At 43.6% G+C, this 57671-nt stretch carries 51 protein-coding genes, 1 tRNA gene and 3 pseudogenes; 30 read left to right on the top strand and 25 right to left on the bottom strand.

What is annotated here, in order from left to right; all coding sequences use genetic code 11:
* Positions 1 to 63 precede the first annotated feature (63 nt).
* Positions 64 to 249, bottom strand: coding sequence for a hypothetical protein (locus tag F6K38_RS01715; protein WP_287355958.1), 186 nt, complete (start codon positions 247 to 249; stop codon positions 64 to 66).
* A gap of 156 nt (positions 250 to 405) precedes the next feature.
* Here F6K38_RS01715 and F6K38_RS01710 point away from each other — a divergent pair, with 156 nt between their 5' ends.
* Positions 406 to 636: a hypothetical protein gene (locus F6K38_RS01710; protein ID WP_287355956.1), complete on the top strand. Its 231-nt coding sequence runs from the start codon at positions 406 to 408 to the stop codon at positions 634 to 636.
* Positions 637 to 720: 84 nt separating this feature from the next.
* On the opposite strand, the gene F6K38_RS01705 is transcribed toward F6K38_RS01710, so the two are convergent.
* Positions 721 to 2118, bottom strand: coding sequence for an ATP-binding cassette domain-containing protein (locus F6K38_RS01705; RefSeq protein ID WP_287355954.1), 1398 nt, complete (start codon positions 2116 to 2118; stop codon positions 721 to 723).
* 34 nt (positions 2119 to 2152) lie between these two features.
* On the bottom strand, positions 2153 to 3307 hold the full coding sequence (locus F6K38_RS01700) for a DMT family transporter (protein WP_008186007.1): 1155 nt from the start codon (positions 3305 to 3307) through the stop codon (positions 2153 to 2155).
* A 51-nt stretch (positions 3308 to 3358) separates the two neighbouring features.
* Between F6K38_RS01700 and cobO the strand changes: the two genes are divergently transcribed.
* Positions 3359 to 4060: a cob(I)yrinic acid a,c-diamide adenosyltransferase gene (gene cobO, locus F6K38_RS01695; RefSeq protein ID WP_008186006.1), complete on the top strand. Its 702-nt coding sequence runs from the start codon at positions 3359 to 3361 to the stop codon at positions 4058 to 4060.
* Positions 4061 to 4222: 162 nt separating this feature from the next.
* Here cobO and F6K38_RS01690 read toward each other — a convergent pair whose 3' ends face one another.
* Entirely contained in the window at positions 4223 to 4447 is a 225-nt protein-coding gene (locus F6K38_RS01690; RefSeq protein WP_071986901.1) for a ferredoxin family protein, read from the bottom strand.
* 971 nt (positions 4448 to 5418) lie between these two features.
* Between F6K38_RS01690 and F6K38_RS01685 the strand changes: the two genes are divergently transcribed.
* Together F6K38_RS01685 and F6K38_RS01680 are read left to right on the top strand one after the other, a co-directional pair.
* Positions 5419 to 6420, top strand: a complete 1002-nt coding sequence (locus tag F6K38_RS01685; RefSeq protein WP_008186003.1) for an RNA polymerase sigma factor, RpoD/SigA family — start codon at positions 5419 to 5421, stop codon at positions 6418 to 6420.
* 710 nt (positions 6421 to 7130) lie between these two features.
* Entirely contained in the window at positions 7131 to 7643 is a 513-nt protein-coding gene (locus F6K38_RS01680) for a hypothetical protein (protein ID WP_287251765.1), read from the top strand.
* A gap of 168 nt (positions 7644 to 7811) precedes the next feature.
* On the opposite strand, the gene F6K38_RS01675 is transcribed toward F6K38_RS01680, so the two are convergent.
* Together F6K38_RS01675 and F6K38_RS01670 are read right to left on the bottom strand one after the other, a co-directional pair.
* A complete protein-coding gene (locus tag F6K38_RS01675; RefSeq protein WP_008186000.1) occupies positions 7812 to 8627 on the bottom strand; it encodes a lysophospholipid acyltransferase family protein in 816 nt (271 codons plus the stop codon).
* Between the two features lie 162 nt (positions 8628 to 8789).
* On the bottom strand, positions 8790 to 9020 hold the full coding sequence (locus F6K38_RS01670; RefSeq protein WP_008185999.1) for a hypothetical protein: 231 nt from the start codon (positions 9018 to 9020) through the stop codon (positions 8790 to 8792).
* A 582-nt stretch (positions 9021 to 9602) separates the two neighbouring features.
* Between F6K38_RS01670 and F6K38_RS01665 the strand changes: the two genes are divergently transcribed.
* Positions 9603 to 9782: a hypothetical protein gene (locus tag F6K38_RS01665; RefSeq protein ID WP_154659836.1), complete on the top strand. Its 180-nt coding sequence runs from the start codon at positions 9603 to 9605 to the stop codon at positions 9780 to 9782.
* 88 nt (positions 9783 to 9870) lie between these two features.
* On the opposite strand, the gene F6K38_RS01660 is transcribed toward F6K38_RS01665, so the two are convergent.
* The gene (locus F6K38_RS01660) at positions 9871 to 10863 is read right to left on the bottom strand and encodes a hypothetical protein (RefSeq protein ID WP_008185998.1); all 993 of its coding nucleotides are present in this window, start codon (positions 10861 to 10863) and stop codon (positions 9871 to 9873) included.
* A 116-nt stretch (positions 10864 to 10979) separates the two neighbouring features.
* On the opposite strand from F6K38_RS01660, the gene F6K38_RS01655 reads away from it, so the two are divergent.
* On the top strand, positions 10980 to 11144 hold the full coding sequence (locus F6K38_RS01655; protein WP_008185997.1) for a ribbon-helix-helix domain-containing protein: 165 nt from the start codon (positions 10980 to 10982) through the stop codon (positions 11142 to 11144).
* Positions 11145 to 11478: 334 nt separating this feature from the next.
* On the opposite strand, the gene F6K38_RS01650 is transcribed toward F6K38_RS01655, so the two are convergent.
* The 3 genes from F6K38_RS01650 to F6K38_RS01640 all read right to left on the bottom strand — a co-directional run bounded on the left by F6K38_RS01650 (position 11479) and on the right by F6K38_RS01640 (position 13443).
* Positions 11479 to 12135 (bottom strand): Uma2 family endonuclease, encoded by a 657-nt coding sequence (locus tag F6K38_RS01650; protein WP_008185996.1) that lies wholly within the window; start codon positions 12133 to 12135, stop codon positions 11479 to 11481.
* A 131-nt stretch (positions 12136 to 12266) separates the two neighbouring features.
* Positions 12267 to 12464 carry a hypothetical protein gene (locus F6K38_RS01645; RefSeq protein ID WP_008185994.1) on the bottom strand — a complete coding sequence of 66 codons (198 nt, stop codon included), beginning with the start codon at positions 12462 to 12464 and terminating at the stop codon, positions 12267 to 12269.
* Between the two features lie 457 nt (positions 12465 to 12921).
* Positions 12922 to 13443 (bottom strand): DUF29 family protein, encoded by a 522-nt coding sequence (locus tag F6K38_RS01640; RefSeq protein WP_008185992.1) that lies wholly within the window; start codon positions 13441 to 13443, stop codon positions 12922 to 12924.
* 349 nt (positions 13444 to 13792) lie between these two features.
* On the opposite strand from F6K38_RS01640, the gene F6K38_RS01635 reads away from it, so the two are divergent.
* Positions 13793 to 13963, top strand: a complete 171-nt coding sequence (locus F6K38_RS01635) for a hypothetical protein (RefSeq protein ID WP_287355952.1) — start codon at positions 13793 to 13795, stop codon at positions 13961 to 13963.
* 43 nt (positions 13964 to 14006) lie between these two features.
* Here the strand turns inward: F6K38_RS01635 and F6K38_RS01630 are convergent.
* A pseudogene (locus F6K38_RS01630) lies at positions 14007 to 14309 on the bottom strand (Uma2 family endonuclease); the annotation flags it as partial.
* Between the two features lie 476 nt (positions 14310 to 14785).
* On the opposite strand from F6K38_RS01630, the gene F6K38_RS01625 reads away from it, so the two are divergent.
* The 5 genes from F6K38_RS01625 (at position 14786) to sir (ending at position 22357) form a co-directional block, all read left to right on the top strand.
* Positions 14786 to 15394 (top strand): hypothetical protein, encoded by a 609-nt coding sequence (locus F6K38_RS01625; RefSeq protein ID WP_008185981.1) that lies wholly within the window; start codon positions 14786 to 14788, stop codon positions 15392 to 15394.
* 218 nt (positions 15395 to 15612) lie between these two features.
* On the top strand, positions 15613 to 15990 hold the full coding sequence (locus F6K38_RS01620) for a hypothetical protein (RefSeq protein ID WP_131827086.1): 378 nt from the start codon (positions 15613 to 15615) through the stop codon (positions 15988 to 15990).
* A 193-nt stretch (positions 15991 to 16183) separates the two neighbouring features.
* Positions 16184 to 18985 (top strand): single-stranded-DNA-specific exonuclease RecJ, encoded by a 2802-nt coding sequence (gene recJ, locus F6K38_RS01615; protein WP_008185979.1) that lies wholly within the window; start codon positions 16184 to 16186, stop codon positions 18983 to 18985.
* A 503-nt stretch (positions 18986 to 19488) separates the two neighbouring features.
* Positions 19489 to 20037: an outer membrane beta-barrel protein gene (locus F6K38_RS01610; RefSeq protein WP_008185975.1), complete on the top strand. Its 549-nt coding sequence runs from the start codon at positions 19489 to 19491 to the stop codon at positions 20035 to 20037.
* A gap of 367 nt (positions 20038 to 20404) precedes the next feature.
* Entirely contained in the window at positions 20405 to 22357 is a 1953-nt protein-coding gene (sir, locus tag F6K38_RS01605) for a sulfite reductase, ferredoxin dependent (RefSeq protein WP_008185973.1), read from the top strand.
* Between the two features lie 367 nt (positions 22358 to 22724).
* Here the strand turns inward: sir and coaE are convergent, their stop codons facing one another.
* The 3 genes and pseudogenes from coaE to F6K38_RS01585 all read right to left on the bottom strand — a co-directional run bounded on the left by coaE (position 22725) and on the right by F6K38_RS01585 (position 25113).
* The gene (gene coaE, locus F6K38_RS01600; protein WP_008185972.1) at positions 22725 to 23378 is read right to left on the bottom strand and encodes a dephospho-CoA kinase; all 654 of its coding nucleotides are present in this window, start codon (positions 23376 to 23378) and stop codon (positions 22725 to 22727) included.
* A 1209-nt stretch (positions 23379 to 24587) separates the two neighbouring features.
* Positions 24588 to 24860 (bottom strand): annotated as a pseudogene (locus F6K38_RS01590) (Txe/YoeB family addiction module toxin).
* Positions 24841 to 25113: a type II toxin-antitoxin system Phd/YefM family antitoxin gene (locus F6K38_RS01585; RefSeq protein WP_008191289.1), complete on the bottom strand. Its 273-nt coding sequence runs from the start codon at positions 25111 to 25113 to the stop codon at positions 24841 to 24843. Before F6K38_RS01585 ends, F6K38_RS01590 begins: the two are co-directional and overlap by 20 nt.
* Before the next feature lie 739 nt (positions 25114 to 25852).
* On the opposite strand from F6K38_RS01585, the gene F6K38_RS01580 reads away from it, so the two are divergent.
* Both F6K38_RS01580 and F6K38_RS01575 read left to right on the top strand, forming a co-directional pair.
* A complete protein-coding gene (locus tag F6K38_RS01580; RefSeq protein ID WP_287265824.1) occupies positions 25853 to 27889 on the top strand; it encodes a pentapeptide repeat-containing protein in 2037 nt (678 codons plus the stop codon).
* 34 nt (positions 27890 to 27923) lie between these two features.
* Positions 27924 to 28955: a hypothetical protein gene (locus tag F6K38_RS01575; protein ID WP_287265822.1), complete on the top strand. Its 1032-nt coding sequence runs from the start codon at positions 27924 to 27926 to the stop codon at positions 28953 to 28955.
* Between the two features lie 193 nt (positions 28956 to 29148).
* Here F6K38_RS01575 and F6K38_RS01570 read toward each other — a convergent pair whose 3' ends face one another.
* Both F6K38_RS01570 and F6K38_RS01565 read right to left on the bottom strand, forming a co-directional pair.
* Positions 29149 to 29760: a Uma2 family endonuclease gene (locus F6K38_RS01570; protein ID WP_287265820.1), complete on the bottom strand. Its 612-nt coding sequence runs from the start codon at positions 29758 to 29760 to the stop codon at positions 29149 to 29151.
* A 69-nt stretch (positions 29761 to 29829) separates the two neighbouring features.
* The gene (locus F6K38_RS01565; RefSeq protein ID WP_287355948.1) at positions 29830 to 30492 is read right to left on the bottom strand and encodes a spondin domain-containing protein; all 663 of its coding nucleotides are present in this window, start codon (positions 30490 to 30492) and stop codon (positions 29830 to 29832) included.
* Between the two features lie 149 nt (positions 30493 to 30641).
* On the opposite strand from F6K38_RS01565, the gene F6K38_RS01560 reads away from it, so the two are divergent.
* Positions 30642 to 30791, top strand: coding sequence for a hypothetical protein (locus tag F6K38_RS01560; RefSeq protein ID WP_165691804.1), 150 nt, complete (start codon positions 30642 to 30644; stop codon positions 30789 to 30791).
* A 352-nt stretch (positions 30792 to 31143) separates the two neighbouring features.
* Here the strand turns inward: F6K38_RS01560 and F6K38_RS01555 are convergent, their stop codons facing one another.
* Entirely contained in the window at positions 31144 to 32118 is a 975-nt protein-coding gene (locus F6K38_RS01555) for a potassium channel family protein (protein WP_229414234.1), read from the bottom strand.
* A gap of 257 nt (positions 32119 to 32375) precedes the next feature.
* A complete protein-coding gene (locus F6K38_RS01550) occupies positions 32376 to 32513 on the bottom strand; it encodes a hypothetical protein (protein ID WP_154659628.1) in 138 nt (45 codons plus the stop codon).
* On the opposite strand from F6K38_RS01550, the gene uvrA reads away from it, so the two are divergent.
* The 4 genes from uvrA (at position 32512) to F6K38_RS01530 (ending at position 37750) form a co-directional block, all read left to right on the top strand.
* Positions 32512 to 35496: an excinuclease ABC subunit UvrA gene (uvrA, locus tag F6K38_RS01545; RefSeq protein WP_287355946.1), complete on the top strand. Its 2985-nt coding sequence runs from the start codon at positions 32512 to 32514 to the stop codon at positions 35494 to 35496. The two genes, F6K38_RS01550 and uvrA, sit on opposite strands and share 2 nt — an antisense overlap.
* 108 nt (positions 35497 to 35604) lie before the next feature.
* Entirely contained in the window at positions 35605 to 36024 is a 420-nt protein-coding gene (locus tag F6K38_RS01540; protein WP_008177549.1) for an element excision factor XisH family protein, read from the top strand.
* Positions 36009 to 36347, top strand: a complete 339-nt coding sequence (locus F6K38_RS01535) for a XisI protein (RefSeq protein ID WP_008177547.1) — start codon at positions 36009 to 36011, stop codon at positions 36345 to 36347. The genes F6K38_RS01540 and F6K38_RS01535 overlap by 16 nt, the downstream gene beginning before the upstream one ends.
* Positions 36348 to 36457: 110 nt before the next feature.
* Positions 36458 to 37750, top strand: coding sequence for an FGGY-family carbohydrate kinase (locus F6K38_RS01530; RefSeq protein ID WP_287293312.1), 1293 nt, complete (start codon positions 36458 to 36460; stop codon positions 37748 to 37750).
* A 128-nt stretch (positions 37751 to 37878) separates the two neighbouring features.
* Here F6K38_RS01530 and psaK read toward each other — a convergent pair whose 3' ends face one another.
* A complete protein-coding gene (gene psaK, locus F6K38_RS01525; RefSeq protein ID WP_044491752.1) occupies positions 37879 to 38148 on the bottom strand; it encodes a photosystem I reaction center subunit PsaK in 270 nt (89 codons plus the stop codon).
* 728 nt (positions 38149 to 38876) lie between these two features.
* Here psaK and F6K38_RS01520 point away from each other — a divergent pair.
* The 4 genes from F6K38_RS01520 to gltX all read left to right on the top strand — a co-directional run bounded on the left by F6K38_RS01520 (position 38877) and on the right by gltX (position 42832).
* Positions 38877 to 40433: a TM0106 family RecB-like putative nuclease gene (locus F6K38_RS01520; RefSeq protein ID WP_287355961.1), complete on the top strand. Its 1557-nt coding sequence runs from the start codon at positions 38877 to 38879 to the stop codon at positions 40431 to 40433.
* Positions 40434 to 40636: 203 nt separating this feature from the next.
* Positions 40637 to 40900 carry a hypothetical protein gene (locus F6K38_RS01515; protein ID WP_071986763.1) on the top strand — a complete coding sequence of 88 codons (264 nt, stop codon included), beginning with the start codon at positions 40637 to 40639 and terminating at the stop codon, positions 40898 to 40900.
* A 279-nt stretch (positions 40901 to 41179) separates the two neighbouring features.
* Positions 41180 to 41253: transfer RNA gene (locus F6K38_RS01510), tRNA-Asp, on the top strand.
* Between the two features lie 130 nt (positions 41254 to 41383).
* A complete protein-coding gene (gene gltX / locus F6K38_RS01505) occupies positions 41384 to 42832 on the top strand; it encodes a glutamate--tRNA ligase (RefSeq protein WP_287248041.1) in 1449 nt (482 codons plus the stop codon).
* A gap of 25 nt (positions 42833 to 42857) precedes the next feature.
* Here the strand turns inward: gltX and F6K38_RS01500 are convergent, their stop codons facing one another.
* The 3 genes from F6K38_RS01500 to F6K38_RS01490 all read right to left on the bottom strand — a co-directional run bounded on the left by F6K38_RS01500 (position 42858) and on the right by F6K38_RS01490 (position 46083).
* Positions 42858 to 43421, bottom strand: coding sequence for a helix-turn-helix domain-containing protein (locus F6K38_RS01500; protein ID WP_008177532.1), 564 nt, complete (start codon positions 43419 to 43421; stop codon positions 42858 to 42860).
* Between the two features lie 87 nt (positions 43422 to 43508).
* The gene (locus F6K38_RS01495) at positions 43509 to 44324 is read right to left on the bottom strand and encodes an SDR family oxidoreductase (protein ID WP_287355944.1); all 816 of its coding nucleotides are present in this window, start codon (positions 44322 to 44324) and stop codon (positions 43509 to 43511) included.
* Between the two features lie 265 nt (positions 44325 to 44589).
* The gene (locus tag F6K38_RS01490; RefSeq protein ID WP_287355942.1) at positions 44590 to 46083 is read right to left on the bottom strand and encodes an FHA domain-containing protein; all 1494 of its coding nucleotides are present in this window, start codon (positions 46081 to 46083) and stop codon (positions 44590 to 44592) included.
* A gap of 671 nt (positions 46084 to 46754) precedes the next feature.
* Here F6K38_RS01490 and F6K38_RS01485 point away from each other — a divergent pair.
* From F6K38_RS01485 to F6K38_RS01470, 4 genes are all read left to right on the top strand, one after another.
* Complete coding sequence (locus F6K38_RS01485; protein ID WP_287355940.1) at positions 46755 to 47120, top strand: hypothetical protein; 366 nt, start codon at positions 46755 to 46757, stop codon at positions 47118 to 47120.
* 345 nt (positions 47121 to 47465) lie between these two features.
* Positions 47466 to 48020 carry a hypothetical protein gene (locus tag F6K38_RS01480; RefSeq protein ID WP_287355938.1) on the top strand — a complete coding sequence of 185 codons (555 nt, stop codon included), beginning with the start codon at positions 47466 to 47468 and terminating at the stop codon, positions 48018 to 48020.
* A gap of 479 nt (positions 48021 to 48499) precedes the next feature.
* Positions 48500 to 50059, top strand: a complete 1560-nt coding sequence (locus F6K38_RS01475; RefSeq protein WP_287355937.1) for a B12-binding domain-containing radical SAM protein — start codon at positions 48500 to 48502, stop codon at positions 50057 to 50059.
* Between the two features lie 102 nt (positions 50060 to 50161).
* The gene (locus F6K38_RS01470) at positions 50162 to 50314 is read left to right on the top strand and encodes a hypothetical protein (RefSeq protein WP_287355935.1); all 153 of its coding nucleotides are present in this window, start codon (positions 50162 to 50164) and stop codon (positions 50312 to 50314) included.
* On the opposite strand, the pseudogene F6K38_RS43975 reads toward F6K38_RS01470, so the two are convergent.
* Both F6K38_RS43975 and F6K38_RS01460 read right to left on the bottom strand, forming a co-directional pair.
* A pseudogene (locus F6K38_RS43975) lies at positions 50268 to 50585 on the bottom strand (ThiF family adenylyltransferase); the annotation flags it as partial. The gene F6K38_RS01470 and the pseudogene F6K38_RS43975 overlap by 47 nt on opposite strands.
* A 27-nt stretch (positions 50586 to 50612) precedes the next feature.
* On the bottom strand, positions 50613 to 52052 hold the full coding sequence (locus F6K38_RS01460) for a NupC/NupG family nucleoside CNT transporter (protein ID WP_287355933.1): 1440 nt from the start codon (positions 52050 to 52052) through the stop codon (positions 50613 to 50615).
* Between the two features lie 222 nt (positions 52053 to 52274).
* Here F6K38_RS01460 and F6K38_RS01455 point away from each other — a divergent pair, with 222 nt between their 5' ends.
* Positions 52275 to 52535 (top strand): hypothetical protein, encoded by a 261-nt coding sequence (locus F6K38_RS01455; RefSeq protein WP_071105323.1) that lies wholly within the window; start codon positions 52275 to 52277, stop codon positions 52533 to 52535.
* A 107-nt stretch (positions 52536 to 52642) separates the two neighbouring features.
* A complete protein-coding gene (locus F6K38_RS01450) occupies positions 52643 to 54673 on the top strand; it encodes an ABC transporter ATP-binding protein (RefSeq protein WP_287265431.1) in 2031 nt (676 codons plus the stop codon).
* A gap of 192 nt (positions 54674 to 54865) precedes the next feature.
* On the opposite strand, the gene aroF is transcribed toward F6K38_RS01450, so the two are convergent.
* Positions 54866 to 55819 carry a 3-deoxy-7-phosphoheptulonate synthase gene (gene aroF, locus F6K38_RS01445; protein ID WP_071986924.1) on the bottom strand — a complete coding sequence of 318 codons (954 nt, stop codon included), beginning with the start codon at positions 55817 to 55819 and terminating at the stop codon, positions 54866 to 54868.
* Positions 55820 to 56299: 480 nt separating this feature from the next.
* Between aroF and F6K38_RS01440 the strand changes: the two genes are divergently transcribed.
* Positions 56300 to 57671 (top strand): ATP-dependent DNA helicase (locus tag F6K38_RS01440; protein WP_287355931.1); only part of this gene is annotated, 1372 nt, incomplete at its 3' end.

Raw genomic sequence — 57671 nt, 5'->3', positions numbered from 1 at the left:
CTCTACTCCTATTCATTCCTTAATTTAGAATTTAGCAACGGCCACTTCCCAAACTCCCTATTTTTATTGATCCATCGGCAGACTTTTATCCAAAAAAATAAGGAACTTAGCATCAGGCATGAGCCGTTTCAGAGCCTGCACATAGCTCTTGGCATCACAAAGGTTGTCAAACCGAGCGAAAACCACTGGTGGCATGGGTGGCAATAGCCTCACCAGTACCCATGGGTATAGGCTTAGACCATAGTACATAATGAGTGTATCTCCTTTAAGTGGGAGCCAGAGCCAGCCTTGGCCTGAGGAATATCCGTAGGCTGGCTCTTACCGTTTATTTTAAAGTGGACAATTTCATTGTAGCACAAAAAACATATTATTATAGCATATTTTGAAAAGTTTTGTAAAAAATTTTTGAGGGAATCGGGAATCGGGAGTCGGGAAGAATTCTCCTTGCCATGGAACAGGGATGTTAGTGGAATGGGCATCTTGCCCGTTACATTCCCAGACACCGATGTTGGTGGAATGGGCATCTTGCCCGTTACATTCCCAGACACCGATGTTGGTAGAATGGGCATCTTGCCCGTTCGAGTACTGTTGGCGCGGGCAGGATGCCCGCTCTACTCCTATTCATTCTTTGACTGACGCAACACCCGCCGAAAAGTAAGCAATCAGCGGTGAGCCAGCTGATTACTGACCGCTGATTACTGATAGCTGATAGCTGATCGCTTAGCTAATAGAGGACTTAGTAATCGCCATCCCATCATGGGGGTTAAATAAATGAATCTTCTCTGGGTCTATGGACAGCCAAATTTCGTCACCTATTCTGACAATTTTATCTGGTGGAACTCTGACCTGAAGAGGGCTAGAGTCTTCAGGGATACTCACGGATAGATAAGTCTCGTTCCCTAGAGCTTCCACTAGATCAACGGTAACCACCAAATTTTTGGGAGCAGGAGCACTGATATTCATGTGTTCCGGACGAACTCCTAAGGTTAAGGATTGACCATCATACTGGTGCAGTATGGGTTCCCAAACTTCTGGAAGGGTCAGGCGGAACTGAGAATTACACACTACCCGAGGGGCTTTCACCTCAACAGGGATAAAATTCATCGGTGGTGAACCAATGAATTCTGCCACAAACCGGTTAGCAGGTTGATTATAGATTTCTAGAGGAGCAGCAATCTGTTGGATGCGACCGTCTTTCATAACCGCGATCCGATCCCCCATAGTCATGGCTTCCGTTTGGTCGTGGGTGACGTAGATCGTAGTTGTACCTAACTGCCGCTGTAGTTTCACAATTTGGCTGCGAGTCTCTGCCCGGAGTTTAGCATCCAAATTAGATAGGGGTTCATCCATTAAAAACACCTGGGGATTACGGGAAATTGCCCGTCCCAGAGCAATCCGTTGTTTTTGTCCCCCAGACAGCTGCTTTGGCAATCGATTCAGCAAGTGTTCTACTTGTAGCAACTTAGCTACTTTGCGAACCTGCTGATCAATCTTTTTCTCTCGTTCGGAGAGGTATCGCAGTTCCCGAGGAAGCGATCGCGTCATTGTGGTTAACACATTTTCCAGATTCGAGCGAACTTCCCCATTCAACATGCCTGTAGCCACAAGCCCTTGCTTGATTTGCGGTGGCATATTCTTTCCCCAATGCACACTATTAGAGTTCCCATTAGAGTCTTCTGCCGTGTTGAATTGCCCATAGCCAGTTCGTCTGAGTCCAAACGCAATGTTTTCATAGACACTCAGATGGGGATAGAGGGCATAATTTTGAAACACCATGGCGATGTCTCGTTCTTTGGGTGGTAAGTCATTAACTTGTCTGTTCCCCACCCAGATTTTGCCCGCAGTCAATTCCTCTAGTCCAGCAATAATCCGCAATAGAGTACTTTTGCCACAGCCTGAAGGACCAACCAGCACCATAAACTCGCCATCGTTGACTTCCAGATTTATGCGCCGCAAGATATTAAGGGTTTTAGGTGTCTGTCCAGACTTTTCTGCTTCAAGGCTTGGTGACTCTTCGTTGTTTGTCACCTTAGGTTCCGTTGTTACTGGTGCAACAACAGTATCCCCTTTCCGGGCGGGAACACTTTTATAAACGTTTTCCAGAATAACCTGTGCCACGTTGGTCAATATCCAATTACGCTTAATTTTTTCTTTACTGTGATCGTTTCCAACTCTGATGCCGCAATTTTTCCATACTTAGGGTTACCACCCCTAACGTTACCAGAAACAATCCGATAATTTCCTGTAACCGTAAACCTTGTTGAATAATCCCCACGGCTAAGACGGTAGTTAACACTGGTGCTGTTGACCCGATAATCGAAGCTGGACGCCCACCAATGAGCCTGATGGCAAGGTTTTGCACCAGATAGCTCACTAAGGTTATCACCCCCAACCCCAGACAGCTTAGGTATACAGCCATTCTGTGGGTGGGTTCAACAAAAAAACGCCAGGATTGATCTAGGGGAAATGATAAGCTCAGGCTAGAAAATACCAAAATTAATGTAAAATTAATAAAGCTATAAGGAATAGGGTTGAGCTTTCTAGCACTGACTTGGGTCAAGATAATGTAAACAGCGAAGGTCAAACCCGCACCAGCTGCAGCTAGAACTCCCAATTCAGAAGAGGGCTGCTTAGCTGCAAGACTAGGTAGGGAAATAAGCAACGCTCCACCCACAACACCAACCATGACTAGACCACGAACTAGATGTGGGCTAAATAGATCCCAGGGAAATAGATGTGTACGATTACCAAACAGCAATCCTGTCAAGATTACCGTCACAATCGGATATATAAAAAAAATCGTGATTGCTACCCCTGGTTGAATAAGACCTAATGATAGGTATAATAGCACTTGGGATAAAAATAAAAAGAAGCTACTCGCCACGATCTGGCTAAATAAAGGCAAGTCTCCCGAGTGAGCACAACGCCTAATATCTCGCCATACCGATGGGTAGAGTAACCTAGCCACAAATGCCATTAGCGGTACTACCACCAGCATCTTTAGCCACAGAATCAGCAGGGAGTTGCCAAAACCAGGAGCCATCAGGCCTCCCACTTGAACATTCTGTAGACCAAAGAGCCAAGATTGATTAAAGATTACATTTATAATTATATTCTGAAACGACAAAATTAGGCAAGAGAGTAAGGCCAAAAGCACCCCAATGGAGATTTTATTTGGGATTTTCACACGACTTTTATGCGATCGCGTCAGCTGGTGTGGGATAGCTTGATCAGCAGCACTCCTCTGTTTTGGGGATACCATAAGTTTCTTGGTGTTGGCAGAGATAGCAATATAAGCAATAAGCATCTTTGATGCTGTATGCTAAAGAGTCGCTCAAAATGAATTGATCATAAACCCATGAATACCACAATCAAGTCTGCCAGTGATTCCAACCAAGGTCTAGAATCGGTAAACACCGCTGATTCCTCTGGCACTGGGCTAACGCGGACGCAATATCAGCAAAAAATGCAGCGACGCAAGGAGATACAGGAACAACGCCTAGCTAAAGCCTCCAAACAAAAAGGGCTGATTGTGGTTAATACCGGCAATGGCAAAGGTAAGACCACCGCTGGCTTAGGCATGGTCTTGCGTACCCTTGGTCATGGCTACCGAGTTGTGATTGTACAATTTATTAAGGGTGCTTGGGAACCCGCCGAAAAAGCTGCCTTAGAGCACTGGACAGTAGCCACGGATAACAATCCCCCTCAATTAGAGTTCCATGCCATGGGCGAAGGCTTTACCTGGGAGACTCAAGATCGAGAGCGAGACATCGAAAAAGCCCAATCCGCCTGGGATGCCGCCTTAGGGTTTATCCGTAACCCTGACATTAAGCTAGTGCTATTGGATGAGATTAACATAGCCTTGAAACTCAACTATCTAAGCATTGAGCAGGTTTTGGCTGGACTAGACGAAAAACCGGCTGATTCCCATGTCATCTTAACCGGTAGGGGAGCACCAGCCGCCCTAATTGAACGAGCTGACTTAGTCACAGAGATGACCTTAGTCAAGCATCCTTTAAAAGAACAGGGGATTAAGGCGCAACCTGGTATCGAGTTTTAATAGTGAGTTTTACTATTAAGTTTTTATTAAGTTTTAATTCTGTTAACCAGGGGAGTAGGGGAGAAATTTTTGAACTATTTCTCAACACTCCACAATCCCCAAGTTTTCTGCTTAATGCTTTGCGATAGTTGTCACACCAATAGCGTGGGTGGTCACAAAAAATTATGGCGTTTTCTGCAAATCAGGTCGCTCTTCTGGTATAATAGCTTTCTCCACTGGACAGACTTCGACACAAATGCCACAGTCAATGCAGCTAGAAAAGTCAATCCAGTACCAGTCACTCCCGAGGGCATTTTTCCCTGGTCCTGGATGAATGCACGCCACTGGGCAACATTCAACGCAATCAGCAATTCCTTGGCAAGTATCGGTAACAATCGTGTGTGGCACAGTGTTTTCTTTAAGCGCTAGTTGGTCGGATGTGGATCTTTCTTAATTCTATAGTTAGCTAAGTTCCCCCTAGCCAACTCCAACCAATTACTTCCAATTATTGAATTACCAGTGGCAGTTCATGCTGCGTGTCTAGACATCACGACCCCTATCAGTTCGGTTATCTCACTTTGGAGTATCTATCTATTTCCTGATTATTGGGTGATTATTTTAATGGAGGATGTACCTGAGGCTTAATCTCCTAAGCCCCACCAAGGTCCTGTCGTCCCACCAATGTAATCTACTGACTCTGTCCCTATGATATTGCTATTTTTTCGTCAAAGCAAACAATTGTTGAACCTTTTCACCTTTACCGGGGTCTAAATATGTAATACAATGGAGCTATGTTGAAATCATAATGACTTCGAATTAATCTGATTTAACCATTACTAAAGGGGATTAACCTAAAGACCTCAAACCACCTGCGGGAGGCTGGTTGCTGCCAGGTTAGTAGGAAACTACTACAGGAGTAAGGCTCGATCAGCCAAACCTCCGGACGCTGTGTAAGACCAATCTGTAAATACCTTATATATTATATATAAGTATATATCAAGTATAGATACTTATATAGCTACAGGGGGGCAGCGGCAGATGAAACTGGAATCCATCAACCCCACATCTTCGATTGGGTGGCGGGTACAACACCCACGCTTCAAGAGTAATGAGCTTTAGAGCCTGGTCAACTTGTAGGAGTACCTAAGCTGGGGAAAGCCCCAGACAAAACCTAGAAAAACTTGACTTAGTATAGAGCGTCAATGTTACCCTTAAATCTCTTTCTAACGAAGGAGGTAGGTGGTTAATACCTCTTGTAATAAATGTAAGGCAATCCATGGCGCAATAATCTCAAGGGAAAGAGATTGTAGTTACTTGATGGAGTAAACATCCGCAACAGAATCTACTATACTGCTTGTTTTTGGAGTCACCACTCACCCATGCCCACTTCTAAAACCAAAACCAAAACTACCAAGCCGACCAAGCCGACCAAGCCTACCTTCTCAGCAGATATGGTTCGTACCTATCTTCATGAGATCGGTCGCGTACCTCTGCTGACCCATGAGCAAGAAATTGTTTATGGTAAGCAAGTGCAGCAAATGATGGCACTCTTAGGGGAAAAAGCCACCTTGGCACAGGAGCTAGAGCGCGAACCGACAACTGAAGAGTGGGCTTCGTACGTTAATAAGAGCGAAGCAGAACTGAAAAAAGCCATAGACCAAGGTACTCGTGCCAAGCGCAAGATGATTGAAGCGAATCTGCGCCTAGTAGTAGCGATCGCTAAGAAATATCAAAAGCGCAACATGGAATTCTTGGACTTGATCCAGGAAGGTACCTTGGGCTTAGAGCGAGGGGTTGAGAAATTTGACCCAACCAGGGGCTACAAGTTTTCCACCTACGCCTATTGGTGGATTCGGCAAGCGATTACCCGTGCGATCGCTCAGCAAGCTCGTGCAATTCGGCTGCCTATCCACATTACCGAAAAGCTCAACAAAATTAAGAAAGTACAACGGGAACTATCCCAGACCCTAGGTCGCAATGCTACTCCCACCGAGATTGCTAAAGAGTTGGATTTAGAACCAGCTCAGATTAGGGAATATTTGAGCATTGCTCGTCAGCCCATCTCTCTTGACGTTCGGGTCGGAGATAACCAAGACACAGAGCTGTCTGAGCTGCTAGAAGATGATGGTCTAACACCGGTTAACTACACCACTCAGGAGTCCTTGCGGCAAGACCTAAATCTGCTGTTAGCAGAACTTACCCCCCAACAGCGGGAAGTGCTAGCGCTACGCTTTGGGTTAGAGGATGGCAAAGAGCTGTCTCTGGCTAAAGTTGGTAAGCGACTTAACCTCAGTCGTGAACGGGTACGCCAGTTAGAACATCAAGCCTTAGCACAGCTACGGCGTCGCCATGCTAATTTCCGGGAGTACATCGCTAGCTAGCTAATGGTTGACTGTCTTCCAAGCATGAGTGGTAGCCAGAAACGGTTACCACTTATTTTTTTGTAAAGAAATGTAAAAAACACCGAAATCTCTGTTCTGACCTTTGGAGTATTTCTATAGTCAGAGCAAAATTGACATCACTGTATAAGTTCACCGATAAGTTCACAAAATTTTCACATCAAAACGGGAGAGTGAGGAGGTAAAAAAACCTGGGAGAGCCATTTAAGAAGCAATTTCTAAGTTAACCTGGACGAAAAATTATTCCAAGGGTTGAATAAAAGATGAGTCTGGACTCACCTATTTCAGCAAAAGGTCACCCAGCTATTGCTTGAGCAAGGGTCAACCAATAGCTGGGTGAAAGCTGATAGTCAAGCTTCAGCAAAATTTCAGGCTATGACCAGCGCCAACTGTGACAGTTGATAAACCGATCAACAAAGGAACAAACCAAAGCATAGTTTAGGCTTAAATAGGTTTATAACCTTAAGAGTCAACATAACTCTGGTTTAGGAAAAATTAACTTTTTCTGATTGATTATGGCTTCATCAATTGATGGTCTAAACTCTCAGAATTTTTGCTTAGGGTGTCTTACAGTTTTTTTTTCAAAGGGGGTAAGTATGATGCTTAACCAATTAACTGGATCGTTCTTGTCAGCACGTCAACTGCTAAATCTTAGAAAACTACCCCTGACAAGGCTATTGCTAACGATAGGATTGGTAACTACCTCATCAACTATAGCAACAGCAGCACCTCAACGGCCAGATCAAGCCATTGATACTACAGGTAGAGCGTACACTCAAGCAACGAATCCAAATGCATCAATGCCTGATGATGGCATCTACCTCTATGGTGAATCCTCACAACCAGGACAGATTGGTCAAGAATATCTAGTATTTGAAGCGAATCAGGGCAAGGTGCTTGGTGCGGTATATATGCCTCAGTCAGAGTATAGCTGTTTTTACGGCACCCTAGATTCAAAACAAATGAATTTGACGGTTATTGATCCCTACAACCAAACCGCTTTGTCCCATACCATTTCCCGTGAACAGCGCTCACCCATTGCTATAGTTGGTGAACGGCTAAGCCTTGACCATCGCTATAGCGCTATTACTTATCCTTACCACGTTGGACTAGAAGGATATCAAGCAATTAGTTCTATTAGTGATAGTGACCAGGAAATTTTGAGGGTTTGCCGGGATAACTACCAAGCAAGAGTCACCGAGTGATTAATGCTCCCTAGGACTAATACTAGTTGCTAGGTAATTCAAGGAAAGAATTGACCATTAACAACGTTGGATTAGGTATAAGGCTTCCTGTAGGGAGCATTAAATCAAAAATCCAATCTCTAAAATTTAAATGCTATGCTCATTAAACCCTAAAATTGGAACAGTTACTCATAATCCAGCAACCAAACGATTTAGCTCCGATTGCATTTGATTAGAAACTTGCTGGTAACAAGCATTAACATAATCTTGATCGCGAGCAGCAACACGACCATAACGCTCAAAAACAATCGGAGGGCAAACACGAGTTGTAATAGGTATGGGCAAGGGTATATTGGGTAGAGGACCAATCCCCAATCCCCAAGGCAAACCGAGATAAATTGGGAAAACTTGTGGGTCAAGACCAAATAACCAGGGCATCCCCAACTCGTTTAGTTGTCGTGCCTGTTCATAGCAGTCACCTAAGACAATCAGGGTATCATGGGCACCGTTGGATATAATCGGAACAATGGGAACCTTTTCTCGTAGTGCCAGTTTAATAAAGCCCTTACGTCCAGCCAATTGAATTTGATGACGCTGGCTATGGGGACGGAACACATCTTGGGCACCCCCTGGATAGACTAAGACACTAGCTCCCTTACGAAAAGCAGCGATCGCCATTTGGGGATGAGCCATGATTGCCCCCATCTTTGCCGCTAGCTGCGCCAGGGCTGGATAAATGTGCCAGGCATTGGAATGCATCAGACCATAAACTGGACGCTGGGTGCCAAAGCGGCGAAACCAGTCATACATCATCATCACCATATCAGGGGAAGCTAATCCACCATTGTGGGAACCAACCAACAGCACCTTACTGTCCGGAATGTGCTGCCAGCCATCAGTTTTCACCCGAAAGTAGTAGCGATAAAACCATTCCCACTGGGGCAGATAGGATTTAATTACTTCTGGATCTCGCTCTTCTAAAGACCAACCAAACCGATGCGTCAAGGCTATACTATTGAGTTAACTACAGTTAAATCCTATTCCAAAAAAACCTGAGCTAGAGGTTAAGTTGATCACTAAAAGCTCCTACAAGGGATCCGACTGTATTCGTAAGCATATGCGCGTAGCGCTAATCGCTGTTCGCTGATAGCTTACCTGTATTGTTTATTATACTGTTAATTTAGCGCTTAGTGTATTAATTTCCTCTTGCTCCGGGTCTCGGTCAAAAATGAGTATATATTTCATGTCAGGCATCAGTCGGCGCAGAACTTGTAGATGAGCCTCAGCGTCAGTTCGGCGACGAAAGCGAGCGACAATAATTCGCTGCATTTTAGGAAGTGGCTTGATAATACACCATGGGCTTAGTCGATCGCGGTAGGTCATAACACCCTGCTCCATCATGTTTGATTGATTATTTTGATAAAATTGATAAATAGATGAAATCTCTTTGACTAAACCTACAGTTATAAAACTACAGTTATAGCCGTTAGAACCTTAAGCAGTTGAACACTTCAAGACAGTGCTTTTAGCGCCTCTACTTTCTAGGGTGATCTGACCACGGTTAGATCACCTAAATAGTCTGCTTGCAGTTGATATGCTTGTATAGATGTCCAACCCTCCGAGGTGCAACTATTGGCCTTATAGCTCTCTAAACCTTGTCAAACATTATCCACTGTTTTATAATCAAATAAGTTAGTAACTTGTTTAACTTCGGAACACTACCGCCCAACGAAGAACTAAAAGCTAAAACAGCTGGTCGTAAGTTAAGCGACGTAAAATAATGGACTGAGTGAAGTTACAGTGCGGTTTGAGAGTAGGCAGCAGAGCCTCCATTAAGAAAATTAGCGCAATGCTTTTGGCATTGCTTTGTCGGCAACAACCATTAGTTTTAACTAATGCTATACCATCGTCCTATCTGCTTGTGAGTAGGTTTGTACAGGTTAAATGTTGCACCCTATCTATAAAAGCAGCTACAGTAGAATGCTGTGTTGCCAAATTGCCGATTTTAATAAAAAAACTTTTGTTATAGCAGTCGCCAGCGATGCAGCGCGGTCTTGGGGAGCCAGTGCGGTCTTGGGGGTTCCCCCCATGAGCAACTGGCGTGGTTTCCCCCACTCGCGCTTTGCATGGCTGACAGGGCAGTTAGGACATCGACATTAGTCTCACACCCTTTGTAAGCGCAAGAGTTTGACTTCTGACTTCTGACTTCTGACTTCTGACTTCTGCTATATCTGTTAGCCATTACCCATTACCCATCCCCAATTTGCTGTTGATGATCAGGACATAGCAAATTCCTAATTACCTGGGGAATCTCCTCAAAATGCTCCAAGAGAAAATCCATCAGGGCAAGATGGCGCAAATCAATTGGCTGGGGGCGGCGATAGTTGTGACCGCTGGAAAACCAGCGCTGAACGGTGGCAGTTGAGCGAGAGCAGATACTAGCGATTTGTTCGTAATTCACATCCCATTTATGATAGAATTGTCTAGGAGTCATACCCAGTTGGCAGTTGCTGTAGAGTTCAATTAGATCTTGCTCTCGTTGAGTTAGAGTCCGGGGAGGGGTTCTATATTGATCATCGAAACGGTATCTCCCAGAGGGAGTTCGTAGCACATTGGGGGATTTCAAATAATTTCTAGGGCCAAGAGCCTCAGTGCAAGTCCAAGAATAGGAATCTTGATAGTTGGTTGTTACCGTACGCTTAGGATGCCGAGGTTCAATGTCTTCTTCCCAAGCGGTGTCAGCAACGATCCAAGCTGCACTAGGGGAGTCTTTGTCAAGCCAGATCAGGTAGCAAATTGCCCATTGGCATTGATGCCTGGCGTAGGCGTAGAAGAATCCAATCACAACACCCCAGTCCATTTGACCGTTTAGAGGTCGCCACCTAATGGGTGAGCCTGTTTGATAACGGGGTGTTGCTTTAGGGTTCCAAGTAGCTGGGGGGTCTATTGATGGTGGCGCGATTTCTGTTTTAATGGGGTCAAACACTATATCTGATTCGACCTCGCGGATGGTATTTAAATAACTGGCTATCAGTTTTCCGGTCAGATTCTGAGTTAGGTGCTGGATGAGGACGGTAGCTAGAGTTTTTAGTTCTGGTTCTTCTATATCCATTGACTCTGCATTGAAGTCGGCATCGCCGTAGTGCTTCAAATGGGACAACAGTTGTGTGATGCCGAATTCGTCTAAGGCTTGCTGATAGGTAGGAGGCTGATCGCTTTTTTCTCTAACTGTTTCTACCATAGGAAACTTGCTGGTAATTACATCAATATTATACTTTTATGTATCAAAAAATACATTTTAAGTACAAATCAGGTAAATTTTGACATCAAATAACAGTTGAACTTATAATAGAGATTATGAGCAAACGTATACAAGTAACCTTACCAGACCGGATTGCAGACGATTTACAGCGATGGGCTGATTACGATGGACGCCCTCTATCGAACCTTGCTGCTTACCTTCTAGAACGTGCTGTTACCGAGGCAAAGAAAGAAGATGTTGAATGGGACAAAGAGTCTTGATCTCCACCAACGGTTGATTACGCCATGAGCCAGAGCGCGCTAATCGTGCTTTATCTTAATAACTAGTATGGCTCTTGTAATCTAAGCTAGAAATATCAGCTTGTAGGGTGGGCAAAAACAGTTTGTTTTTTTGAGTATTCTAGATTAGATTACTTGGCCCACCCTACTTTAATGGGGATTTTTTTTAGACGCAAGTCCCTAATCTAAGCTAGAAATCTCAGTCTGTATAAATTCCAGGATAAGTTTAGGTTGCAACGCCTTAATAATCCTCATTAAGGCGTTGCTGAATACTCTATTCAGCAATGCCTTAAAAGCAAATACTTAAGCCGCAACGTTAATCTTCTGGTAGATTTTCCCTCACCCATTTACGCCAAGCTAAAATCATGGTAGTGTCATCCTGGGTTTCTGCCTGCTGCAAAAACTGATTGATAATCTCTACAGAGAGAATCTCAAAGGTGAAATTGTCCTGACAACGAACATATTCTCCATTTTGCAGCCGGTAAATTTCTACAGTTTGTCCTATATAACGCCAAACTTCAGGCACTCCTATCTGCTTGTAAATCCCAAATCGCCGACTGGATGAACTGGTAATATCGACTTCAATCACCAAGTCTGGTGGAGGATCATTGGCTAAATCTACTGTCCTGCCTTGAATACAGTCAACATTGCCGATGTAGTAGCAAGAGTCAGGTTCTGCACCATGCTCTAAATCCTCCCGATTCAGGGTTGTAGAAGCAAACCCTTTGACCCGAAGATTAAGTTCTTCGGTTAAGGTATTCACCATCCGTTCTAGCAGCTGCTTGTATGTCTCATGGCGATCTGAGGGCATCGTGATTTCTAGCATTCCTTGAGCATAGGCAAGACGCGAGGCTCGATGATCTCCTAAGTCTGCCAATAGCGCCTTGTACGTCTGCCAACTGACGTTTTGTAAGACAATTCTCTGGGTAGTTTTGACAGGTGAATCCTCATCTGAACTAAAAGTACTGGCCATTGATGCAGTGATTGTTGTGAAAATGCGATTGGCCGTAGGCCACGCGGGGCGCGTTCGCACAAATCCTTAACAGCAATGCAGCGCCGACCTGTAGGGGTTTCTCCGATTCGCGACTGCATTAAGACAGCAACTTAATCCAATTGGTCTAGATTAATACCTAACTCACGCAGTCGCGCCGCCAAACGTTCTGCTCGTTGCTTAGCTTGTGCCAACTCCTCGCTTGCTAGAGGAATCAAATTCCCCTTAAGGGTTATCCAGCGTAACCATAATCGAGGGATATCGCGAAAACTGCCACGCCACAAACCTAAACTTAATCCCAACTCCGGCATCAGTAACCTGCCCTGATTTAGCACTGCGGGTTTGTAGTGATCACCAACCAGATCAAACCCTTGTAACTTGTTGGTGTAGCGATGCAGAGGTGCGACCCGTGGCGAATTAAATTACGGGTCAAGGGCACCTAAGCGGTCTTGGGGAGGCAGCGCGGTCTTGGGGAGGCAGCGCCTTCATGCGGGGGTTTCCCCCATGAGCGACTGCCGTGGTCCCCCCCGGAGACGAAACCTTAGACAGGGGAGCCTTTATGGTTGGTAGGTTATGCAAAAAAGGGTTAAAACTTATTGATTAAGGCTCCCCTGTCTTACGGTAACTTCAAACCATGAGCGACTGCCGTGGTTTCCACGGGGCTGAGAAGGTGCGGACGCAGGTTCCTCACACAGAACCAAAACCATGAGCGACTGCATCAAGAAAGGAAGGGAAGTCATAGGTATTGTCGATTGTGAATAACTCGATTTATCGTTGTATATCTTGGTTCCAATAAGAACCTCCTGGTAATTGAGTTAAATAGTCATTAATAAATAAAGGTAAATCCTTTTTTGAATGGAGGTATGTCAAAGCCAGCAAATCTTGAGTTGTTTGCCTGAGCTGAGCTCTATCTACTAGTTTTGAAAGTTGAGCTGGAGTATAGGCACCATTGAGAACCTCCACACTCGCCGTGGAAATTGCTGCCTCCAGTTCATTGTCAATCAATGACTGCCATTGATCAGCATTGATAGTATAGGATTTTTGGTTATCTTTGAGATTCAGTTTTTGGATTTCCCGAATGAAATCACGAATTGAAGCTGCCCAAGAATTTGCCAAACGCTCCTCTACTTGGTTTTTAATCAAGTTAATCAATGCCTTGTTTAAATAGGATTCAATCTGATGCAGAGTTGCGCGTTTAGTCATCTGTTCCAACTCATCTACAATTGCTAAGGCATCTGCGTAGCGTCCCTCTAGGATACTTATTCTGAGATCGATTAATTCTTGAGTCATACCCCAGTCCTCACAGATTTATGGTTCCCTTTAGCCTATCGAAGAAACTGCACAAGTCATCTGGCACGCATATTAACTGAATAAAGTCAATAGCACGGTGCTAGGAAAATAGCTTCGAGGGCAAAAAATAGTTAACGGATCTAAGAGGTTGTCTGAGAAGTCTCATTTGCTACATCCAAGCCCCCGTTGGTCCCCCAATTTTGGGGGACTTCTACCAGCAAATTGATTCTTGTTCCCCCCAGAATTGGGGGGCTAGGGGGGCAAAATTCAGTATCAAAAAACTTGGGAGATATCCTCTAAGCGATGGCAGTATCGGTTAGATGGGTAAAGTGTGGAAAGTGTATAAAACGTGGAAAGTGTGGAAAATGTGGTAAAATGGGGAGGTGTGAAAAATGTGGAAACTGTGGAAAATGTGGAAAATGTGGGAAAATGGGGAGGTGTGGGAGGTGTGGGGAGATGGGGAGGTGTGGGAGGTGTGGGGAGATGGGGAGATGGGGATAATTTTCAGGGGCTTGTGTAATTAATCCTTGCATCGGCTTTTCCATTAGCCTTTTAGGTATTGGTCAATCCCAAATCCGATGCAAATCCAAGAAAAAACCTGGTAAAACCTCCTGACCAGACAACTCAACAGGATTATCTAATATTTCTACTGTTAAACCCCGTCGATAAACTTCAACTTGGCGTTGTTGGGGATTGATTAACCAGCCTAAATTAGCACCATTTTCGATATACTCAACCATCTTATCTTGCCAAGATTTAAGAGTATCTGAACTAGATCGTAACTCCACTACAAAATCAGGACAAATATTGGGAAAAGTTACTAGCTGTTCATCTGTTAATGTTTGCCAACGTTCTTGACTGATCCAGATTGACGAAAATCTTAACAAGATTATGCTTGATAAAATTCCTAGCAATACAGGTACAGTACGGCAGCAAATCAAATATATACTGATTGGTTCTGCGAGCGCAGTTCCGGTGATAATTTACACACTTTATTCCCTGGGTTACGGGTCGCTGAATGAATGGAGTACACCCCAACCTACTGGAAATTGTGGTGAGGTGATCAGTATGTTGATTCGATATCTGCTACTCGATTAAGATAGCAATTTGCCAGGGATTGAATCCTTGGCTAGAATGGGGGATAATCAGTAAAGTGTAATATTTCTGTGTCCACCACTGGTGGATGTAGATACAGCTAAGCTGTACTGGTGGAATTTTTGTTAATTTATTCGGTCAATGATTGGGGTTAACCAAGACTTGACCGATTTTTTATGAAGGATGAAGGATGAATTTATATTTCCTTGATTTAGAATGGCTATAGGAGACATGATAAATAAAGATCATGGCATATAGTGATTTTACAACCATCTACAAAGTCGAAACGACGTTTAATCTCATTGTTGATGAGGGGAATACTATATTTAATGATATTGCTCCTATCGAGCCCAGTGATCACTTGAAAACGACGCTTAAAGAAAATTTGCCGATCACGAATGCTATAAATACCGAAAAAGCTCGTTCTGAGTTAGTTATTGCTCCGGTTTTACTGGAAGTGCGCCGTCTGCTTGATTTCAAAATCGGTTTTTTTTCTGGCACTGAGTTTAATGTCGATAAAGGAAGTGGATTAAATGGATACTGTGATTATCTTCTTACTGCTTCTAAGGAAATGTATGAAATTCGGACACCAGTTGTCACTCTAGTAGAGGCAAAAAATGAAAATATTAAGGGGGGATTAGGACAGTGCATTGCGGAAATGGTAGCGGCTCAGAGATTTAATCAACAACAGGATCAGGATATTGATGCTATCTATGGAGCTGTGACTACTGGGACGAATTGGAAGTTTCTCAAGTTGGTGAATCAATTGGTGTTTATTGATTTGGATGACTATTATATTAAGGAAATTGATCTGATACTGGGCATATTGGCACATCCTTTTAAGGAGTATCTATAGGATTTTTATAAGAGATGTAAACATAGTCGCGCTTGGGAAAGGCAAGAGGCAAGAAAGTAGCCACTGCATCAAGACATATAGGTATTTTTGGTAATGGAAAGAACTGTCATCGTGTGGAGAAACTATTGTGTTGGTGAGACTGATGGGTTACTCGGCTCTGTTGAGGATTCGCAATAGCTTGCTCTTGGGGTGGAGAAACTATTGTGCTGGTGAGACCGATGGGTTACTCGGCTCTGTTGAGGATTCGCAATAGCTTGCTGTTGGGACAGACAAAACCGACAAAAAAGACTTTTGAGGTGTCAAAAAATCATTTTTGTGGTATACTACACTTCATTGACCATCGTCCTGGACAGACGATGGGGGATTTTTGTTTGGGTAGAAAGTTCTTCTTACCCCATGATTTTTCTTCCTTTATGTGTTGCTTGGGCAGAAGATTTTTCTTCTCCCAGGTTTTTTTATATCTTCTTCACCATTCTTCTACTACCTCAGTTCGATGTCAGAAGTTGGCTGTTTTTTTGAGGAAACAGGAGACAGGAGACTCAATTACAGCAAGTGATCAGAAGACTCCAGAATTTATGGTGATAATCCAGAATTAACCGCAATTGCTGATCAAACTCTGATTAATGACTAATTAACTGGGAAATAATTTATTCTGATTCCTGAGTTCTAGATCAAGTTGGTTATGGGTCGCTCTGATTAAGTTAGTATTCTTGTACTAACTCGACTAACTATAAGCGATCGCAAATCAGCTTCATGTCCGAATCCATGTCAGAATCCATGTCCCAATCCATGTCCCAATCCCAATGGCAAGTCCTAGCGCCACCGGAAATTCCTCAGTGGTTCATCGAAGCTGTCAAATCCCATACTAAGGGCTATTCGGGAGATTATGCTGCTCAACTGCTGTGGCAACGGGGAATACGAGAGGAGAGACAACTAGCTGGTTTCCTCAACCCAGATTTGTATCAACCTACCAGCCCTTTTGATTTTGGACAGGAAATGAAATGGGCAGTAAAACGCCTACTCCAAGCCCGTGAGGCTGGGGCAAAGGTTGCCATATGGGGGGACTTTGATGCTGATGGAATCACGGCTACTAGTGTCCTATGGGAAGGACTGGGACAATTTTTCTGGCAGCACCAACAGCTAAGTTACTACATTCCCAATCGCCTGACGGAATCCCATGGTTTGAATTGTCCAGGAATTGACCAACTGAACGCTTCTGGGGTGAAACTTATCGTTACCTGCGATACTGGCAGCACGAATCTGAGGGAAATTGATTATGCTCACCAGTTGGGAATGGATGTGATTATCACTGACCACCATACTCTACCAGATGACCGTCCGCCAGTAGTTTCTATGATCAATTCTCGCTATTTTGCTGAAACTCACCCTTTATTTCATTTGTCTGGGGTGGCGGTGGCGTATAAGTTAGTGGAAGCGATGTATCAGGTTTTACCTAATATTCCCCAACAACGGTTAGAGGGGTTGCTGGATTTGGTGGCAATTGGTCTAATTGCGGATTTAGTGGAATTATCTGGAGATTGTCGTTACCTGGCACAACGGGGAATTGAACAACTGAAGCAGCAACTGAAAACTCGCTCTCGTCCTGGTATAGCGCGATTGTTACAGTTGTGTAAACGCAGTGGCGATCGCCCGACGGATATTTCTTTTGGACTTGGCCCGAGAATTAATGCTGTAAGTCGGATTCAAGGGGATGCTTCATTTTGTGTTGAGTTACTGACTAGTAAGGATGAGAAACGTTGTGAGCAACTGGCTTTAGAGACGGAACTAGCTAATACCCGCCGTATGTCTTTACAAAAAGATATTACTAAGCAAGTTAAGGATAAACTTGCCCAACTTGATCTGTCTACTACTAATGTGATTGTCCTAGAAGATCCCCAATGGCCAGTTGGTGTTTTAGGCTTAGTGGCAGGTCAAATTGCTCAGGAATATGGACGCCCGACGATTTTGTTAAGTACAGTTTTATTAAGTACTGAAAGTAGCGATAGAGAAAGCAAACTGGTAGAAGCAGGTTTAGAGGATAAACACTCCTATAGTATAGCACGGGGTTCGGCTCGTTCTGTTAATAATATTGATCTTTATGAATTAGTCAATTCCCAAGCTCATTTGTTGCATCGCTTCGGAGGTCATCCTTTTGCGGCTGGGTTGAGTTTGCCAGTGGATAATATTCCTTTATTTAGGGAAGCGATTAACCAGCAGTTGGCACAAAAACTAGGGACGACGGGTGCTTTGATGATGCCAGCCATGGAAGCGGATTTGGTGGTTAAGGTTGCTGAGTTGGGGAAAGCACTATTTGATGAATTGAAACATCTGGAACCTTGTGGGATGGGTAATCCTGTGCCAAAATTGCTGATTAAAAACTGTTGGTTTGAACAGGTTTTGAATCGTAACTCTAAGGATTTGAGAGGGCGAAAAGTACAGTATATCAAAACTAAATTTGAAATTTGGGATGACTCTACGAGTATGGGTTTTCCTGGAATTTGGTGGGGACATTATCAGGATGAAGTCCCTAAAGTTAGATGTAATGCTGTTGTGGAATTAGACTATAATAATTATGAAAAACGTCCAGAAGTGCGCCTCGTTGCTGTGCAACCTTGCCAAGAAAATGATTTTTTCCAATCTTGTTTCCAGGTCTCTAATCAGCTGGATTGGATTTTAGATTGGCGGGGACAAGAGTTAGAGGTTGGCCGGTTGAAGGGTGTTGGCTCTCAAGAGTTACATGTTGGCAAGTTGAAGGTTGAATGTTCTCAAGAGTTACATGTTGGCAGGTTGAAGGTTGTTCGCGAACAACCTACTAACCTTCAACCTCCTAACCTTCAACCTACTAACCTTCAACCTCCTAACCTTCAACCTACTAACCTTCAACCTGATAACTTTCAACCTCCTAACCTTCAACCTCCTAACCTTCAACCTCCTAACCTTCAACCTGATAACTTTCAACCTCCTAACCTTCAACCTCCTAACCTTCAACCTGATAACTTTCAACCTGATAACCTTCAACCTCCTAACCTTCAACCTCCTAACCTTCAACCTCCTAACCGGCAAGGTTTAAGTCCTCTAATGGTTTATGAGTGTCCGACGAGTTGGGATGAGTTACAAGTATGGTGTAGGAGAGCGATACAGGCAGAACGACAATTAGCGATCGCATATCCACGGCCTCAACAACTATCTGCCCAAGACACCTGGAAAAAGTTGCTAGGAATTGCTAAGTTCCTAAGTCGCACCGGTCAATGGGCTACTTTGGTGCAATTGCAGGAGAAGTTGGATTTAAGCGATCGCACTGTTGAGTTAGGACTGAATGCTCTATCAGTGATTGGTTTTGAGGTTTCTTACCAGGACTCGGGGGTACAAATAAGCTGCCATCCAAAAGAGTGGTCTTCCGATTGGCCGTTGGCCACGCTACGCGAGCGGACGAATGTTGCTGGGAATGATGCGATTGCGCTACGCGCACGCTGCGCGAACGCAATATTTTTTGCTGCCATTGAGGAAGAACAGTTCCGACGTCAATATTTTTACCAGGTGCCTCTGTCTACCATTGCCGGATATAGCATGGTTGGTATCAAACAAGATTAGACGTAAGCATTCAGCAATCAGCAATCAGCAGTCAGCAGTCAGCCTTGGCCTTTGGCCACGCTACGGGAATGGCCACGCTATGGGAATGGCTGATCGCTGATCCCTGATCCCTGAGGGCTGATCGCTGATCGCTGATCCCTGATCCCTGATCCCTGATCCCTGATCCCTGAGGGCTGATCCCTGAGGGCTGATCGCTGATCGCTGATAACTGATAGCTGATAGCTAAATGCTTACAATCTGTGACACCTGCTAAACAGTCCACTAAGAAAACACAGACATTCAATTAATTGATACAACCGACTCTCTTTTAAAGAGTATCAACTAATTAAGCCGTCTAAAACTAAGCCAAATTTTTTATAGTTATATCCGGATTAGCCAGATTCAAGTCATCTCAAGGCTTTCAAGTATTTAGATTTTTTTTTAGAACCTGAGGAACCTTTTGTTTATTCCCAACGACTTGTAGAGAAAGGAACAAAAAATTAACGAATTTGAGGAAATAAACAATGCAAGGTTTACTGAAATCTATTTTCACCATTTCTACTTTGGCCGCTACAACAATTGCTCCCGTTTTACTAGGAAATAGTATGGCTTCAGCTAATCCAGGAGCAGATGATCTCAGCGTCAAAGGTACAGATGCTAGCTACATTGGCGTTGGTCTGGCCGCCGGTGTAACTAGTGATGGACAAGGGAATGACCAAAATATTGGTGGTAATATTACAACTCGTCTGACAACTTCAAAGCTTCCCGTTTCTCTACGTGGTGATGTTATTTTCAATGATGATAATACCGCGATTATTCCTAGTGTTTCTTTTGACCTAGGCGTAGCCAAAAATACTAATGTTTTTGCTAGTGTTGGTTACTCTTTTGTGGAAGATGACGGAGACAATACACCCATAGGTAATCAAGATGCTTGGGTGCTTGGCTTGGGTGCTGAAAGCCAAATTGCTAAGGATGTTTTGGTTTACGGTAATACTAAGGTAGGTCTTAACGCTTACGAAAATAGTTCAGGTGAGTCTGTCAGTGTTCAATTGGGTGCAGGCTATCGTTTCTAAACTTAGTATGTCCATTGTCAAAGGGAAAGGATGAAGGATGAAGGATGAAGGATGAAGGATGAAGGATGAAGGATGAAGTATAAAGGATGAAGTATAAAGTGTCAAATACTTCAACTGAGGTGACAACAATCCTCTTGTGCATCTACTCGCTTGAGCGAATCTACTCGCTTCAACCTTCCTTCAACTCTTCCCTTTCCTCTTTCCCGGTATCTGCTTCAATCACACTGAGTGGGTTTAGATAAATTTTAGGATTTATAAAGTTATCGATCCAATGGGCAACGGTAGTATTAGGATCTAATCATTAACCGTAATCCCGAGCGATTTATCGGGAATTATACTTATTCATCTTTTTAGATCCGTCGAACCAATGGTTGTATCTCAGACTCCTAAAGCCCGCAAACCCTCTAAGATTGAAGGAATTAAAGAACGCAGTAACTTCTTGCGTGAGCCGGTGGCAACTGAATTGCTACAGGATACTACTCATTTTACAGAAGACGCTATTCAAGTTCTTAAGTTTCACGGGTCTTACCAGCAAGACAACCGAGATAACCGGGTCAAGGGTCAGGAAAAAGACTATCAGTTCATGCTGCGCACTCGAAATCCTGGAGGATTTATTCCACCAGAGCTTTATCTGACTCTAGAGCAGTTGTCAGAAGAGTATGGTAACCATACCCTACGAGTAACTACCCGTCAGGGTTTTCAGATTCATGGCATTCTCAAAAAGAATTTGAAAGCGACAATTGCGGCAATTGTCCGCAATATGGGGTCAACCTTGGGTGCTTGTGGAGACCTCAACCGCAATGTTATGGCTGCACCAGCACCATATAAAAATCGACCAGAGTATCAGTATGCTTGGGAGTATGCTGATCGGATTGCTGACTTACTTACCCCTCAAACCGGTGCCTATTACGAGATTTGGCTGGATGGGGAAAAGGTAATTAGTGCTGAGGAAGCTCCGGAGGTGAAAGCAGCACGGCAGCGCAATGGTAATGGTACTATTTTCCAGGACAAAGAGGAACCAATCTACGGGGAACACTATATGCCCCGGAAGTTTAAGTGTTCCGTAACGGTTCCCGGGGATAACTCGATTGATATCTATACCCAAGATGTGGGGTTGGTGGTAATTACCAACGACCAGGGAGAACTGGAGGGATTTAATGTTCTGGCTGGTGGGGGTATGGGTCGTACCCACAATAAGGAAGAAACCTTTGCTCGTCTAGCTGACCACATCTGCTATGTGGAGAAAGAGGATATCTACGACTTGGTTAAGGCAATTGTGGCAACTCAACGGGATTATGGCGATCGCGTAAACCGCCGTCATGCCAGAATGAAGTACCTAATCAATGATTGGGGTGTCGAGAGGTTTCGGGAAAAAGTAGAAAGCTACTTCGGTAAAACCCTGGCACCGTTTAAGCCCTTACCCCCATTTAAGTACGAAGATTATTTGGGTTGGAACGAACAAGGAGACGGAAAGCTATTCCTGGGGATATCGATTGAGAATGGTCGGGTCAAAGATGAAGGGGATTTCCGACTCAAAACAGCTCTGCGGGAAATTACTGAGAAATTTGCCCTACCGATGCGGCTGACTGCTAACCACAATATAATTCTCTATGAGATTGACCCCACCCACCAGCAAACCCTGAATCAGATTCTCGAACAGCACGGTATTCAAGTTACTCCAGAAGGAATTGAACCGTTAGTGCGCTACTCCATGGCTTGTCCAGCTTTACCTACTTGTGGTTTAGCGATTACCGAATCAGAACGGGCGCTCCCTGGCATGGTTGAGCGGATTCGGTTACTGCTGGACAAATTGGGGTTAGAGAAGGAATATTTTGTGATCCGAATGACCGGTTGTCCCAATGGCTGTGCTAGACCGTATATCGCAGAGTTGGGATTTGTCGGTAGTGCACCAAAGGCTTATCAAGTGTGGCTGGGAGCTTCACCAGATCAAACTCGGTTATCACGAGCCTATGTCCAGAAAATGCCAGAAAGTGAGCTGGAATCTTTCTTTGAACCAATTTTTGTGCAGTTTCGGCAAGAGCGCAAACCAGAAGAGAGTTTTGGGGATTTTTGCGATCGCATTGGCTTTGATGCCCTTCGGGAATTTTCTGCTAACTATGAGCTAGGTAGCGGTATAGTTAATCCAGATGCCAAGCTAGCAAGTAAGAAATCCTCAGCTAAGAAATCTTCTACTGCTAAAAATCGCCGTCGAATTAGCATTCCCGAAGAAGTCCATGCTCGTCTTAAGGAAGCTGCTGCTAACCAAGGGAAAAGTATGACGGAGTTGGCAGCAGAGGCTCTGAAAGCTTATTTGCCATAACTAGGTTAGCAGGTTTAAGGCTGTCTGTCAGAATGTAGAATGCATAATTTAGAATGTAGAATGTAGAATGTAGAATGCATAATTTAGAATGTAGAATGTAGAATGCAGAATGCAGAATGTAGAATGCAGAATGTAGAATGTAGAATGTAGAATGTAAGCAGGTACACAAAATTAATTACACATTTCAAAAAACTCAAAGGCTTACAATGTAAGGGTTACAGAGATGGCGAGTAGGTAATTAATCCTGCGATCGGTGCTTATAATTCTAAATTCTAAATTCTAAATTCTAAATTCTAAATTCTAAATTCTAAATTCTAAATTCTAAATTCTGAATTCTAATAAATTCTAAATTCTAAATTCTAAATAGTTAGGGATGATATGAATTGGTAGCAAGAGCAGTAGATACTTGTTGGATTAGAGCTTCTTGGGTAGAGGAGTTATCTAAAACTAGATCAGCAAGTTCTATTTTTTGCTGGAGGGGGAGTTGGCTGTTGATCCGGGCTTGAGCTTGTTCTTTAGAGATGCGATCGCGTTTCTGGATCCGTCTGAGCTGTTGTTCTGGTGAGCAGCTGACTACCCAGATTTCTGTCACTAAGTCTGTCATCTTAGCTTCAAATAGTAGAGGGATGACTAATATCACTGTCGGAGCAACTAGCGATGCAGCGCGGTCTTGGGGGTTTCCCCCACTCGCTATTGCATCAAGAAAGGTATCGAGTTCAGATCGGAAGCGATCGCGTACATAAGGATGGATTTGTTGCTCTAACCACTGTCGCTCAGTTGGGTTACTAAAAATTATCTCTCCTAAGCGTTTACGGTTCAGGGTACTGTCACTGTGCTGCACTTGTAAACCGTAGCGCTGATAAATCTGTTTCAGGATTGGTGAATCTGGTTGTACTGCTTCTCTGGCATAGATATCCGCATCTAAAATTGGTAGCCTGTAGGTATCAGCCAGGTAATTCGATACGGTGGTTTTTCCCGTAGCGATACCACCGGTTAGACCAATGATGCGTTTTTGATTCATGGGCGTTAAGTGTAGAATCAGTGGTTAGATCAGGGATGCGATCGCACCTGTTGGTCACAAATCCGTGCTACCAGGTGGTGGGTTACCACCCAATTCCCTTCCCCTAACTTACCCTAAAGTAGCTGAGGGCTGATATCAGATCAGGATGATTACCCTTAATCAAAATCTCCCCCATCTCCCACACTCCCCGCGCCCGGGCCCCACACTCCCCACACTTCCCGCGCCCGGGCCCCTAGATTATAGACCTCTCCAAAAACTTGAAACTTTCTCAGGCACTGCTTTTCAGCGATCAAATTGACCAAGTCAATTTTACGTTGAATTAACGCTATAATAAGCTTAAGAAGCTATTGATGTTAATTTAGCACTAANCATAACTATCAGGTACACCTGTTTCCTTTGCTATAGCTGATAGCTGATAGCTGATAATTTAGCATTCACTTTTTTTTATACTAAAATTACCCCCGGAAAAAAAATTTATAAAAACCCTTGACAATTAAAATTATAATCATTACAATAATCATTGTAAGCGATGCAGCGCGGTCTTGGGGGTTTCCCCCATGAGCGACTGCATCAAGACAACGTAATTTAGTTTTTTAGCCATGTCTACAGAATTTATTCCGAATCACAACAATAATTCCAAGAAACAACGTATTAAGTACATTAAGGGCTCTCCTGAAGCAGTAACCAAGACTATTTACGGCCTTTGCGCACTCGGGTATGGGTCGGTTTCCGACTGGAGCCCTTTGCAACCGACGGGCATTCCGGGGCAAGTAATTAGTTTTGCAACTAAGTATCAAACTTGGCGTTAATAGGTTAAATTTATGGGGGGGTTTCCCCCCCGGTCTGGTCCGGTAGGATCACATCCGGATTGATTCGGAAACTGATAGACAAGACAATTGCGTTTACAGTATTGAAATAGCCGTGGATAGTATTTCTACGGCTATTTTTTTTTGTAAGCTATCAGCTTAAGCGCTACGCGCACGCTACGCGAACAGCTATCAGCTATCAGCTATCAGCTTAAGCGCTACGCGCACGCTACGCGAACAGCTATCAGCTATCAGCTATCAGCTTAAGCGCTACGCGCACGCTACGCGAACAGCTATCAGCTATCAGCTTATGATTGGGGCTACACCTATGGTGGGCAGTGCCTAGTAACGGGCTTTGTCAGCTGATTTGTATCAAGCACTGCCCACCCTACATGAACTAAAATCAATTAAATTGATCGTAATGACCACCTATTGCAAAAATATAAACATAGTTATCATCAAATTTGTAAATAAGGCGATCTTTTTGAGAAATTATTCTTGACCACAACCCCGATAAATTATGTTTTAACGGTTCAGGTTTTCCCATTCCTTTAGCGGGATCGTCTCTCAGCATTTCTTTGATGATTTTACAAAGGGTTTGATGGAGTTTTTTGTCTTTTTTACGAAGTTCTTCGTAATTTTACCAAGTTTTGCCCTCAAATACTAAGGATATCATCTAGTTCTTCCTGATTGGGAGAGTAGCCTTTATTTTGGGTATGGGTAGCTTGAGAATGGTTAATCTGTTCCATTAAATGGCTATTTTGTAATACATACAAGGTTTCTTGTTGTTGTTCCAAATCTTCGGCACTAATAATAATAAAGTATCCCTGATTGGGATCGGTTATTTTGAGGGTAGTATGGTGATTGATGACTTGTTTAATAAAGTCTTGGATGTTAGTTTTAAATTGCTTGATAGGGATAGAGTTCACTGTTTTTTCCTCATTTATACTTAAGTATAGCAGGTTAATATAGCGGTTTTAAATTAGGTGAGGTAAAAATTTGTTGGTGTTAGGGAGTAGGGAGCAGTAAAGTCAGAAGAGGGAAGAGAGAAAAAATTATGTGTACCTGATTAGGTAACAAAGCGCTATATTTCCTTGAGTTGCTTGTAAGCATTCATATCAAGTCCGGTTGAATATCCATAATAAAAGTTTATCGAAGGCAGCTATGCTGAAGTAAAAGAGTAAGGTTTCAAGGTAATGGTGCGATGCGCTACGCGCAGCCAAAGGCGATTGACCTTAGGTCACGCTTCGCTTCATCGCAACGGTAGAAATCGGTTTCAGCTACAACAACCTATTCCTGGATGTCTTTCTGAAACAGTTTGTAGGTTAATAAACACTGCTTTATTGTGTTTATTAAGAAATATTGCTAGTTTATTGACAAAAACTGCTTATTGTAGTTTTTTACTAAAACTAAACTTCCCTAGTATAGATGCAATCGCTTTTAGCGCAGCAAAGCTGATTGCAAGGGCAGGACGGTAGCAGGGTTGTGAGGGAGCCTATGTGCCATAGCTTATTTATTCACACGTAAATATTTCCGGAATCCTGATTTATTGACTGTAATCTGTACTAAGAAGCGATGCAACATTCACTTCAACATCAAATGAATTGTGATAATTTTTGTTCCCTACTCCTTACTCCCTGTTCCCTTTCGTATATATGATGATCGCTGATGAAAGCTAAAGAAGTTCTGAGACTATATACAGCAGGAGAAAGGGATTTCCGTAGGAAAAATCTTAGAGGTGAGTCATTCCAGGGGGAAGACCTTTCAGGTGCAGATTTTAGTGAAGCTGATATTAGAGGGGCTAATTTTAAGAATGCTATTTTAAGGGAAACTCAGTTCTGTAAGGCGAAGGCCGGATTACAAAAACGGTGGGTAATTGTTCTTCTATTGCTTTCATGGGTAATCTCAGGAGTATCAGGAATTACCAGCGTATTTGGTGGGGAATTAGTAGAGCCAATATTTAGCTCTAACGACGTGGCAGAGCAAGGTTACAGTTGGATGATTTTATTTGTAATAATTGTCTTATTTGCTATTATCATTCGTCAAGGTATCCGAGGATCCTTAGCCGTAGCCTTAGCCTTAGCCGGAATCTTCGCCGGAGCCGGAGCCTTAACCGGAGCCGAAGACTTAGCCGGAGCCCTAGCCTTAGCCGTAGTCGTAGTTTTCGCCGGAGCCATACTCTTCGCCGGAGCCGTAGCCGGAGCCAGAGCCGTAGCCGGAGACGTAGCCGGAGCCGTAACCTTTCAGGTAGCCGTACTTTTAGCCGGAGCCTTAGCCGGAGCCGGAGCCTTAGCTGTAGCTGTAGCTGTAGGTTTACTTGGTACTTATCTGGGCTGGCGTGCTCTAAAAGGGGATCCCCGAGATGCCTCGATTCTGAGTATTGCTATTGATTTGGCTGCTATAAAAGGTACCAGTTTTTACAATGCGGACCTAACCGATGCCGATTTTACGGGAGCCATCCTCAAAAGTACAGATTTAACAAAGGCTACTCTCACTCGTACGTGTTGGCAAAATACTGCTAAGCTTGACCGAGCTAGACTAGGAACAAGCTACCTTCAAGATCAAAAAGTTAGACAATTGCTGATAACTGGAGAGGGACAAGATAAAAACTGGGATGGCCTCGACTTAAGAGGTATTAATTTAAAGGGAGCTAATCTACAAGATGCTAGCTTCATTGGAACAGACTTAAACCGAGCTAACTTAGAAAATGCTAATTTATCCAGAGCTAAGTTAGTTCAAACGTTACTAGAAGGAGCAGATTTAACCGGAGCCACCTTAACGGGAGCGTATATCGAAGATTGGGGAATCAGCAATACTACTAAACTACTTGAAATTGATTGCGATTATATTTTCCTGAAACTACCTAGTAAAAATGATCCAGACCCTAAACGTCGTCCTGCTGACCAAGAGAGAAACTTTGAACCAGGGGAATTTGCTAAATTAGCTCATAAAATTCCTAATACTGTTGATTTAATTTTTAAAGATGGTATCGACTGGCAGACTTTTCTGAAAACTTTTCAGGAGCTTCGAGTGGAAAGCGATACAAGCCATACAGAAGAGCTACCAGTCATACAGACAATGGAAAATAAAGGTGACGGTGCTTTTGTTATTCGTGTCAAAGTCCCTGACAAAGTTGATGAAGCTGAATACGAGCGAAAATTTTGGGCAAAATACAAGCCAATGTTAGAGGCTAAAGATATAGAGATAAAGTTTTTATATGAACAAATCAAAGATAAACGTCAAGAAATCAAAGATAAACGTGAAGAAAATACTGAATTACTAGGAATTGTTAAAACAATGGCAGATAAAGAAACTACTAGAATTGATAATATTGACATGCGTAATCAGTCTAATGCCAAGTTTAACATTGGTGCTAACTATGTCGAAAAAGGTGAATATGTTAGTAGTCAGGAAAGCAATGCTAAGCAAAATAACTACGAAGCACCTGACAAAAATCTAACGGAAGCAGCAGCAGAAATCCAGCAACTTCTGGAGCAACTATCTCAGAGTAATCCCACTAGTACTGAGATTGAGAAGTTAACAGTTGTAGCGAGGGCTGCTGAGGAAATAAAGAATAACCCTACCCTCAAAGCTAAGGTTATCAATGCTCTTAAATCAGGAGGAGTAGAAGCTTTAAAGGAAGCCATAGACCATCCCTTAGTTAACATTTTGATGGCTATGATTGAGGGATGGATAGAGGCTTAGCTATAAAAAACTAAATATAAGGTCAATAAAGCAGATGAGCAAAAATACCTTAACCCAAGAGCAATGCCAAGAATTAATACAACTGCTTTCCAAACGGAAAGATAAGCTGGACGGAAGAATTACCAAAAATAATAGCTTAACCCAAGAGCAATTAGAAGAATTAGTAAAACGGCTTTCCAAACGTAAAAATGAGCTGCATGGAAGAATCCCCATTACAGCGGTGATGGATAGTTTAAGGGACTTAGAACTATCTGATCTACTTCTTGAAAGTGATATTTATGAGGTGTGTGAACCAATGGATAGAGAATCGAAAATCAAGACATGGAAAAACTATTTTAATTTTGCCTTAATACTAATCATTTTGACAGCACCATTATTTACATTTGGAGGGTATAAAATCCGAGAATTTATTGTGGCTAATTTTCCGGAATTAGTAGGAATAACAAGCAATAATAGTGATTTTAATATACAAGTCAATAATCTACAAAATGAACTAAAAAAACTAGAAATCGAAAATGATAAACTAGAGAAAATAAATCAAGAACTAAATGCTAAAATCGAAAACGTTCAACCTCTTGTTGTTCCTTCTCCAGTAATTTCACCAACTCCGACAGTCGCAACCACTATACTTACTCAAAATCCAGCAAAATCAGTTAAACTTGAAGGTATTATATATAAATTTAAAAATTGCCAAAAATCCTTAAATGTAAATTCAAGTACTCAATCCATAAGTTGTGCTATATTAATTACAAGCACTAAAGAAAATGTTCAGTTGCGTTTATATTCCAATCGCACTTCTTCTCAAAGAAGTAGACTATTGGATCAAGGTAAAGAATATGTAGCCACAAAAGTTGAATTTGGTACATACAGTAGTAATCGCATAGGTTATGTAAAAAATAGCTTGATTAAGGATGTACCGATAGAAGCCATTATTGATTTTGATGGAGTTCCACTAGAATTAAACCAGATAGATATCCTGCAATTTACATCCTATTTAGAGAGTTCTTATTACAAAGGTAAACTCAATACTGAATTACGTAATTTGCCGGTTATTCCGGAAAAATAGAAATTATCTAATTTACAAATAGGTTATAGCGGTTTTTAATTAGGTGAGGTACAAATTTTAGGGTTTTAGGGAACAGTGGCGTAGGGTGCGTGATAAGACGGGCTCCCCTTGATTTTCCCCCTGTTGACATCGGTTGAGATAGCCCGGCCCGTAACGCACCACTGGATCAAACTAGAGATCCTTCCCCCTTGCCTCAGCGCAGCCCTATAAATAATTTGTCTGTAGATAACTTAAGGTTAGGAAAAAGATAAGATTTGAGACAATCCCCTCTACGAAACATTACGTTCTGATATTGATCATTTACCAAACAACAGACCGTTACCGTCGGTTGCTTGGGGCTACCAATAAAGTATTTTCCGCCAATACCGAGATAATCCACAATCCAGTATTCTGGAATCCCCAAAGCTTCGTAATCTTCATACTTACGAGCATAATCATTCTGCCAATTTGTACTAACGACTTCAACCACAAGTTTTACTGTAGTACCCAGAGTTATCACTGGTTCCCTTGCCCAAAGTGGTTCGTTTACCAATTCTCCCTCATCAAGGACAACAAGATCTGGTCTGAAAGCGTTGAAGGTTCCCAAGGGCTGAATTAAGCAACGGTGTGGGATAAAATAAGGTACATCTAAACGATCTATTTCTACGTTAAGCTTTCGGCTAATCAACGCAACTACTTGCTCGTGGGGGCCAGTTGGTTCCATCTCAATTAGCTCTCCATCAATGAGTTCGTAGCGTTCATCATCTCCATACTGAGCAATAAATTCTTCTGGACTGATACCGGTTGTGGTTGCTGATAAAATCATAGAGCGGTCTCCTACTAAAACCTTACTGTTATCAACACCTAACTAAAATGTAAGCTATCAGCTTATGCGCTACTTGAGGTGCTTTTGAATAAAACAGGCACCTGGGATAAAACCTGGATGCAGGGTGACAACTCCGTTTTCTGGTGTACCGGTATCAGGAATAGTTTGACCGAAGAAGGCAGTAGTCGTCTGCTGCTCGTCGTTAACTTCCGTACCTGCATCCAGAACTTGAGAACCGAGAACGGTAAAGTCAGCTCCAGTGAAATTACCTTCTTCATCAAAAATCTCAAAAGCCAAGGGGTTGCCATTAGCAATGAAAGCATCATTACTGGGAAGAATCATTGCTGCGTAGCTGAAGTAACGGCTAGTAGAATCTACAGTAAATGTGGCTTGGGCAATATCCCCAGAAGCAACTGGACCATTTGGACCAGGAATTACCCCATCAACTGAACCCGCACCACTAGCAAAAAACTCTTGACTAAGCACTGCTGCATTGCCATCCTCTGCAATCCGCTCAAGTCCTGGTGAAGCTGCCTCACCCCGATCATAAATATCAAACAAACCATTATGAAAACCAACCCAGACTGGAGTCAATAACGTGCCGTTTTCCGGTGCCAGGCTTTCAATTGTCACCTTAAGGGTGGCTGCTGTTGCCCTAGATGCCATGGCTAGTGTAGAGGTTACCGTAACCATGGTCACGATTTTGAGTGATTTAATAATTGAATGCTTCATGGTGATTCTGATCAATGAGATCAATATGGTAGATTTGTCAATGAGTGTGTTGCTCAACTATCTATACAGCTACATCATTATCCGTAGAGTGTAAGTATTCAGCTATCAGCTAATGCGCTACGCGCACGCTACGCGAACAGCTAAAGGCCTTGGCCGTTGGCCACGCTACGCGAATGGCCACGCTACGCGAACAGCTATTAGATGCTTTAACTGCTCGGGGTTGGATGAGTAAAACAAGCAGGGATTTTCAAGCAGCCGTATCAGCAGCCCCAGCTTGTTTACTACCGACCGTTGATTAGCTGACGACTGACGGCTGATAGCTGAATGCTTACCGTAGAGTTAATCAGCTAAGTGTTCAAAACTTAGTGTTCAAAACTGATTTTGCTGGCACCGTATCAAGTGGTTAATCCTAGGTTAGTAGCTTGACTAGAATTATTGGTTTCTTGGTTTAATTGTTGCTGAATAGAGGCTGAAAATTTGCTGATAATTTACTGATAATTTTCCGCCTCTCTCAGCCTTGTCTCATGACGTGATATTATCTAGGGTTGACTACTTATGCTGGAAGGGTGTTCGTTAATTTAATTAAAATTAACCATTTAAAATTAACCATTTACAATGGTTAATTAACACATTACAGGTGACATATCACACTTACGTTGAAGATTTCTGTAGCGGTCGTGGTTCATCTTGAGCAACGACAATTAAATAGTCACCATTCTCAAGTTTATAATCTGTCGGTGGATTGGAGATAACATCTCCTTCAATTCCTTTTTGTACTGCTAGGACAATACTTTGATAGGCTTGCTTCATATACGTAAATACTTCCATAAAGGAACTACCCACCCGAGATTCAGGTATCGCAATTTTATAAAGCTTGTTGCCACTTTGAGTACTTAATATTTCAGAGACAACTTTGGTAATTCCATGGTTAAGAGCAGCTTGGGAAATGAGCATGCTACTTAACTCACTGCTAACGATTATTTCGTCAACCTTAGCCCGCTGACAGGATTTAACATGAGTTTCATCTACCAGCTCCACAACTGTGTAAGCGTTGGGATTAATACTTTCTACTGTCAGGGTAGATAGTATAACTTTGGCGTCGCGAGCTGTTTCATCTATGCTGTCATCCCCTAAAATTATAACAGTTCTAGCCTGGATCAAGTTGGCTCGATTCAAGGTTTCATCACATACGTTGCCCTTAATAAAAAACAAATTATTGTCTTCGATAGGCTTCCGGTCTATATTGGCAATTAAAATAATTTTATCATCTTGAGTTTTAGGAAACTTTCGCAACTCATTTATAATAAATTGTGCTCTAGAATTCCATTCGGAAATAATCAAGTGATTGTTAAATTTATAAGACCCCATACCTAGATCATTTTTAATTTTTTGATCGACAAAAATACCAGCGAGGGTAGCGGTGAAGATGGCTAAGAATCCAATCCCCACAAACATATCGAGAATAGCAATAAAGCGACCACCAACTGTGACAGGTGTGATATCACCATAGCCAACAGTTGTTAGGGTGACGATGCTCCACCAGAAAGCATCTGCTTTTGAGATATCTGGTTCCAGCCATGATATAGTGATGGTGTTAATAGTAATAATTATAATAATAATAATCATTACTTTATCAAGGTTTTCACTGCGCAAAAAATTCCAGAATTTTCGATTCCATAGTAAGATCATTTGACTTAGAGGTAATGGTTAGATCATGTCGGTTTAAGTAACTATAATATCCCTTCACGGGGATCTATTCTCGGGTAATGGCTAAGCTGCGGGTGCATCTAATTTATAGATTGAATCGGCAAGGGTGCAGGGGGGCTCAGGAGCTCGGGAGTGGGGTTTGGAGTGTTTCAAGTTTACTGAAAACTATACAAAAACTATACAATTTCAATCTGCGATCGCTCAAGCTGAAAGCTAGAGGGCGTTCGGCAAAGGTCTGAATGCTTAGGTTTAACATTACTATAGGAACGGATAGCGCTACTATTGTTAAGGAGTTTAAAGCCGCTGTCGGTCATGCCAAAATCCTCTAACCCCAACCACACCCAAGACCACACCCCTAACTCTGCTCAAAACACCATTCGGATTCGGGGGGCTAGACAGCATAACCTGAAAAATATTGATCTGGAACTGCCACGCGATCGCATTATTGTCTTTACTGGTGTTTCCGGTTCCGGCAAATCCTCCCTGGCATTCGACACTATCTTTGCGGAAGGACAACGCCGTTATGTAGAATCCCTTAGTGCCTATGCTCGTCAATTCCTGGGACAACTGGATAAACCGGATGTGGATGCCATCGAAGGCTTAAGCCCCGCTATCTCCATTGACCAGAAATCTACATCCCATAACCCCCGTTCCACCGTTGGTACAGTTACAGAGATTTACGATTACCTGCGATTACTGTTTGGAAGGGCTGGTGAACCCTATTGTCCCCGATGCGATCGCAATATTGCTCCCCAGACCATCGACCAGATGTGCGATCGCATTATGGAACTCCCTGACCGGACTCGCTTCCATATCCTGGCTCCCGTTATCCGAGGCAAAAAAGGCACTCACAAGAAACTATTATCCAGCTTAGCCACCGAAGGATTTGTGCGAGTCAGAGTCGATGGTGAAACCTTTGACCTCTCCGATACCATCGAATTGGATAAAAATTATACCCACAACATTGAAGTGGTGGTTGACCGTCTCATCAAAAAGCCTAGTATTCAAGAACGGATTACCGATTCCCTTGCTACTTGCCTAAAACGTTCTACTGGAATTGCAGTTATCCAAGTTTTAGATAATACATCAGCACAGCCAGCAGAGGTCAAATCTGATCATAATTATAAACGTACGGCTCGCAAAAAGGGTAGTTCATCTGACCAAGACCTTCCCCAAGAAATCGTCTTTTCAGAAAACTTTGCTTGCCCAGAACATGGGGCAGTAATGGAAGAATTATCTCCCCGATTATTTTCCTTTAACTCCCCCTACGGCGCTTGTCCATTTTGTCACGGTATCGGTAATTTACAAACCTTTTCTCCAGAACTAGTAGTACCTGACCCTACTCAACCCTTATATAGTGCTATTGCCCCCTGGTCAGAAAAAGACAACACCTACTACATCTCCCTACTCTATAGCGTAGGACAAGCCTATGGTTTTGAAATCCAAACTCCCTGGAATCAGCTAACCTCTGAACAACAAGACATCCTGCTCTACGGCACCGACGAAAAAATCTACATTCAAAATAATTCTGCTTATGGCAAAGAAAAAGGGTACTACAAGCGCTATGCTGGCATTATCCCGATCCTCGAAAAACAGTACAAAGACACTAGCTCTGAAGCATCAAAACACAAACTAGAGCAGTATTTAATTTATCAACCCTGTCCAGAGTGTCATGGTAAACGGCTCAAACCAGAAGCACTATCGGTGCGGTTAGGACAATATCATATTGATGATTTAACTAGTGTCTCAATTCGCCAATGTCGTCAACGGATTGATAACTTACAACTCTCCCCCCGCCAAGCTCAAATTGGTGACCTTGCCCTCAAAGAAATTAAAGCCCGATTACAATTTCTGCTTGATGTAGGATTAGATTATCTTACCCTTGACCGTCCAGCCATGACCCTTTCTGGTGGAGAAGCTCAACGGATTCGCCTAGCGACTCAGATTGGAGCAGGCTTGACTGGAGTTTTGTATGTATTAGATGAACCGAGTATTGGATTGCACCAAAGAGATAATGGACGGTTACTCACTACCCTGATCAAATTGCGAGATTTGGGGAATACCTTGATTGTTGTAGAACATGATGAAGAAACCATTCGCACTGCCGATCATATTGTCGATATTGGTCCGAAAGCTGGAATTCATGGGGGAGAAATTGTTGCTCAAGGGGATTTAGAAACTATAATAAAAAGTGAAAATTCCCTGACGGGAGCGTATTTATCAAAACGCCAAGTAATTGAAACTCCTAGTCAACGTCGAGAGGGAAATGGTCGTTCATTTGTGATTAAAAATGCTCATCGTAACAATCTCAAACACATTGAAGTAGAGATACCACTAGGGAAATTAGTCAGCATTACAGGTGTATCTGGTTCTGGTAAATCTACGTTAGTAAACGAATTACTTTACCCAGCATTACAACATCATCTGACTCGTAAAGTACCCTTTCCCAAAGAATTGGGTCAAGTTGAGGGACTCAACGCTATTAATAAAGCAATCGTAATCGATCAATCTCCCATTGGTCGCACTCCTCGGTCTAATACTGCTACCTATACAGGAGTATTTGATACCATTCGAGAGGTATTTTCTAAAACTATTGAAGCTAAAGCTAGAGGTTACAAGCCAGGGCAATTTTCGTTTAATGTTAAAGGGGGACGTTGCGAAGCTTGTTCGGGACAGGGTGTGAATATCATTGAGATGAACTTTTTGCCCGATGTCTATGTACAATGCGATGTTTGTAAGGGAGCGAGATATAATAGAGAAACGTTGCAAGTGAAGTATAAAGGATATTCCATTGCTGATATTTTAAATATGCCAGTGGAAGAAGCGTTGGAGGTATTTAAGAATATTCCAAGAGCAGCATCTCGGTTACAAACCTTAGTAGATGTGGGGTTAGGATATATTCACTTAGGGCAACCAGCACCGACATTATCTGGTGGAGAAGCACAGCGGGTGAAGTTGGCAACAGAATTGTCACGTCGGGCAACGGGAAAGACATTGTATTTAATCGATGAACCGACAACAGGATTGTCATTTTATGATGTTCATCACTTGTTAAATGTATTGCAGCGGTTGGTAGATAAAGGAAATTCTGTTTTGGTGATTGAACACAATTTAGATGTGATTCGCTGTGCTGATTGGGTAATAGACTTAGGACCAGAAGGTGGGGATAAAGGGGGAGAAGTAATTGCCTCTGGAACACCAGAGGAGGTAGCAGAGCATCCTAATTCCTATACAGGGCAGTATTTGAAGGAGGTTTTGCAGGAGTACCCGCGACAGGAAGGACTGCTAAGTGCTTAGTGCTTAGTGGGTCAGTTATAGGGCATGTTTCAGGGATGGCTTTTCTGATGCGATCGCTATTTGAGTTTCCATCCTAGTTGAGGATGATGCTAGAGGGAAGAGATTGAGATGGCAAGGCGAGACATATACCACAATACGGTTAAGCGTGCCTTACAAAAGGATGGCTGGACAATTACCCATGATCCATTTCCCCTACAGATAGGCCACAAACGCTTATCTGCTGATCTTGGTGCGGAACGTCTAATTAGTGCTGAAAAAGGAATACAAAAAATTGTTGTTGAAGTCAAGAGTTTTGTAGGAAAGTCTGATGTAAAAGATTTAGAGCAGGCTTTAGGGCAGTATATCCTGTATCGTCAAGTCCTGGATGAAATGGGTGTAGAGCGCTGTCTTTATCTTGCCGTTTCTAGACTGACCTTTAAAAACGTGTTTACCATAGAATTGGGAAAGGTATTGCTAAGGAACCAAATTATTAAATTAATTGTTTTTGATCACGATAGTGAAACGCTGATTCAATGGATACCAGATTAAACTACCAAGACATCATCAAAAAAGTATTAATGGAACACGCTGAGTATCGTGCTTCCCTACCTGACAGCTATGACTCTAAAGTGCTTTTCGATGATCAGCGAGGACACTATTTAGTATTAGACATAGGTTGGAATGATGACCAGTACCTACACGCTACACCCATTCACCTAGATTTAATTGGTGACAAAATCTGGATTCAATACGATGATACGGAAGAGGGGATTGCTACCGATTTACTGGAAGCAGGTATTCCCGCAAACGATATTGTACTTGGTTTCCGCCATCCTCAAGTAAGACAATATACAGGTTTTGCAGTAGGCTAAAGGTGGAATGCAGAATGTAGAATGCAGAATGTAGAATGAGGTAAAATTCAAAATTCTAATATTCTAAATTCTAAATTCTAAATTCTAAATTCCCTAATCCCTAATCCCTAATGACTGTCTATCTAGGCATCGATTTCGGAACTTCTGGCGCACGGGCAGTAGTGATCGACTCTGTTGGTACTATCTTTGCCGAGACTCAATATCCCTTTCCAATCCAAGCTATCACCATCGATACCGCAACACACTGGGAGAAGGTATTATTTTCCCTGATTGAGCAAATTCCCCAGTCAATCAAGGGTGAAATTAATGCGATCGCAATTAATGGCACCTCCGCAACAGTTTTGTTATGCGATCGCATCGGTCAACCTGTAGATGCACCCATCCTTTACAACGATCCACGAGGAGTAGCTGTGATGGAACAACTTAGAACCATTGCTCCTCCCAACCATGTCGTTTTAAGTGCTACCTCCAGCCTTGCCAAACTTCTCTGGTGGTATGACTGTACAGATCTGATCAGCAAAAGCTCTGCTGAAACTAATCCCCTATACTTCCTCCATCAAGCGGACTGGTTAGCCTTTCTATTGCATGGAAAACTAGGCATAAGTGATTATCACAATGCCTTAAAGCTCGGTTATAATCCTGAAAATCTTTGCTATCCTGACTGGCTCAAACAGCTACCGGTGTCACCCATGCTACCCAACGTCTTGGCTCCCGGTACACCAGTAGGAGTTGTAACCCCTGAGGTAGCTCACGGCTTGGGATTATCACCAGATTGTCTAGTCTGTACAGGTACCACCGATAGTATTGCCGCATTTATCGCTAGTGGTGCCAAACAACCAGGTGAAGCGGTAACCTCCCTTGGGTCTACCGTGGTATTGAAACTATTGAGTACCACTCCTCTAGAAGACGCCAAATTTGGGATTTACAGTCATCGATTGGGAAATTTATGGCTTACCGGTGGCGCATCCAACACGGGTGGAGCAGTACTACGCCACTTTTTCAGTGACAGAGAATTAGAAAGTCTCAGCTCTCAAATCGACCCGGAGCAAGAAAGTGCCTTGGATTATTATCCCTTACTTAGACCAGGCGATCGCTTTCCCATTAATGACCCTGATCTCCGGCCAAGATTGGAACCCAAACCCGATAATTCCGTGGAATTTCTCCAAGGAATGCTCGAAAGCATAGCGCGAATTGAAGCTAGGGGATATAGCTTGTTGCAACAGCTCGGAGCAAGTCCCTTAACCGGTGTCTATACTGCTGGTGGTGGTGCCAAAAATCCTACCTGGACAAGGATTCGAGAGCGTCAGCTCATGGTACCGATGTTGACATCCCTTCACACAGCGGCTGCTTATGGTACAGCACTATTAGCAAAGCAGGGATGCCTGTTAGGAGATCGGGTATAGGGTAATTGTGTCTAGGATTACTGCATGACCGAGTGACTGGGTGAGAATCTGCTGTGAATTATCAGCCCTGGATCAACCTGACCATCATCACTATCCCAGTTCGCCCTATACCCTAGAGCTCCTAAGCTCTAGATAATCCCCATGTTAGCCAATCCTAAGATAGTGCCTAGTCCTAGGATGTGACCGAAGCTGGTGGTTGCCAGTAGGGCGGGAAGACCCATGCCACCGAAGAACTCAGGCATAGGCAATGCCGGACCTGCGCTAGGATTCTGGATAGTAGCTTTTCCGAAGGCAATCGCTAGGACATTGCAGACAATCATGATGATTCCGACTGTCGGGCTCCATTCCAGGGTGTTGGGAACGGCAGATGCAGCAGCAAGCAAGATTGAGTAAGTCAATTTGTGTTCTCCTGTTTTTGATAGACTCTTACAGTGATCTCTTAAAGATTTAATCTTTTATAAAGATTTTACCAGCACGGTCTCATAATTAATTTTTTTGGAAAAGTCGATTCCGTTGCCAGTCTTGCTTTGATTACCCTTGATTAGAGAGCGAAAGCCCGTGATTACTAGACTTTTGGGCGGTGGGATTCGGTAAAATTAAATCAAGCCTTTATGTAAATAATTGTTAAGTAATCCCTGGTTGCTCAGTCAATGTTTCGGTAAATTTACATAAATTAATAAAAGCGGGATAAACCCTGGATTGATCAATCAATCCGGGTTGACCGGATTAATTCATCCTGCATGGCTGGTGATATCTTACGCCTAGCGGCGAGTATCACTAGCCATGGGGGGTTAGCTTCCTCCGCTCTTATGCCCCACACCTCAATGCTACGCCATGAGTGTGGGATGAATCCCGGACAGGAACTCTGATAAACAGCCTGAAAAACGTTATACTGAAAATAGTAGGGAAAACAAATTAAGAGCTAACCGCCACCTGCTAAGTAAAAAAAAGAACTTTTTTTAATTGTTCCGGTGCGGAGGGGCATCCCGTATCGTTAATAAAGCTTACCGAGTAACCGAACGCGCCCCGCGTCGGCGAAAGCCGATAGCGATGGCTGGTGTTGGTAAGAAGCCCACACTCAACCTGACAAGGTGAGTGTGGGAGTATGTCACCTGAAACTATAATTATGCTGCTGACGGACGCAATACTTTTAGATTACAAACGCTGTCGGCGTCGAGCTTTTTTGGACATTTATGGAGATCCCACAGAGCAAGACTCACCCTCAGATTTTCTGCTGAAACTGCAACAGAAAAGCCGAGACCATAAACAACAGATTCTGGCTACTGTGCCCCACCACTCACCCCGCTACCCCAGAACAGATTGGCACGCTGCTGCACAGGCCACCTTGAAACTGATGCAACAAGGGACGGAGTACATTTCTGGAGGGGTACTGTTGATGCCAACTGGTGACGGGGTGACATTGCTATGTTTTCCTGATTTGCTGGTCAAACAGCCGGGACGTTCTAATTTTGGTGATTGGATCTATGTTCCCACCACCATTAAGCTCAGCAAACGACCCAAGCCAGAGTATAAAATCCTTACTGCTTTTCGTGCTCAGCTGTTAGCAGCAGTACAAGGACATTGGCCCACCACTGGCTCATTAATTTTGCGTAACCAAAAGTGCTACACCGTGGTAATAGAACGATGGGTGCCACTGATGGAACAACTGCTATCGGAATGTATTGAGACTCTATTGCAGCGACAAGAACCAGAGGTGTTCATTTCCCGTCAGCGGTGTAGTCTTTGCTGTTGGTATCACAGTTGTTATGCGATCGCTAAATCTGTGGAGCACATTTCCCTATTGCCTGGAGTAACACCCAGCCGCTATCGGGATTTGGAGGCTTTGGGAGTAACCACAATCGAATCCTTAGCCACGTCTACGATTACTGAATTAGAGCCCAGCTTTGGTAGCTCAGTAGCTTTCCAGTTGGTGCAGCAAGCCCAATCTCAGGTACAAAACCGGGTGCTGCTTTATCCCAAACATTACTTTAGTATACTTGAATACGAACAACTAGAGCGAGGGAATGGTAATGCCAAAATCTCGGCAGACCTCCCGAATCAAGACTCTTTACCGACAGCATCTGTTGAGCTTTATTTTGATATTGAAGCACAGCCTGATTTGCCCCTGGAGTATTTGCTAGGGGTGTTGGTGATTGATCGACGCACTGAAACAGAGACTTTCCATAACCTATTCGCAGAACATTCTTGGCAAGAAGGATTCATCTGGCTACAATTTTTAGACTTAGTTGAGCGTTATCCAGATGCCCCAATCTTCCATTTTTCCAAGTATGAAGTTGACACGGTCAAGCGCTTAGCAACCCTTTACCAAACTCCACGACAGATAGTTAAACCCCTGCTAAATCGTTTCGTGGATGTTCATCAAATAGTTATTGATACTGTGACCATGCCAGTGGAGAGTTATTCTCTGAAAAATTTGGCGAGATGCTTGGGCTTTGAGTGGCGAGACCCCGATATGACTGGCTCCCAATCTGTGTGTTTGTATGACCAGTGGTTACAAACAGGCAATCACTCTATTCTCGAAATGATCCAGCGCTACAATGAAGATGACTGCCGCGCTACATATCACCTCAAGGAGTGGCTAGTCAACTTTTTGTCCAACACTTTGTCCAACACTTTGCCCAACACTTTGCCCAATACGATTAACTTTCAAAACTTAGCATGAAGTTATGCAACAATTTATTAAGTTATTAGATTTTGTAATCTAGCTGACACACACAATGTATAGGTAGATGCTAAATTAAATCTAAAGGGGGCTTTCGCCATCATTGGATGGAGGGGAGCCCTCTCTAGAATTTTAAGAGGTCTAGAATTTAGAGGTCTAGAATTTATTGAGGTCTAAAATTTATTTGATAAGAGGTGATTAATATGCTTCCACTTTTTCTAATTCTTTTGGTAACTGCCCTAGGGAGCATCTTGATATCTTGGAGAGTCTCTCACGAAATCCCTCGCCTATTGGGAGTAGGCAGTACCATTGTCTGTCTAATATTTGGTTTTGCTATGGCACCTTGGCCAGTACAGGTTTTGATGCTCCTATTAATTCTTAGCCTGGAACGATTTTATCCATTCAGCAGAACAGCTTCAGAGGCAATCTTAATCTCAAAAGTCTCCAACACCAAAAGAGAATGGTGATTCTGCCATAGTAGTAAATAAGGTTTTTGGTCTTGAAAAAAAAATAGTGAGCCCTAGGGTGCTTGATTCACGCACCCTATTGCTTAAGCCCTGGGATAGGTTATACTGATCACAGCCATAAACTGAGCCTTCGGTCATTGGTCGAGGGTAAGCTCAAGGCAAATCGGCTGAGAGCTCAGAGCTCTAAAGTGACTGCTCAAAGTATTTTTCGGTTTTTTTCAAAAAAAGCCTTGACAAATACACCAGTCATAGATAACAATAGTAAATGGTTCAGAGATTGGGACTGTAGTTCAATTGGTTAGAGCACCGCCCTGTCACGGCGGAAGTTGCGGGTTCGAGCCCCGTCAGTCCCGTAGAAGAAATGTAGGATACTATCGACTCCTCCTAAAGATGATCCTGAAGATGATCTAGTCGGAGTAGTTGATTGTTGCAGGTACAATAGAGACGAAAAGACTATAGTAATTAGGTTCTTAGCAATCAGCTGTGACAGTTAGAGTCCGTATTGCCCCAAGTCCAACCGGAAATTTACACATTGGTACCGCTAGAACCGCTGTATTTAACTGGCTATTTGCCCGTCGCCACAGCGGTAAGTTTATTCTGCGCATTGAAGACACCGACCAAACGCGATCGCGAGAGGAATATACCCAAAATATCCTCGATGGTTTAAGTTGGCTGGGACTGGAGTGGGACGAAGGACCATTTTTCCAATCCCAACGTCTTGACCTTTATAGTGCTGCTATTCAACAACTCTTAGACCAGGGATTGGCTTATCGCTGCTACACCACAGCTGAGGAACTAGAACAACTGCGGGAAGCTCAAAAGGCAAGAAAAGAAGCCCCCCGCTATGACAATCGCCATCGAAATCTGACACCAGAACAACAAGCAGCATTTGAGGCGGAAGGGCGCAAGCCGGTGATCCGCTTTATGATTGATAATGACCGGGAGATTGTCTGGAATGATCTAGTCCGAGGTAAAGTCACCTGGAAAGGGAGTGACCTTGGGGGTGATATGGTGATTGCTAGGGCATCTCAAGAGAATGATATCGGTCAGCCTCTCTACAACCTAGCTGTGGTGGTGGATGACATTGATATGCAGATTACCCATGTCATTCGCGGTGAAGACCATATTGCTAATACTGCTAAACAGATTTTGCTCTATGAAGCCCTAGGGAGTGTAGTCCCAGAATTTTCCCATACACCTCTGATTCTTAACCATGAGGGACGGAAGCTATCCAAGCGCGATGGTGTAACCTCTATTTTTGACTTCAAAGCCATGGGCTTTACCCCTGAGGCGATGGTTAATTATATGACATTGCTGGGATGGTCTCCCCCTGATTCCACTCAGGAAATCTTTACCTTGGCTCAAGCCGCTCAAAAGTTCGGTTTTGAACGGGTTAACCCAGCTGGGGCAAAGTTTGACTGGGCTAAGCTGGATTGGATTAATAGTCAATATATCCACCAGATCAGTGCATCTGAGTTAGTGGACTTGTTGATTCCCTACTGGGAAAGTGCTGGGCACAACTGTGATCCTGTGGAAAATCGCCCTTGGCTGGAACGGTTGACTGCTATGATTGGGCCAAGTTTGACTCGCTTGCCAGAAGCAGTAGAGATGACTCGGATGTTCTTTACTGAGTCAGTTGAGTACACTGAGCAGGCCGTAGAGCAGCTGAAAAAAGCTGGTGCTAGTGAGGTGGTGCAAGCTATTCTTGAGCAACTGGGTAATTACCAACAGCTGAGTCCAGAGGAAGCTAAGCAGATTATTAACCAAGTCACAAAAGCGCAAAAGGTCAAGAAAGGATTGGTTATGCGATCGCTTCGTGCTGCACTAACTGGGGATGTCAATGGTCCTGATTTGATCGAATCCTGGGTATTGCTTCATCAGCAAGGGTTTGACCAAACTCGCTTGAAGGAGTCATTGCTTCAGGTTGCATGATCCCAACTGATAGGTAACTGATGGGTTACCGATTGGTAACCCATTTCTGATCCTGTTTAAGTCTATTGCACCCAATTGATTGAGAGGTTTCACTAGATGTATTACCCATCAATTCTTCTGCGGTAATTGGGGTTATTCTGAGAGTATCTAGAGGAACTAAAAACTCACCTTTTTGGAGCTTAATATCCAGGGCATCAAGGACAAACAAAAAATCTATAAGGCTCGCTGTTTGGTAGTCTTTAGCTTCATAGTCTATGATTTTTCCCTCGGTTAAACCAGCGATATCCGCCAGTTGTTTTTGGCTTAGATTAGCAGCTATACGAGCTTTGAGCAGAAGTTTTGGGAGATTTTTAATATCATCAAGTTTCAGAACAATTGGAGTACGATTGTCATGGTTGATGAGGGTTTCGTCTTCAGCAACTTCGGTTTTTAAAGCATTAAGATGACTTTGTAATGAATCGCGCTTAATCTTCCACCAACAATCATTTTTTTTGAGCTCTTCATCTTGAGCGTCATAAACAGATAAGTCAGATTCAAATTGACGAACTAATTCTTGGCTGTAGTCATACTGTCTTTGATTTTTAATCATGGTTCCCACCTCAATCCCTACGCAACTTTACATACCAAGCATTTCAGGTTGTTTCGTCGCCCCTTCAGGATAAACCCTCTATTTGAACTAGATGCCAAATTGCTCTTTAATACCTTGGATAAACGTCTTATCATCCAATTCTTTTCGATTAGCAACCATCATCCTGGCATCTTCGCCAGCAGTATATCGCAATTTATCAGTGCCGTCTGTCGCTGCTTCATAAATCACGTTAGCGACAACAATAGGCTCAGAAGCCTGATCAGGGAAAGATTCCATCGAATTGAACAGCTTACCAATTAATTCTTGATACTCAGTTAGGCTTTCATCGTTGCTCATATCAAGGGAGCGGCCAGCAAAATCAGTGTTGATAATGCCTGGCTCAATAATTTTCACTTTGCAGCCAATTGCTTCCATTTCAAAACTCAGACCTTCGGAAATCCCCTCAACAGCAAATTTAGTCCCGTTATATAATGAAAATAATGGAAAGGTCATTTTGCCACCAATCGATGAAATATTAATTAATATACCATCTTTATTTTGTCTGAAATGGGGTAGGATTGCTTTGGTTACATCTAACAGCCCAATAACATTAACATCAAATTGTCTTTTTATCTTTTCCCTGGGGGTTGCTTCTAAAGGGCCAAAAGCACCATAACCAGCATTATTTACCAAAACATCAATTTTAGCGAACTTTTCAATACCTAGCTGAATGGCTTTTGTAATTGAATTTTGGTCTAAAACATCTAGTCTTGTCACCAATACATTATCAAGGGTGGTTAGTTCTGTTTCCTTTTCTGGACTTCTCATGGTTGCAACCACGTTCCAACCTTTTTCCTGGAACAATTTTGCAGTTGCTTTTCCAATACCGCTGCTTGCTCCTGTAATTAAAATTGTCTTACTCATTTTGGATTCAAACTAATTTTTGTTATTTGACTATGACAATTCATGCTTGAATGTCGATTCAGTTTGATCCTATACTAACGAAGGGGGAAATTTCACTAGCAAGTTACGCCAAACTACATGCAACGTGCGCCAATCAAAAATTATTCACGTTATGTGACAAAAAGCGAAAAGATGACTGTTGTAAAAGACAGATAATGTATAAGGTACTCCCGACTCCCGACTCCCTAGGAGGAAAGTACCTCACCCACTTGAGAACTGCTATAGCTCACGCGCTAACTACTACTTGTCCTACAGGATGAGCCACACAAGTTAAAATCATCCCTTCGTTCCGTTCATCCTCTTTGAGAGCATCAGGTTCCTCGTCATACTCTACTTTCCCTTTTAGAAGCTTTTGCTTACAAGCACCACAGGCTCCCATGCGGCAACCGCTCGGTAATGCCACCCCTTCTTGTTCCGCCACATCTAGGATCACATCCTCTGCATCACAGGTGACTTCTTTCCCAGACTTAGCAAAGACTACAGTTGGTTCTGAACAGGTTGATGGTGATTTCACTAACTGTAGTTTAGGACGACCTTCTGCTTTGACTGGTTCAGGAGTCGGTGCTGCTGCTGTCTTTTTTGAGGGCTTTTTGCCACCAAAACTCTCTTCATAGTAGTTCTCCATCGGGAAGTCTAGACCGGCTAGCATGGCTTTCACCCCTGCCATAAAGGGATTCGGACCACAGACATAAATAATGCGATCGCGAAAATCAGGAGCCATCTCTTCCAGCATGGCTTGATTAAGTCTTCCGATATAACCCCACCAAGCTTGGTCTAGTTCTGGACGAGTGGTGGTAATAGCAGGCTTAAAGTTGGGGTGCAAAGCCGCCATCAACTCTAATTTCTGACGGAAGATGATATCTTTTGGGCTACGAGCGCTGTGGACAAAAACCACATCCACATCAGCCCCAATGTCACAAAGCCACTCAGACATGGACATCATCGGAGTAATCCCGCTACCTGCTGAAATGAACAGCAGTTTATTAGCAGAATGGTCAGCACAGGTAAATTTCCCCATTGGGCCATTTAATCTGACCTCGGACCCGACTTTGATGTTGTCGTGCAACCAGTTAGACACCAAACCCGCAGGTACATCAGGAGCATCGGCTGGTGCTGGCACTCGCTTGACAGTAATTTCCAAAGTATAAGGACGTGAGGGGGCCGAAGAGATAGAGTAGGAACGCTTGACTGGTTTGCCATCAATCTCCAAATCCAGAGTGACAAACTGACCTGGCTTATAGCTGAACAACATTGGCGGGTCCGCCACAAAGCGAAAGGTCTTGACATCATGGGTCTGATCAATGATCTGCACACAGCGGACAGTAATCTTACCCTTAGTCCACCGCTTCATCCCAGTGCTATTGCCATCTACCACTAGGTTCTGTTCCTGGTTAGAATCATACTCCTGTAGTTCTTTGACCAGCAGGACAAAGTCACCGATGCGGATAATATCCTGTTCCCTCAGGAGCCAGTTCTGGTTAACATCCATGTCCTCATTATTGATCCGAGAGCCATCGGTGCTACCGAGGTCAGCAAAGTAATACTGTCCCCCTTGGCATAGGATTCTGGCATGTACACGACTAACTACAGGACTATCCAGAACTAGATCACAACTCGGGTGACGACCAATAAGATACTCACCTTGAATCCCAGTTTTCCGTTTCAGGGTTTTTTCCTGTAACTCGTTGCTTTGAGAGTTGATAAGTATAGTTTTCAGCATGTTTCGTGTCACTCCAGATTACCGCAATAATCGGTCAATTGTGTCAATTACTCAGGACTTACCCATAAACTCTGCCGCTAGGGTGCGTTAATAACACACCATACTATATAAGTGCGTTTGCGTTTGTTACTCAATTTGGCATAAGTCCTGGTAATGAACTATGAGAGGATGATCTATGCTAACTTCAGGTGCCCTTGACCTTGGCGAATTTAATTCGCCAAGGTCAAGGGCACCTAACAATTGAATTAACACTGGATACCAGCATCATACTTAGTACCCTTGACCTCTCGCAAAAGTTCAGTGAAGGCGCGCGTTCCAATGGGCAGGTAAACTGCCCTTGGGTCGCGCCTCTTGGACACATCGCTATATACTTATCAGGCTTTTGGTAATTTTTTATGCAACAGCATTTTCTGACGGCTGCATGCTTATAGCAGAAGTCAGAAGTCAGAAGTCATTTGTCAGAAGTCAAACTCTTGCGCTTACAAAGGGTGTGAGACTTTTGTCATGTCCTAACTGCCCTGGCGACTGCTATACCTTAGAATCGCGACCAAAATTATTTCGCCGCTGAAACTTTTGATATCATCTAACGTCTGTACTAGTCAGCCAGAAGCTAGGGTATTTGATCATCCTAGCTGTTGACACTATTGATGTGTTCAGGAAGATTCATCTATATGAAATATCCGATGCGAGTGTTATTATCACTCCTGACCCTATGTACTATTGGCTTAGGGACCGATAACGTATCTGCTGAATCGAATCGATGTGGCCAGATTCGTACTGTGCGTCGCTTGGCGATTAGCGAAAACTTAGATAGCGATAATCTAGCTACCCTAGAATATAAGTACTGTGGAAATAGTAACCGACGTTCATCAAGTATTCAGTCACCACGAAATTCCTCTCAAGATTGCTTCGACCTGACCGCCATGGCAAAACTAGCCAGCATGACAGAAGAGGGAAGAAGCTTTTTGGGTACGATTGAAAGTTTACCAAAAGATTTGGGTTTAAAGCCCCGTCCTTCTAGGACGGCTTTTTCTTAAGACTTTGTATTGAAAGTTTGTACTAGGTGTGCTACTATAAAAGTATAAACAATAAACTAAAAGATTAGATAGATATTATCTAACAATAAGTAGACAACGTAAAAAATCGGCAAAAGAGTGCAGATTGCGTGATTCCGTCTAACGACTTGAACGTCTATGAAAAATTTAGATAAAAAAAGTACCTATCTATCTATATAAAAAAAAAGAAGGTACGGTGGGGCACACCGAAACCTAGATCTATGATCAGAACGCTTAGGTCGAATCGGCCTCTACTCTTTCTGGTTCCGACCTGGCTGAGCAAGTCGGCTCGTTGAAGTAAGAATCCCCGTTCTTACAGGACGGGGAGTGTCAAAGCAAGTTATCTGCAACGGTCCTAGGCAAGGTCAGAGGTCTTCGTTAGAGTGGCCAAATGGGGAAACAGCCAAATCAGGGTCAAAATGGAAGTATCCCAACGGAACGACTGCCAAATTGGGGTCAAAATGGAAGTATACTAACGGAACGACTGCTAAATTCGGGTCACAATTGAAGTATCCCAACGGAAAGACTGCCAAATTCGGGTCATCAGGTTCATGGAAGTATCCTAACGGTCAGACTGCCCAATCCGGGTCACGTTGGTATACCCCTAAGGGTAGGACTACTTCAGCTGATCGTTTACTGAGCCAGGGTTGTAGTATAGTTGGCACTACAGGATGCGATCGCATCCTCACATACATCAACCGCGATAACCGGAATGGCTATAACCGGAACCGCTATGACCAGAATGGCTATGACTCGAACAGCTATTATCAATCGAACCGCTATTATGACTCGAACCGCTCTGAAATGACCAGCAGAGACAATTTCTTGCGGGATTTGTCAATCATGCAAATTCTAGACAGGCTGACTAGAGTAGCTGATTAAGCTTCAAGGAGTAACAAGCAGCCTTTTAAACTAGTAAGGGTTTCAGTCCCGAGCATTGCACTGGGTGTAAGGTTTAGTGAATAATTGCAGCCGTAATTAAAACCCTAGACTAGATTGATTGACTAGACATCTCCAGAAACTCGGTTTTGACCCAGGCAGTGCAAGGGTTTGAGGTTAATTTTTGGAGATGTCTACTTAAAATTAGTCTAGGCATTAGTTTATTATTACCTGTCATTGTTTACTGATAATTTTTTAGCCAAGTTGGGAGCTAAATAGAACTGGACACCCGTTCGGCCAGTAAGCATTAAGTACGTAGCACAGCCTTTGGCCAAAGGCCACGCTGTGCGAACGACGCTGTGACCTAACCCATAAGCTAATAGCTGAATACTGATAGCTCAATACTGATAGCTGATCGCAATCTTAATTAGGATGTAAGATCGCTATAGGCTATATGGCCACGTGTGTGAGGATTTCTCTAAATGCGAGTTTTATTACTGTATCCCTTATTTCCGAAAACGTTTTGGTCTTATGACAAAATCCTTGAATTAGTTAATCGCAAAGTTTTATTGCCACCCTTAGGTCTAATTACTGTTGCTGCATTATTACCTCAAGAGTGGGAATTTAAACTTGTTGACCGTAATATCCGAGACGTAACCGAAGCAGAATTTGAATGGGCAGACCTGGTGATAATCTCAGCGATGATTGTCCAAAAAACCGATGCCCTAAACCAAATTAAAGAAGCCAAACGACGTGGTAAATTAGTGGCATTTGGGGGACCTTATCCTACATCTTTACCGGAAGAAGCAAAAAAGGCAGGGGTGGATTTTCTAATCCTAGATGAAGGAGAAATCACCCTACCGATGTTTGTAGAAGCTTTACAGCGAGGGGAAACTAGTGGAACCTTTCGCACTACAGAAAAACCCGATGTCACTCAAACCCCGATTCCCCGCTATGATTTGTTAGAGCTTGATGCCTATGATTCAATGTCAGTGCAGTTTTCGCGCGGATGTCCTTTTCAGTGCGAGTTCTGTGACATCATTGTTCTCTATGGCCGCAAACCGAGAACAAAGGAACCAGCCCAGCTTCTCAAGGAATTGGATTATCTGTATGAATTAGGCTGGCGGCGTGGTATCTTTATGGTGGATGACAATTTTATTGGGAATAAGCGTAACGTTAAGCTACTTCTGAAAGAGCTAAAAGTATGGCAGAAGGAGCATCAGTATCCCTTTCGATTTAATACTGAGGCATCTGTAGACCTAGCTGCGGATTCAGAATTGATGGAATTGATGGTGGAGTCTAACTTTGATGCTGTATTTTTAGGAATTGAAACACCGGACGAAGAAAGCCTTAAACTAACCAAAAAATTCCAAAACACTCGCAGCTCTCTAACGGATGATGTAGATAAAATAATCCGTGCGGGATTGCGACCAATGGCAGGGTTTATTATTGGTTTTGATGGAGAGAAACAAGGAGCAGGTTCCCGGATTATTAGTTTTGTTGAACAGGCTGCTATCCCTACAGCCATGTTTGGTATGTTACAAGCGTTACCCAATACTGCTCTATGGAATCGCTTAGAAAAAGAAGGGCGTTTGCGAGATAACACTAAAAAAGATATCAATCAAACCACCTTAATGAACTTTGTTCCTACTCGTCCCATTGAAGAGATTAGTCAAGAATATATCGAAGCATTCTGGAAGCTATACGAACCTGAACGCTATATAGACCGTGCCTATAAATGTTTCTTAAAGCTTGGCCCCCCTAAATGCAAAGCCCCATTCAAAATGCCAGAGTTGGTAGATTTGAAAGCTTTGGCGACTGTAATTTGGCGTCAAGGGTTTAAGCGCAGTACTCGCTGGAAATTCTGGCATCATTTATTTGGTATTTTCAGGCACAATCCAGCTGTGTGGGAACATTACCTTACTCTATGCGCTCACAACGAACACTTTCTTGAATATCGTCAAATTGTCCGGGATGAAATTGAAAGACAGTTAGTTGATACTAATCCTAAGTTGATGGATAAAAAATTAATAGAGATATAGGAATTATTAGCAACGTTTGGGGGACTTAAGGCAATAGGCAATAGGCAATAGGCAATAGGCAATAGGCAATAGGCAATAGCAAAGAGGGTTTTAAGCGATGCAGTGCTAAAACCCTCTCCCCCTGCTCCCGACTCCCGACTCCCGACTCCCGACTCCCGACTCCCGACTCCCGACTCCCGACTCCCTAGCACGAAAGTCAATCACCCAATTAAGAACTGCGATCTATGGGCTTTATACTTAAATCTCTCAAGGTGAAGGTGAAGTCGAGTTTTTTGGTTGTGCTAATAAATTCAATGATGACTTCAGTAGCAACTGCTGTAGTCATCAGCACTAAATTCCGAGCTAATGGATAATCACAAACATCATCATTAACTGGGGAAGGGACTCGATAATTTTCATTCCAAATTATCTCACTGTAGTCTTCTGCTAACCCAACATGAAGACAAGGAGTTTGGGAACTATCACAGTAATCTTTTACGGCTTGACGAGCGACACTGTTATCAAAGGTGTCAATGACTAAAGTAGATTAGACTTCACATTTGCTGACTTGAGACTATTTTCCCAAAATTGCTGGGTTGCCGAAATCAAACACACCAGCAATACAGCCAGTCATGTATGTAGCTAAAGTTGCTGCCCAGAGAGCTTTCCAGCCAATGGCGCTAATGTCAGCACGACGTTCGGGAACCAGACTTGCTAAACCACCAACAAAAATGCCAAAGGAGGCAATATGAGCAAAGCCACAGAGGACATAGCTGATAATCAAAATAGCGCGATCGCTAATTAATCCCTGGGCTGATAGCTGGGCTAACTTAAGATAGGAAGGAATCTCGGTTTGCAATAACCGTTGACCGATCAGCACAGAGGCTTGCCACAGTTCTTGCCAATTTAGGGAAACACCAGTCAGAAAGGTCAAGGGCAAAAACAGTACCCCAAAGATATTATCTAAGGTAATCACACTAAAGATATTACCGATTAGCTGTAGTAGGGGATTGTTACTAGCAGTCAAATTAGCCAAATAAGCAAAAAAAGTATTGACGAGTGCGACTAAGCCTAGGATGGCAATGACTACAGCGGCAATTCCCACAGCCATCCTCACTCCATCCGATGCTCCCACAATTAAACTATCGATGAGGCTAGGTTTTTTCTGATTCGGGTCTTCTTCCTCTGTTGGTACCTTCCCTAAGGTTTTGGGCACATCGGTTTCTGGCACAATCAGTTTCGCCATCACGAAGCAGGCGGGAATAGTTAGGATAGAAGCGGACATCAAGTGACCAGTAATGGTGGGGAAAGTCGGTCGCAACAAACTGCTATAGAGAGCCAATACTGTTGAAGCAATCGAACCAAAGCAGCATGTAAGAATAGCACACAGTTCGCTGCGGGTCATATCGGCTAAGAATGGCTTGACTGCGATCGCTGATTCAATCCCTACAAAAATATTCGCTGCTCCTGATAGGGATTCAGCACCACTAATACTCATAGTTGCCCGGAATAGTCTGGCAAAGACCTGAACCACTGGCTGGATCACACCCATTCGATACAACAGAGCAATCAAGGCGGAAAAGAAAACCACCTGGGGTAGGGAGCGGAAGGCAAAAATAAAGCCGAAATTCAGATTATCTGGAGTGAGGCGATCCCCTGGGACAGAAACGTAAGGAGTTCCCACTGCTCGGTAAATCCAGCGTCCCGCTGGACCAGGACCAACCATCAATTCTGGATCAGGAACAAAGGCAGAATTACCACCACCGAGCATAAACCTAGCTCCTGCTTCTGAAGCATCCAAGATAGCATTGAGAGCGTCATTCAAGCCGAGGATGAATTGGCGGGTGGGGGCAAACAGGAATATTAACAGTCCCATCACCAGTTGTAAACCAATGCCGAAAATGATCACTTTCCAAGGAATTAGGCGGCGATGCTCAGAACTGAGCCAAGCAATGAAACATAGGGCAAAAATACCACAGAAGGAAATAAGATTGAGATATAACGGATGAGACATGGGCCCTTGTGTTTTCAATTAGGCAATATCGTCAGCCATGAACTAGCACGACCAGATCCTATGGCAGAGGTACTGCCTCAAGCTAACTAAAACAATATCCGATTCAGGGGAATTTATAGATGGTACAACCCCTAAAATAGTCTCAGGGAAATCAAGAATCCCAAATTAACGTAACTATTGCTAACTATTACCCCCCGAGACCCCGAGAGGATTGCTATATATATGGATGCTTTTGCCCCCTTACCGCCTCAGTGGACCAAATCAGCCACCCATGCCTTGGAATTCTGCTGTCCTAGTTGTCGAGCATCTGTTCTAGAAGCTGAGAAGGTTTGGATTAATCGGTCCTCACCAGTGATGGGTGAAGACCACCGCCGGAAGTGGCAAGAGTTTTATCAATGTCAGTGTGGCTATGTATGGTGGGCTTGGAGTAGCGATCGCCCACCCTCAGAATTGAGCAATCGAGAGAATCCTCCTATCGTTTAACCCCCGATCGTCCTTCCCGTTCTTTGCGTCTTCGTGGTTAAGTAAAAGCACTCTCAATTTTATTTGCGCTACCATATTGTTCACCAAATTAACACCCTTAGTGTTAGATGACCAGCAGATCACCAGGTAAACAGGCAGCTCCAAAAATGCGAACGCAAGAGAACGACTGGAGACTTTTCCTACGCCTAGTCCCCTACGCCCGTCGCAGCAAAGGCCCGCTATTTATTGCAATTACTTTATTGATACCCCTGTCCGTAGCAAGTGCCATTCAACCCTTAATTGTCGGTCAGGTAATCTCTTTAATTCGTCAAGAAGATCGAACTTGGTCTTTCCTATTAGAGCGCTCTCTCTCACAGAGCATCAATATTCTGATCTCTATACTACTATTAACCATACTAATCCGGTTAGTGTTCGTTGGGATTCAGGGATTCGTGGTGGTGAAGATAGGTCAACGAATCACTGCTGCTATCCGGGAAGACCTATTTGAGCACGTCACCTCCCTAGCGGTGCGATTTTTTGACCGCACACCAGTAGGGAAATTGATTACCAGGCTCACTAGCGATGTGGAAGCCCTAGGCGATGTCTTTTCCACCGGTGCCATTGGCATCGTGGGTGATTTACTATCCATGATAGTCATTGCTAGTACCATGTTTTTGGTGCAATGGCAACTGGCATCGATCTTAGTGCTAATGCTCCTGCCAGTGACTACTATCATTATTTACTTCCAGAAACAATATCGCAAAGCTAACTACAAATCTAGGGAAGAACTTTCCTCCCTAAACGCTATGCTGCAAGAAAACATCTCTGGCATTAATATTGTGCAACTGTTTCGCCGTGAACAATACAATGCCGAGATGTTTCGCACGGTTAACCAAAAATACGTCACTGAAGTAGACAAAACCATCTTTCACGATTCAGCGATTTCAGCAACCCTAGAGTGGATTTCCCTGGTAGCGATCGCAGCAGTGTTGTGGAGCGGTGGTCATTTTATCCTCAAAGATCACCTGAGTTTTGGTGATTTGTCTGCCTTTATCCTCTATGCTCAGCGGCTATTTGACCCCTTGCGTCGGTTTTCAGAAAAATTCACTATGCTCCAAGCTGGTTTCACTGCAATTGAGCGCATCAGTGACATTATGAATGAAACCATTGAAATTCGTGACCCCGAAGGGTTGCAGGTCAGACGGTTGCAGGTGGCAAGTTCTCCAGAGTTTGAGGGAGGGAAACAAGACCGGAAACAATCTGGGGATTTACCGATAAAGCCTCCAAGCAGCTTGAATGGTGATCTAGCCCATCACTCTTCTAACTTATCCTTGGGCAATGGTTATACCGAACAACCGTCTAACCTTGGCCAAAAGGCCACGCTACGGGAACAACCTTTGACCAACGGTCACGCTACGGGAACAACCCTAAACGGAGAGATTTGCTTTGAACACGTTTGGTTTGCTTACAAAGAAGATGAATATGTTCTCAAAGACTTGCACTTTACCATTCATCCAGGGGAAAAAGTTGCTTTAGTTGGTCCGACCGGTGCGGGTAAAAGTTCCATTATTCGGTTGCTCTGCCGCCTCTATGAACCAAGCCAAGGGAGAATTCTCGTAGATGGGATTGATATTCGGGATTTACCCCAGGCAGAACTACGACGCCACATCGGGGTCATCCTTCAGGAGGGATTTCTTTTTGCTGGTGATGTTAAGAGTAATATTTCCTTAGGAGAAACCTACTCCATTGAGGCAATTAAAACCTCAGCGGAGGTGACGAATGTGGCTAGCTTTATCGAAAAACTGCCCCAAAGCTACGATACCCAGCTGCGAGAGCGAGGAACTAATCTGTCTGCTGGCCAAAAACAATTGTTAGCCTTTGCTCGTGCTGCAATTCGTAACCCCCAAATCTTGGTGCTGGATGAGGCAACAGCTAGTTTAGATGTGGCTACCGAGGCTCTGATTCAAGAAGCGTTGGAACGGCTGTTAGAACAGCGGACTGCAATTATTATTGCCCACCGGCTGTCCACTATTCGTAATGTAGACCGGATTCTGGTACTCAAGCGAGGAGAGTTAGTAGAGTCGGGAAGCCATGAGGAATTGTTAGAGCAAAACGGATTATACGCTAGTTTATATAAATTGCAGATGCTAGGAGATTGATGGCTAATCTAGCATTTTCATTTAATGTGAAACTAGGATTGATGGGAATAGGGAACAGGGAATAGGGAACAGGTAACAGTAGGAAAGAGCGATGGAGCGCTATAAGACCACGCTCAATCATTCCTTGTTGCCTTGTCCGAAGTTCCCTATTCCACCTCAAGTAGCACTATATATAAAAATTCTCGTTTCTGCTTAAGATGCGTTCGCGTAGCGTGACCGTTCGCGTAGCGTGGCCTTTTGGCCAAGGTCAATCGCTAACTCCGGAAGAGTGACAGGTTCTACAATCTGTCGTCCCACTGCTGCTGCCACCGGCTTTAAGCTATGAACCAAATCCACCATTGCTTCGATAGAAAGCGCCTGTCTAGCATCAGAAACAGATTTTTCTGGTTCCGGATGACATTCAATAATCAGTCCATCTGCACCAGCGGCCACTGCAGCTTTTGCCAGAGGTGCCACTAATTCCCGCTTACCCACAGCATGGGAAGGGTCTACAATCACCGGTAAGTGAGTCAACTGCTTGAGTGCTACTACTGCTCCTAAATCTAAGATATTGCGGGTATAGTTATCGAAACTGCGAATACCTCGTTCACACAACACCACCTGAGAGTTACCGTGACTGAGGATATATTCCGCTGCCATGACGAATTCCTCAACAGTAGCAGCTAGTCCCCGCTTTAGCAGTATCGGCAAGTCTTGCTTACCCAAGGCTTTGAGTAAGTCAAAGTTTTGCATATTGCGACTACCTACCTGAAGCAGATCAGCGTGGTTAGCAATAGATTCAATTTGCCCAATCGACATCACCTCCGTCACTACTGGGATTTGGTGACGCCTGCCGATATCAGACAAAATTTCTAGTCCTGCTAGTCCTAGCCCTTGGAAAGAGTACGGGGAGGTGCGCGGTTTGAAGGCACCTCCCCGCAATGCTTGTACCGGGGCAGCTTTAAGTTTAGTAGCCACTGTTTCCATCTGGGCGTGACTTTCTACGGTACATGGACCACCAATAATCACCAGTTCTGAACCACCGAAGACAACTTGTTCTGAGAGTCTAACGATGGTTTGGTGATTGGGGTTAGTAGCTAATGCTAATTTAGCGTTCAACATGGTTATGGACTCCTTAGTTACAGATTTAGTTACAGATATGGACATAAAAAAAACCCGGAACCTTCAAGGAACCGGGTTGCTGTGAAAGGTTGGCACGACCTAACTACCCGGAACGATTTCTGGGCCAAAAAAAGTAAAAGCCGTAAATGTTGTAAAGGTAGGTGGTCATGTCTTGCTCTTGTCGCTGCTTTACCTAAAAAAACAAAGGACCGCAGATTATATTGCTGCGGTCCACCGGGGGGTTCCATATGGAACTATCCTCACCTCCGGTGAACCTTCCTAAACCAAAAATAAAAGTAATAGCTGGGGCTGAACATGTCTTTTTGGGGCGTTAGCTATAAAAGTTTGGCAATTTCTTTTTACTGGTACTACCCTAGCAAGGGTAATCGCCTCATGTCAATAGTTACTGGGAAATCAGGAAAATTCTGAGCTACTACCCCTGGCTTCGATGCAGCCTAATCCCATTTATAGTCGTCTAGTCTTTCACGATTTTTGCCCAACACATGATTTAAGATCACAGTATTAGTGCTCATTGCTCAGTTTAACGAGGCAAAGCCGTTGAATGCTAGTTTGATTGAAGTCAAAGTTCATTCCTCGTTACGGGATTTTTTGCGATCGCAGGGTCAACCCAATTGGCCTCACCAATTGACTATGGCGAGGCTAGTGGCACGAGCCTTGCGGTTAGGGCGTTCTGCTTTGATACAGACCGGTTTAGAACCCTTGCAGGAAACCTCTCTACAGTCTTCCTATCGCCTGAGTTACCTGGCACCAGCCCTGGTTTGGTCTGGACCTGTAATCGTAGTGGCACCCTTATGGATACAAGAATGGTTGCTGCAAAAGGAAATTCCGCTTTTACAACAGTGGTTTGGTAGCGATAAGGTAATTCATACCAGTGATAGGTTTCCCGATCAACCGTTCCAAGGACTGTTGATTACCTCACCAGAATCGTGGCTAACAGACCGGTTGAAGCACAAGGGCTGGTTTCCTAATCACATCCCTACTGTGATTGATGGTGTGGATGACCTAGAATCTTGGACCAGTAACCAGCTTAAAGGCTGCATCCAGCCCCAAGACTGGGACGCACTAATGCAAGCCCATCCACAACAGGCTGATGTGATTCGGGATGTGCGGGTAAAGCTAACCAAAGCCTTATTTCAGCGCCCTGCTAACCCCTATGAGTGCTACCTGATTGAAGCAGATCAGCAAGATGGCTTGGAACAGCTATTTGATCGACTAAGTTCCCTCAGCACTGAAGCACAATCTCTGTATCTGCTGGAACCCTGGAAAGATTTTTGGGACTGCTGGCAGCAGTCAGGTCAGCTAATGTGGGCAACCGTTGCGCGATCGCAAGGTCAGTTTTCCTTATATAGCGCACCAGTAGAAGTCGCTACAGCCTTAAATCCCATTTGGTCGAGACAGCCAGTAGTGCTAATCGGTGGGGCTCTAGATTTAGAGAAAACTGCCTCTGTGTACCGTCAGCAGCTCGGATTAGACGAATTAACCTGTTTGAAGTTTTCCCCTCACCGACAGATTCAACTGTATTTGCCCGATCGTCTACCCATGCCCAATACAGAGCGATTTCAAAACGCTCTGACTCAAGAAATTGGCACCCTACTGACCCTAAGTACTGACATCACCAGACCAGTAGTTATTTTAGTTGGAGATGTCCCCCTCAAAGCCCAGCTAGGGGCAGTCTTAGCAGCAGAATTTGGTTCCCGGGTGCAGGTAGAAACCACCAGTCTCAGTCACAGAAGTATTTTGATTTGTGGCTGGGAATTTTGGCATACCTATCAAGCTCAAATCCCCCGTCCCCAACTGTTGATGATTGCTACCTTACCAATTCCCTCTTTGGAAAATCCATTAGTTGCTGGTCGAGTCGCTTACTACAAGCAGCAAC

The sequence above is a fragment of the Moorena sp. SIO3B2 genome (assembly GCF_010692525.1).
Lineage (GTDB): Bacteria > Cyanobacteriota > Cyanobacteriia > Cyanobacteriales > Coleofasciculaceae > Moorena > Moorena producens.
Note: the sequence above shows the minus strand (reverse complement) of the source record. Positions and strands in the feature narration are given on the sequence as shown.

Bases quoted from the DNA above. Each gene is read 5' to 3' on its own strand.
- F6K38_RS01715 (WP_287355958.1), bottom strand. From the start codon at position 249: ATGTACTATGGTCTAAGCCTATACCCATGGGTACTGGTGAGGCTATTG.
- F6K38_RS01700 (WP_008186007.1), bottom strand. From the start codon at position 3,307: ATGCTTATTGCTTATATTGCTATCTCTGCCAACACCAAGAAACTTATG.
- cobO (WP_008186006.1), top strand. From the start codon at position 3,359: ATGAATACCACAATCAAGTCTGCCAGTGATTCCAACCAAGGTCTAGAA.
- F6K38_RS01685 (WP_008186003.1), top strand. From the start codon at position 5,419: ATGCCCACTTCTAAAACCAAAACCAAAACTACCAAGCCGACCAAGCCG.
- F6K38_RS01670 (WP_008185999.1), bottom strand. From the start codon at position 9,020: ATGGAGCAGGGTGTTATGACCTACCGCGATCGACTAAGCCCATGGTGT.
- F6K38_RS01665 (WP_154659836.1), top strand. From the start codon at position 9,603: ATGCTGTGTTGCCAAATTGCCGATTTTAATAAAAAAACTTTTGTTATA.
- F6K38_RS01660 (WP_008185998.1), bottom strand. From the start codon at position 10,863: ATGGTAGAAACAGTTAGAGAAAAAAGCGATCAGCCTCCTACCTATCAG.
- F6K38_RS01655 (WP_008185997.1), top strand. From the start codon at position 10,980: ATGAGCAAACGTATACAAGTAACCTTACCAGACCGGATTGCAGACGAT.
- F6K38_RS01650 (WP_008185996.1), bottom strand. From the start codon at position 12,135: ATGGCCAGTACTTTTAGTTCAGATGAGGATTCACCTGTCAAAACTACC.
- F6K38_RS01645 (WP_008185994.1), bottom strand. From the start codon at position 12,464: ATGCCGGAGTTGGGATTAAGTTTAGGTTTGTGGCGTGGCAGTTTTCGC.
- F6K38_RS01640 (WP_008185992.1), bottom strand. From the start codon at position 13,443: ATGACTCAAGAATTAATCGATCTCAGAATAAGTATCCTAGAGGGACGC.
- F6K38_RS01625 (WP_008185981.1), top strand. From the start codon at position 14,786: ATGGCATATAGTGATTTTACAACCATCTACAAAGTCGAAACGACGTTT.
- F6K38_RS01620 (WP_131827086.1), top strand. From the start codon at position 15,613: ATGGGTTACTCGGCTCTGTTGAGGATTCGCAATAGCTTGCTGTTGGGA.
- recJ (WP_008185979.1), top strand. From the start codon at position 16,184: ATGTCCCAATCCCAATGGCAAGTCCTAGCGCCACCGGAAATTCCTCAG.
- F6K38_RS01610 (WP_008185975.1), top strand. From the start codon at position 19,489: ATGCAAGGTTTACTGAAATCTATTTTCACCATTTCTACTTTGGCCGCT.
- sir (WP_008185973.1), top strand. From the start codon at position 20,405: ATGGTTGTATCTCAGACTCCTAAAGCCCGCAAACCCTCTAAGATTGAA.
- coaE (WP_008185972.1), bottom strand. From the start codon at position 23,378: ATGAATCAAAAACGCATCATTGGTCTAACCGGTGGTATCGCTACGGGA.
- F6K38_RS01580 (WP_287265824.1), top strand. From the start codon at position 25,853: ATGAAAGCTAAAGAAGTTCTGAGACTATATACAGCAGGAGAAAGGGAT.
- F6K38_RS01575 (WP_287265822.1), top strand. From the start codon at position 27,924: ATGAGCAAAAATACCTTAACCCAAGAGCAATGCCAAGAATTAATACAA.
- F6K38_RS01570 (WP_287265820.1), bottom strand. From the start codon at position 29,760: ATGATTTTATCAGCAACCACAACCGGTATCAGTCCAGAAGAATTTATT.
- F6K38_RS01565 (WP_287355948.1), bottom strand. From the start codon at position 30,492: ATGAAGCATTCAATTATTAAATCACTCAAAATCGTGACCATGGTTACG.
- F6K38_RS01555 (WP_229414234.1), bottom strand. From the start codon at position 32,118: ATGATTATTATTATTATAATTATTACTATTAACACCATCACTATATCA.
- uvrA (WP_287355946.1), top strand. From the start codon at position 32,512: ATGCCAAAATCCTCTAACCCCAACCACACCCAAGACCACACCCCTAAC.
- F6K38_RS01550 (WP_154659628.1), bottom strand. From the start codon at position 32,513: ATGACCGACAGCGGCTTTAAACTCCTTAACAATAGTAGCGCTATCCGT.
- F6K38_RS01540 (WP_008177549.1), top strand. From the start codon at position 35,605: ATGGCAAGGCGAGACATATACCACAATACGGTTAAGCGTGCCTTACAA.
- F6K38_RS01535 (WP_008177547.1), top strand. From the start codon at position 36,009: ATGGATACCAGATTAAACTACCAAGACATCATCAAAAAAGTATTAATG.
- F6K38_RS01530 (WP_287293312.1), top strand. From the start codon at position 36,458: ATGACTGTCTATCTAGGCATCGATTTCGGAACTTCTGGCGCACGGGCA.
- F6K38_RS01520 (WP_287355961.1), top strand. From the start codon at position 38,877: ATGCTGCTGACGGACGCAATACTTTTAGATTACAAACGCTGTCGGCGT.
- F6K38_RS01515 (WP_071986763.1), top strand. From the start codon at position 40,637: ATGCTTCCACTTTTTCTAATTCTTTTGGTAACTGCCCTAGGGAGCATC.
- F6K38_RS01500 (WP_008177532.1), bottom strand. From the start codon at position 43,421: ATGATTAAAAATCAAAGACAGTATGACTACAGCCAAGAATTAGTTCGT.
- F6K38_RS01495 (WP_287355944.1), bottom strand. From the start codon at position 44,324: ATGAGTAAGACAATTTTAATTACAGGAGCAAGCAGCGGTATTGGAAAA.
- F6K38_RS01490 (WP_287355942.1), bottom strand. From the start codon at position 46,083: ATGCTGAAAACTATACTTATCAACTCTCAAAGCAACGAGTTACAGGAA.
- F6K38_RS01485 (WP_287355940.1), top strand. From the start codon at position 46,755: ATGAAATATCCGATGCGAGTGTTATTATCACTCCTGACCCTATGTACT.
- F6K38_RS01475 (WP_287355937.1), top strand. From the start codon at position 48,500: ATGCGAGTTTTATTACTGTATCCCTTATTTCCGAAAACGTTTTGGTCT.
- F6K38_RS01460 (WP_287355933.1), bottom strand. From the start codon at position 52,052: ATGTCTCATCCGTTATATCTCAATCTTATTTCCTTCTGTGGTATTTTT.
- F6K38_RS01455 (WP_071105323.1), top strand. From the start codon at position 52,275: ATGGATGCTTTTGCCCCCTTACCGCCTCAGTGGACCAAATCAGCCACC.
- F6K38_RS01450 (WP_287265431.1), top strand. From the start codon at position 52,643: ATGACCAGCAGATCACCAGGTAAACAGGCAGCTCCAAAAATGCGAACG.
- aroF (WP_071986924.1), bottom strand. From the start codon at position 55,819: ATGTCCATATCTGTAACTAAATCTGTAACTAAGGAGTCCATAACCATG.